The sequence below is a fragment of the Shewanella sp. SM20 genome (genome assembly GCF_025654545.1).
In the GTDB taxonomy this organism is placed as follows: Bacteria; Pseudomonadota; Gammaproteobacteria; order Enterobacterales; family Shewanellaceae; genus Shewanella; species Shewanella oncorhynchi.
The window spans coordinates 1-57,671 of sequence record NZ_JAKKRK010000002.1; the positions used below are offsets into that span (position 1 = coordinate 1).

At 47.0% G+C, this 57,671-nt stretch carries 46 protein-coding genes, 1 tRNA gene and 4 pseudogenes (1 of these 51 running past the window's edge); 31 read left to right on the forward strand and 20 right to left on the reverse strand.

The window, feature by feature from the left end; genetic code table 11:
• Nucleotides 1–241 (forward strand): integrase core domain-containing protein (locus L5M18_RS01000; protein WP_263148716.1); only part of this gene is annotated, 241 nt, incomplete at its 5' end.
• Between the two features lie 649 nt (nt 242–890).
• On the opposite strand, the gene L5M18_RS01005 is transcribed toward L5M18_RS01000, so the two are convergent.
• Both L5M18_RS01005 and L5M18_RS01010 read right to left on the reverse strand, forming a co-directional pair.
• The gene (locus tag L5M18_RS01005) at nt 891–1,391 is read right to left on the reverse strand and encodes a peptidylprolyl isomerase (protein ID WP_263138382.1); all 501 of its coding nucleotides are present in this window, start codon (nt 1,389–1,391) and stop codon (nt 891–893) included.
• 61 nt (nt 1,392–1,452) lie between these two features.
• Nucleotides 1,453–2,856, reverse strand: coding sequence for a DEAD/DEAH box helicase (locus tag L5M18_RS01010; RefSeq protein ID WP_263166337.1), 1,404 nt, complete (start codon nt 2,854–2,856; stop codon nt 1,453–1,455).
• 310 nt (nt 2,857–3,166) lie between these two features.
• Between L5M18_RS01010 and L5M18_RS01015 the strand changes: the two genes are divergently transcribed.
• On the forward strand, nt 3,167–4,939 hold the full coding sequence (locus L5M18_RS01015; protein ID WP_263195733.1) for a DUF885 domain-containing protein: 1,773 nt from the start codon (nt 3,167–3,169) through the stop codon (nt 4,937–4,939).
• Nucleotides 4,940–5,189: 250 nt separating this feature from the next.
• Here L5M18_RS01015 and L5M18_RS01020 read toward each other — a convergent pair whose 3' ends face one another.
• A complete protein-coding gene (locus L5M18_RS01020; protein WP_028760093.1) occupies nt 5,190–5,510 on the reverse strand; it encodes a hypothetical protein in 321 nt (106 codons plus the stop codon).
• Nucleotides 5,511–5,730: 220 nt separating this feature from the next.
• Between L5M18_RS01020 and L5M18_RS01025 the strand changes: the two genes are divergently transcribed.
• From L5M18_RS01025 to L5M18_RS01035, 3 genes are read left to right on the forward strand one after another with little or no spacing between them, the layout of a single operon-like run.
• Nucleotides 5,731–6,225: a putative 4-hydroxy-4-methyl-2-oxoglutarate aldolase gene (locus tag L5M18_RS01025; protein ID WP_028760092.1), complete on the forward strand. Its 495-nt coding sequence runs from the start codon at nt 5,731–5,733 to the stop codon at nt 6,223–6,225.
• Nucleotides 6,226–6,282: 57 nt separating this feature from the next.
• Nucleotides 6,283–8,109: an AsmA family protein gene (locus L5M18_RS01030; protein ID WP_263195734.1), complete on the forward strand. Its 1,827-nt coding sequence runs from the start codon at nt 6,283–6,285 to the stop codon at nt 8,107–8,109.
• Nucleotides 8,109–8,729 carry a BsuPI-related putative proteinase inhibitor gene (locus tag L5M18_RS01035; protein WP_263195735.1) on the forward strand — a complete coding sequence of 207 codons (621 nt, stop codon included), beginning with the start codon at nt 8,109–8,111 and terminating at the stop codon, nt 8,727–8,729. Before L5M18_RS01030 ends, L5M18_RS01035 begins: the two co-directional genes overlap by 1 nt.
• A 140-nt stretch (nt 8,730–8,869) precedes the next feature.
• Here L5M18_RS01035 and L5M18_RS01040 read toward each other — a convergent pair whose 3' ends face one another.
• Together L5M18_RS01040 and gloB are read right to left on the reverse strand one after the other, a co-directional pair.
• Nucleotides 8,870–10,426 carry a LysM peptidoglycan-binding domain-containing protein gene (locus L5M18_RS01040; RefSeq protein ID WP_263195736.1) on the reverse strand — a complete coding sequence of 519 codons (1,557 nt, stop codon included), beginning with the start codon at nt 10,424–10,426 and terminating at the stop codon, nt 8,870–8,872.
• Nucleotides 10,427–10,658: 232 nt separating this feature from the next.
• Entirely contained in the window at nt 10,659–11,450 is a 792-nt protein-coding gene (gene gloB, locus L5M18_RS01045) for a hydroxyacylglutathione hydrolase (protein WP_263195737.1), read from the reverse strand.
• 154 nt (nt 11,451–11,604) lie between these two features.
• Here gloB and L5M18_RS01050 point away from each other — a divergent pair, with 154 nt between their 5' ends.
• Together L5M18_RS01050 and L5M18_RS01055 are read left to right on the forward strand one after the other, a co-directional pair.
• Nucleotides 11,605–12,342, forward strand: a complete 738-nt coding sequence (locus tag L5M18_RS01050) for a class I SAM-dependent methyltransferase (RefSeq protein WP_263195738.1) — start codon at nt 11,605–11,607, stop codon at nt 12,340–12,342.
• A 33-nt stretch (nt 12,343–12,375) separates the two neighbouring features.
• Nucleotides 12,376–13,284: a LysR substrate-binding domain-containing protein gene (locus tag L5M18_RS01055; protein ID WP_198573303.1), complete on the forward strand. Its 909-nt coding sequence runs from the start codon at nt 12,376–12,378 to the stop codon at nt 13,282–13,284.
• Between the two features lie 190 nt (nt 13,285–13,474).
• Here the strand turns inward: L5M18_RS01055 and rnhA are convergent, their stop codons facing one another.
• Nucleotides 13,475–13,945, reverse strand: a complete 471-nt coding sequence (rnhA, locus tag L5M18_RS01060; RefSeq protein ID WP_006081489.1) for a ribonuclease HI — start codon at nt 13,943–13,945, stop codon at nt 13,475–13,477.
• A 70-nt stretch (nt 13,946–14,015) separates the two neighbouring features.
• Between rnhA and dnaQ the strand changes: the two genes are divergently transcribed.
• The 3 genes from dnaQ (at nt 14,016) to L5M18_RS01075 (ending at nt 16,597) form a co-directional block, all read left to right on the forward strand.
• A complete protein-coding gene (dnaQ, locus tag L5M18_RS01065; RefSeq protein WP_173496648.1) occupies nt 14,016–14,744 on the forward strand; it encodes a DNA polymerase III subunit epsilon in 729 nt (242 codons plus the stop codon).
• Between the two features lie 10 nt (nt 14,745–14,754).
• Nucleotides 14,755–16,128 (forward strand): TIGR03503 family protein, encoded by a 1,374-nt coding sequence (locus L5M18_RS01070; RefSeq protein ID WP_263195739.1) that lies wholly within the window; start codon nt 14,755–14,757, stop codon nt 16,126–16,128.
• 392 nt (nt 16,129–16,520) lie between these two features.
• A tRNA-Asp gene (locus L5M18_RS01075) sits at nt 16,521–16,597 on the forward strand.
• A 239-nt stretch (nt 16,598–16,836) separates the two neighbouring features.
• On the opposite strand, the pseudogene L5M18_RS01080 reads toward L5M18_RS01075, so the two are convergent.
• A pseudogene (locus L5M18_RS01080) lies at nt 16,837–17,860 on the reverse strand (IS630 family transposase).
• A gap of 56 nt (nt 17,861–17,916) precedes the next feature.
• A pseudogene (locus L5M18_RS01085) lies at nt 17,917–18,752 on the reverse strand (IS630 family transposase); the annotation flags it as partial.
• 344 nt (nt 18,753–19,096) lie between these two features.
• Here L5M18_RS01085 and L5M18_RS01090 point away from each other — a divergent pair.
• From L5M18_RS01090 to L5M18_RS01170, 17 genes are all read left to right on the forward strand, one after another.
• Nucleotides 19,097–19,651, forward strand: coding sequence for a hypothetical protein (locus L5M18_RS01090; protein ID WP_263195740.1), 555 nt, complete (start codon nt 19,097–19,099; stop codon nt 19,649–19,651).
• 210 nt (nt 19,652–19,861) lie between these two features.
• A complete protein-coding gene (locus L5M18_RS01095) occupies nt 19,862–20,578 on the forward strand; it encodes a hypothetical protein (protein WP_263195741.1) in 717 nt (238 codons plus the stop codon).
• Nucleotides 20,579–20,602: 24 nt separating this feature from the next.
• Nucleotides 20,603–21,724 (forward strand): CRISPR-associated ring nuclease Csm6, encoded by a 1,122-nt coding sequence (gene csm6 / locus L5M18_RS01100; RefSeq protein ID WP_263195742.1) that lies wholly within the window; start codon nt 20,603–20,605, stop codon nt 21,722–21,724.
• 241 nt (nt 21,725–21,965) lie between these two features.
• The gene (locus L5M18_RS01105) at nt 21,966–25,334 is read left to right on the forward strand and encodes a DEAD/DEAH box helicase family protein (RefSeq protein ID WP_263195743.1); all 3,369 of its coding nucleotides are present in this window, start codon (nt 21,966–21,968) and stop codon (nt 25,332–25,334) included.
• Nucleotides 25,335–25,493: 159 nt separating this feature from the next.
• The gene (locus L5M18_RS01110) at nt 25,494–27,185 is read left to right on the forward strand and encodes a class I SAM-dependent DNA methyltransferase (protein WP_317629889.1); all 1,692 of its coding nucleotides are present in this window, start codon (nt 25,494–25,496) and stop codon (nt 27,183–27,185) included.
• The gene (locus L5M18_RS01115; protein ID WP_263195744.1) at nt 27,185–28,363 is read left to right on the forward strand and encodes a restriction endonuclease subunit S; all 1,179 of its coding nucleotides are present in this window, start codon (nt 27,185–27,187) and stop codon (nt 28,361–28,363) included. Before L5M18_RS01110 ends, L5M18_RS01115 begins: the two co-directional genes overlap by 1 nt.
• Before the next feature lie 58 nt (nt 28,364–28,421).
• On the forward strand, nt 28,422–29,864 hold the full coding sequence (locus L5M18_RS01120; protein WP_263195745.1) for a KAP family NTPase: 1,443 nt from the start codon (nt 28,422–28,424) through the stop codon (nt 29,862–29,864).
• 101 nt (nt 29,865–29,965) lie between these two features.
• A complete protein-coding gene (locus tag L5M18_RS01125; protein ID WP_263195746.1) occupies nt 29,966–30,184 on the forward strand; it encodes an ATP-binding protein in 219 nt (72 codons plus the stop codon).
• Nucleotides 30,185–30,331: 147 nt separating this feature from the next.
• The gene (locus L5M18_RS01130; protein WP_263195747.1) at nt 30,332–31,621 is read left to right on the forward strand and encodes a hypothetical protein; all 1,290 of its coding nucleotides are present in this window, start codon (nt 30,332–30,334) and stop codon (nt 31,619–31,621) included.
• 181 nt (nt 31,622–31,802) lie between these two features.
• Nucleotides 31,803–33,266, forward strand: coding sequence for an AAA family ATPase (locus L5M18_RS01135; protein WP_263195748.1), 1,464 nt, complete (start codon nt 31,803–31,805; stop codon nt 33,264–33,266).
• Nucleotides 33,266–34,150: a hypothetical protein gene (locus L5M18_RS01140; RefSeq protein WP_263195749.1), complete on the forward strand. Its 885-nt coding sequence runs from the start codon at nt 33,266–33,268 to the stop codon at nt 34,148–34,150. The genes L5M18_RS01135 and L5M18_RS01140 overlap by 1 nt, the downstream gene beginning before the upstream one ends.
• Before the next feature lie 297 nt (nt 34,151–34,447).
• Nucleotides 34,448–34,630, forward strand: coding sequence for a hypothetical protein (locus L5M18_RS01145; protein WP_263195750.1), 183 nt, complete (start codon nt 34,448–34,450; stop codon nt 34,628–34,630).
• Between the two features lie 97 nt (nt 34,631–34,727).
• Entirely contained in the window at nt 34,728–38,693 is a 3,966-nt protein-coding gene (locus tag L5M18_RS01150; RefSeq protein WP_263195751.1) for a DEAD/DEAH box helicase, read from the forward strand.
• Nucleotides 38,690–41,089 carry a PIN domain-containing protein gene (locus L5M18_RS01155; RefSeq protein ID WP_263195752.1) on the forward strand — a complete coding sequence of 800 codons (2,400 nt, stop codon included), beginning with the start codon at nt 38,690–38,692 and terminating at the stop codon, nt 41,087–41,089. Before L5M18_RS01150 ends, L5M18_RS01155 begins: the two co-directional genes overlap by 4 nt.
• A gap of 3 nt (nt 41,090–41,092) precedes the next feature.
• Nucleotides 41,093–42,238 carry a hypothetical protein gene (locus tag L5M18_RS01160; RefSeq protein WP_263195753.1) on the forward strand — a complete coding sequence of 382 codons (1,146 nt, stop codon included), beginning with the start codon at nt 41,093–41,095 and terminating at the stop codon, nt 42,236–42,238.
• Nucleotides 42,235–44,097, forward strand: coding sequence for an AAA family ATPase (locus L5M18_RS01165; RefSeq protein WP_263195754.1), 1,863 nt, complete (start codon nt 42,235–42,237; stop codon nt 44,095–44,097). The genes L5M18_RS01160 and L5M18_RS01165 overlap by 4 nt, the downstream gene beginning before the upstream one ends.
• A 4-nt stretch (nt 44,098–44,101) precedes the next feature.
• Nucleotides 44,102–44,767: a 4Fe-4S single cluster domain-containing protein gene (locus L5M18_RS01170; RefSeq protein ID WP_263195755.1), complete on the forward strand. Its 666-nt coding sequence runs from the start codon at nt 44,102–44,104 to the stop codon at nt 44,765–44,767.
• Here the strand turns inward: L5M18_RS01170 and L5M18_RS01175 are convergent.
• Genes L5M18_RS01175 through L5M18_RS01185 form a run of 3 tightly spaced genes read right to left on the reverse strand, consistent with a single transcriptional unit; the run spans nt 44,736 to nt 47,459 of the window.
• On the reverse strand, nt 44,736–46,025 hold the full coding sequence (locus tag L5M18_RS01175) for an ISL3-like element ISPpu12 family transposase (RefSeq protein WP_263195756.1): 1,290 nt from the start codon (nt 46,023–46,025) through the stop codon (nt 44,736–44,738). The genes L5M18_RS01170 and L5M18_RS01175 overlap by 32 nt on opposite strands.
• 21 nt (nt 46,026–46,046) lie before the next feature.
• Nucleotides 46,047–46,559 (reverse strand): signal peptidase II, encoded by a 513-nt coding sequence (gene lspA, locus L5M18_RS01180; RefSeq protein ID WP_003821921.1) that lies wholly within the window; start codon nt 46,557–46,559, stop codon nt 46,047–46,049.
• Between the two features lie 3 nt (nt 46,560–46,562).
• Nucleotides 46,563–47,459: a cation transporter gene (locus tag L5M18_RS01185; RefSeq protein ID WP_004364974.1), complete on the reverse strand. Its 897-nt coding sequence runs from the start codon at nt 47,457–47,459 to the stop codon at nt 46,563–46,565.
• 95 nt (nt 47,460–47,554) lie between these two features.
• Here L5M18_RS01185 and cadR point away from each other — a divergent pair, with 95 nt between their 5' ends.
• Nucleotides 47,555–47,962 carry a Cd(II)/Pb(II)-responsive transcriptional regulator gene (gene cadR, locus L5M18_RS01190; protein ID WP_004364961.1) on the forward strand — a complete coding sequence of 136 codons (408 nt, stop codon included), beginning with the start codon at nt 47,555–47,557 and terminating at the stop codon, nt 47,960–47,962.
• A gap of 235 nt (nt 47,963–48,197) precedes the next feature.
• On the opposite strand, the gene L5M18_RS01195 is transcribed toward cadR, so the two are convergent.
• The 8 genes and pseudogenes from L5M18_RS01195 to L5M18_RS01230 form a co-directional block, all read right to left on the reverse strand.
• Nucleotides 48,198–49,277, reverse strand: a complete 1,080-nt coding sequence (locus L5M18_RS01195) for a leucine-rich repeat domain-containing protein (RefSeq protein WP_263195757.1) — start codon at nt 49,275–49,277, stop codon at nt 48,198–48,200.
• Nucleotides 49,270–49,980, reverse strand: a complete 711-nt coding sequence (locus L5M18_RS01200) for a hypothetical protein (RefSeq protein ID WP_263195758.1) — start codon at nt 49,978–49,980, stop codon at nt 49,270–49,272. Before L5M18_RS01200 ends, L5M18_RS01195 begins: the two co-directional genes overlap by 8 nt.
• A complete protein-coding gene (locus tag L5M18_RS01205; protein WP_263195759.1) occupies nt 49,970–50,809 on the reverse strand; it encodes a cupin domain-containing protein in 840 nt (279 codons plus the stop codon). The genes L5M18_RS01200 and L5M18_RS01205 overlap by 11 nt, the downstream gene beginning before the upstream one ends.
• Nucleotides 50,799–51,830 (reverse strand): radical SAM/SPASM domain-containing protein, encoded by a 1,032-nt coding sequence (locus L5M18_RS01210; RefSeq protein WP_263195760.1) that lies wholly within the window; start codon nt 51,828–51,830, stop codon nt 50,799–50,801. The genes L5M18_RS01205 and L5M18_RS01210 overlap by 11 nt, the downstream gene beginning before the upstream one ends.
• A gap of 100 nt (nt 51,831–51,930) precedes the next feature.
• The gene (locus tag L5M18_RS01215; RefSeq protein WP_263195761.1) at nt 51,931–52,101 is read right to left on the reverse strand and encodes a hypothetical protein; all 171 of its coding nucleotides are present in this window, start codon (nt 52,099–52,101) and stop codon (nt 51,931–51,933) included.
• A gap of 90 nt (nt 52,102–52,191) precedes the next feature.
• Nucleotides 52,192–52,509 (reverse strand): annotated as a pseudogene (locus L5M18_RS01220) (IS5/IS1182 family transposase); the annotation flags it as partial.
• Between the two features lie 168 nt (nt 52,510–52,677).
• Nucleotides 52,678–53,479 (reverse strand): annotated as a pseudogene (locus L5M18_RS01225) (IS66 family transposase); the annotation flags it as partial.
• 250 nt (nt 53,480–53,729) lie between these two features.
• Entirely contained in the window at nt 53,730–53,966 is a 237-nt protein-coding gene (locus L5M18_RS01230) for a helix-turn-helix domain-containing protein (protein ID WP_172591336.1), read from the reverse strand.
• Between the two features lie 155 nt (nt 53,967–54,121).
• Between L5M18_RS01230 and L5M18_RS01235 the strand changes: the two genes are divergently transcribed.
• From L5M18_RS01235 to L5M18_RS01245, 3 genes are read left to right on the forward strand one after another with little or no spacing between them, the layout of a single operon-like run.
• Complete coding sequence (locus tag L5M18_RS01235; RefSeq protein WP_011717288.1) at nt 54,122–54,334, forward strand: hypothetical protein; 213 nt, start codon at nt 54,122–54,124, stop codon at nt 54,332–54,334.
• Nucleotides 54,335–54,343: 9 nt separating this feature from the next.
• Complete coding sequence (locus tag L5M18_RS01240; protein WP_263195762.1) at nt 54,344–55,522, forward strand: site-specific integrase; 1,179 nt, start codon at nt 54,344–54,346, stop codon at nt 55,520–55,522.
• On the forward strand, nt 55,519–56,394 hold the full coding sequence (locus L5M18_RS01245) for an HD domain-containing protein (protein ID WP_263195763.1): 876 nt from the start codon (nt 55,519–55,521) through the stop codon (nt 56,392–56,394). Before L5M18_RS01240 ends, L5M18_RS01245 begins: the two co-directional genes overlap by 4 nt.
• 12 nt (nt 56,395–56,406) lie before the next feature.
• Here the strand turns inward: L5M18_RS01245 and L5M18_RS01250 are convergent, their stop codons facing one another.
• Nucleotides 56,407–57,671, reverse strand: the 3' portion of a protein-coding gene (locus L5M18_RS01250) for a site-specific integrase (protein ID WP_263195764.1). It continues 1,810 nt past the right edge of the window; the window shows 1,265 of its 3,075 coding nt (coding positions 1,811–3,075); its start codon lies off the right edge, out of view — the gene reads right to left on this strand; its stop codon occupies nt 56,407–56,409.

Sequence of the window (57,671 nt, forward strand, 5' to 3'; positions counted from 1 at the left end):
GAGTCGCCGCGGGAATTGTTGGGATAACGCACCAATGGAGCGTTTCTTTAGAAGTTTGAAATCTGAGTGGATACCCGCCAATGGTTATGGGAATTTTACAGAAGCAGATAAAGAGATCACAAATTACATCACTGGATATTACAGTGAGACCAGACCCCATCAATATAATGGTGGGTTAACGCCAAATGAGTCAGAACGTTTATATTGGAATGACTCTAAAATCGTGGCCAATTTTACTTGACCACTACACTAGTCAAAAAGTTTTGTCATGAGAGTTCTGGTTTCATCAATAAAGGCACAGAAGTTACGATATAGTTTATTAGAATCCAATAGAAACATCATTTTCTGATTGCTATAGCAAGCTTTCTCTGCTTATCTGAATAGGGTTCGTTGCTTAAGTTAGTAATGATTCTGGCTTAAAAATAAATTGAGATAATAAGCATTAGCAAGAAACGATAATAGATACAGAAATGGTTTTTTTATCTATATCAGATGGCAAGTTAAGCCTCTTTTTACCATGAGGATTATGGTTGGTGTATCATTTTAATATTATCAACTTGTGCGGCTAGTCTAAGATATTGATGTCAGGAATGTGCTGCTGTTTTTCAGCTTTTATGATGAATAACATTGTTTGAAAGAGGTCTATATTGTGAGGTTAATTTTATATGTAGTAGTCTTAAGTCAATAATCGGAACGATTAAATAATCCATCAGTTTATTTTACACTAAGTGATTTTGTATTGGGGATTTAGTGTTTTTAGGTTTATATAAAATGAATTTGCGTTGAATAGTACGGGAAAGTTAACTAAATAACTTTGGGGAAATGATTAATCGCTCAACTAAAACTGAGCGATTAATCATATTAACGAAAAAATATTATTGTTTTAAAAATTAACTTTGGATATTAATCGTTACTTTCTCGATGACGATAGGTTCACGGGGCACGTCTTCGTGGCCAGCGACCGTGGAGGTTTTGACTTTCTCAATTTGCTGGATAATGTCCATTCCCGCCGTAACCTTACCAAATACCGCGTAGCCCCAACCGTTATTGGTGGTGGCAGTATGGTCTAAAAAGTCATTATTGGCTGTGTTGATGAAGAATTGCGCGGTGGCCGAGTGAGGCGCATCGGTGCGAGCCATAGCGATTGTGCCTATGGTGTTACTTAGGCCTTTGTTGGCTTCGTTAACGATAGGCTCGTGGGTTGGTTTTTCCTTCATTTTTGCGGTAAACCCGCCGCCTTGGATCATAAAGCCTTTGATCACTCGGTGAAAAATCGTGTGTTCAAAGAAGCCTTCTTCACAATAGCGGACAAAGTTTTTTGAACTGACAGGCGCATGTTCAAAATCGAGTTCTATAGTGATGTCGCCTAGATTGGTGCTAAATGTAATCATGCTAATATCTTCTATCTTAATGAGTTTTTATATCTAATAAGTCACGACTTGTACTGAGTTATTACTTAGTTTTAGGGCCGCTATTCCACGGATTAAAGGGCGCGCTGCGACCTGTTGTCTCGTTACCATTGTCAGTCTGAATAGATTGCGGCCGTGTTACATTGGCTTTAACCTCTGGCTTTGATTTCGCGCTGCGATGCTTTTTCGCATGGGCGGTTTCAAAGGAGCCTTCTTTCGCGGGGCGCGAGGATCTGGCCTCAGGTGCCCGGGCTTTAAAGGTTTTTGGCGTAGTATTTTTGGGCACAAAATCGAGAATAGACACAGGCACTTCTTTGTTCGGCACAAAGCCTTCAATTTCTTTACGCACTATGAGGTGACCTAGACGCCGCTCGATAGCACATAGATTCCTAAAATCATCTTTAGAAACAAAGGAGATGGCTTCGCCGCAGGCGCCTGCACGACCGGTTCGGCCAATACGGTGAATATAATCATCGGCTTCATCAGGCAAATCATAATTGACCACACGGGTGAGGGCGTCGATATCGATACCGCGGGAAGCAACGCCAGTCGCGACTAAAAAGCGTAGTTTGCCAGATTTGAAATCCACTAATAATTGCTCGCGTACCGCTTGGCTGCGACCGCTGTGAATGGCTTCGGCGGCAATGCCACGTTTTTCGAGTTGGCTAACCAGTTTGGCGGCGCCTTGTTTCGTCTGGATAAAGATCAGTGCCTGTTCCCACGCTTGTTCAGTGATGAGTTTGCTTAACAGGGCCGACTTTTTATCTTTATCGACAGTGATCAACCATTGGTCGATTTGCGGTGCATTTGCGCTGTCGCGGGCAATTTCAATTTCGACAGGGTTTTCAACCGCTGTTTTCGCTAAAAAGCGCACTTGCTTAGATAAGGTTGCCGAAAACAACAGATTTTGGCGTTCTGTTGGCAGACGTTCGATGATCTTATTGATGTCTTCGATAAATCCCATATCGAGCATTCTATCGGCTTCATCTAGGACTAATACCGAGATTTCATCGAAATGAATCGCTCTTTGGGTGTACATATCGAGCAATCTACCGGGTGTTGCCACCAGAATATCGACGCCTTCAATAAGACGCTGTTTCTGCGGTGTGGCATCCACGCCACCATACATGGCCATAGACGTCAGCGGCAGGTATTTTGCGTACTTGGCAATATTGTCTTCTACCTGAACGGCCAATTCGCGGGTTGGCGTTAAGATTAATGCACGAACGCGTTTAGCACGGATTTTCGGCATGTCGGCGAACATTTGCAGTATTGGCAACACAAAACTGGCGGTTTTACCTGTACCTGTTTGCGCGCCAGCAAGCAGGTTTTTGCCTTTCAAGATCACCGGAATGGCTTTTTCTTGGATCGGAGTAGGTTGTGAATAGCCGAGCTCAGTGATGGCTCTTAAAATCGGATCGCTTAATCCAAGTTTGGAAAATGGCATTGAATGTCTCAGGTAAAGGGTCAGGTCAATAATGTATAAGCAAACTGTTACGCTAAAGCATGAACAGTGAAGCAGGGCGATATTATAGCAGGAGGTGAAACAGAATAGGCGATTATCATTATTTGTGTGTGTTTGGTAAAGAGGGGCTTATACGTCGAATAGGCGAATGATAGGCGGTAAAATATTGAGAACTTACAATTTTGTAACCGGGCATGTATTCATGGCTAACATAGCTGCAATTATTGGGGCAATATGATTAACTGAGGTAATTTTTGTATGCCTGATAAATCTTAACAAAGGACCCATAATAATGAAAAAAAACGCTATTTCCCTTGCGATAGTGCTATCGCTGGCCAGCCTTGCTGGTTGTCAATCCCATACGAGTCAAACTGCGCCCGTAGTCGCACCTGAAGTTAAAGCCCACTCATTTGAGCAATTTTCAGCATCCTTTATTGATTCATTGTGGGAATTATCACCGACTTGGGCCTTATACAGTGGCAAGCATGTTAACGATGGTTACCTTGAAATCCCCGATGCAGCAGGTCGAGCAAAGACCTTAGCGTTTGTGAAAGCGCAGCAAGCGCAATTGACTCAGTTCGAGCAAAAGTCGCTAACGCCGAATGAGCTGATTGATTACCATCTGATCGACAATTTACTCGGTAGCATGGCATGGGAAATTGACAGTTTTAAATCCTGGCAGTGGGATCCTTCAAGCTACAACGTATCGGGCGGTTTTGCCCAAATCATCAATGAAAATTTCGCTCCATTAGATGACAGATTACGTTCGGTATTAGCGCGTTTAGAAAATGTGCCAGCTTATTATGCTGCCGCGCAGGCGAACATTAGCAAACCAACATTGGAGCACACTGAGTTAGCAGTGCTGCAGAATCAAGGTGCATTTTCGGTTTTTTCCGATGACTTATTAAAACAGGTCGCGGACTCTGGTTTGACTGATGCGGAAAAAGCGTTATTTAAAACGCGTTTCGATACGGCAACTGCCGCGATTAACGGCCATATCGCTTGGTTAGACAAATTAGTGGTTCAACTTAAAAAAGATGGGGCACGTAGTTTTAGAATTGGCGAGGCGTTATATGAGCAAAAATTTGCCTTTGATATCCAAGCGGGGATGACGGCGAAACAGCTATATCAAAAAGCCGTAGCCGATAAAGATCGTGTTCAAGGAGAAATGGCTAAAATTACCGATAAGTTATGGCCTAAATATTTTACTACGCCAAAGCCTTCTGACAGTAAGCTCGCCATTCGCCAATTAATCGATAAATTATCGACTCAGCATGTTCAGCGCGATGAATTCGTGAATGAAGTGCGTAAGCAAATTCCAGAGCTGATTGAATTTGTAAATAAGAAAAAACTAGTCACATTGGATCCTAAAAAGCCACTCGTTGTCCGTGAAACGCCCGAATATATGCGTGGTTATGCCGGTGCATCAATTAGTGCGCCTGGACCCTATGAGAAGTCAGGCAATACTTATTATAACGTGACGCCACTCGATGGCATGAGTGATGAGTCTGCCGAGAGTTACTTACGTGAATATAATCACTGGATCCTGCAAATCCTCAATATTCATGAAGCCATCCCAGGGCACTACACTCAACTCGTTTACTCTAATCAATCTCCGAGTTTAGTGAAAAGTTTATTTGGTAATGGTGCTATGGTCGAAGGTTGGGCGGTTTATACCGAGCGTATGATGTTAGAAGAAGGCTATGGCAATTTTGAGCCTGAAATGTGGTTGATGTACTACAAGTGGAATTTACGTGTTATCTCTAACACTATTTTAGATTACAGTATTCATGTGAAAGGCATGACCGAAGACCAAGCTATTGCCCTGATGATGAATGAAGCCTTCCAACAGCAAGCTGAAGCTGAAGGCAAGTGGCGCCGTGCGACACTTAGTCAAGTGCAACTGACGAGTTACTATTCAGGTTATAGAGAAATCTATGATTTCCGTGAAGAATACAAAAAATCGCAAGGTAAAGATTTTGACCTTAAAACTTTCCACGAAACATTCTTGAGTTATGGTAGTGCACCAGTGAAATATATTCGCCAATTAATGCAGAGCAAATAAGTTCGCATATTGATATAAATCAGCAGAGCTTAGGCTCTGCTTTTTTATGCCAAATCGCTAGACAGGTATAGTGTGAGCTTAACATAAGTTGGCATTGTTACTTATGAAATGAAATCGTTAACACTGTGCGAATAATGAAAGCCGAAAATTCTGCCATATAACCGAAAAAGTATATATTTCGTTATATGGCATATGCAGATGTTAATTAAACAATTTAACTGCGTGGTGATAGAGCACAATGGCGATAAACTTACTTCTTAGATTTAGATGATGCCATCAGCGCTAATACTTCATCGTAAGAAATGTTAAATTCTCTCGACAAGTTAATGATTTTTGTTTTGTAGGTTTGAATATTCTCTTGCTGAGCTAATTGATGTTTCTTTTCTTCAACTAACTCATTAACGGTTTCTTGTAATATCAATAGTCGACGTAAACTATAGTCGAGAGATTTAATATATTTACCCATTTGTTGCTTGTTACGTGCTTGCTCAAGATCCGTTGAGACTTTCTTATCATATCCATACTCATCAAGAGCTGCGATTGCGCTCTGTAAATCAAGATCAGTTGTCATTTGGTTTTCGCTTTATAACAAAGAGGTGTGGGAACAAATTTATGAAACTTTAAAGAGTGTCATAGGACGTTAACTATCGCAGATTATAATGCTTATGCCAATATACACCAAGCCTTTGCACGTTAAAATGAAATAAAAAATTCCGCTGATTTTTGCTTTGACCTTGTCGGGGTCTACAATTATGAGTAGTCTAAAGTTATAGACTATCATGGAGATTCAAATGCTTGATCTACTACCAGATTTATTCGACCACTATCCGTCTAAATTACAGTTACTTCCCCTTGCATTTAAACCCTTTGGTGGTAAACGGCTCTTCTGGGGCGAGATAGTCACAGTAAAGTGCTTTGAGGATAATTCAAAGGTAAAAGAGATACTTGCACAGGATGGGCATGGAAAAGTGCTCGTTGTCGATGGCGGCGGTTCTCTGCGCCGCGCACTATTAGGTGACCTCATAGCGCAGAGCGCCTTAGATAATGGTTGGCAAGGGATAGTGATTAATGGTTGTGTTCGCGATGTGGCGAGATTAAATACTTTCAGCTTAGGTGTCTTTGCCTTAGGGGCTATGCCGATAAAAACCGAAAAGTTAGGTCAAGGCCAAATTAATGTGGCTGTCGATATGGGGGGCGTGACGGTTAAGCCTGGTATGATGCTCTATGCTGATGAAAATGGTATTGCAGTAAGTGATGAAATGTTGAACTTTGCATTTTTAAATTAACATTTCTAAATGCATTAGTTGCTATAAATTCAAGTTGTTTTTGATAAGGATATTTATATGAAATTCATTAAGTGGCTCTTAGCCTTAATGGTGACGCTCATTCTTTTAGTTACCGTTTATCTCACCGTCTTTTTCGACCCTAATGATTTTAAACCTGAAATAGTCGATGCCGTAAAAAAACAAACGGGTCGTGAATTAGTCATTTCTGACGATTTATTTTGGACATTTTTCCCTGTTATAGGTATTAATTTAGGAGGGGTGTCTTTATCTAACCCTGAAGGCTTTACGCCTAAGGCTATGTTAGAAGTCAAAAAAGCCGTTGCTGAAGTGGCGCTAATGCCGTTGTTTAGTCAGAAAATTGAAATTGCAGAATTGAGTCTCGATGGCGCAACGATCAATTTAGTCACCCGTAAAAATGGCACTAGCAGTTTCGATGGGTTGAGTGGCGATAATAGCCCAAAAACTGCGTCTCCAGCTGCCGCCGAATCCTCATCGAATGCCAAACTTAACGACATTAATATTGGTGGCATTTCTATCACCAATACCCAAATTAATATGATTGACGAAGCTAATAAGCAGACTCAAGTCTTTACCTTAAGTAGCTTCACCCTAGGTGAGTTCTCCTTAGATAAATTTGCGCCTATCGCCTTTGAATTCAGTGCAACTATGCCGGATATGACGATAAGTAGCGAAGCTAAAGGTGAACTAAAACTCAGTCGAGACTTTAAACAACTCGTTATCAATGGGCTGAAAATTGATACTGTGGTGGAAGGTGAGAGTATTCCGAACAAGAAACTCGAAACATCTGTCAGCTTAGCAACTCAAATCGCCCTTGATAAACAGCAATTGTCCGTCGATATTGCGCAGCTTACCGCGGCGAGCATTACCGCTGCGGGTAAAGTAGGTGTTAATTATGGTACGAAAATTCCACAAATTAATGCTGATTTTCAAGTTGGCGATATTGATTTAGATACACTGTTACCTAAAACAGAGGCCACCGCCACCGCTGAACAAGCGCTAGCAGCAAACACTCAGGCAGTTGAGCCTGATCTCTCAGCCCTTAAGCAGCTTGATGTAAAACTCAAGTTGACTGTTAAGTCTATTAAGGTCGCGAATCTGTCGACTCAAAATTGGTTAATGGATGTGGGCATTAAAAATGGCGTGTTAGATCTGACGAAATTGAATGCGGATTTATATCAAGGTCAGTTGCTGGTGAGCGCTCAGGTTGATGCTCGTCAAGCAGTGGCGAGTTATCAATTTGATAAAAAAGTGACGGGCGTACAAATTCGTCCTTTGCTGAAAGATGCGGCGGATGTGGATTTATTGGCCGGTACAGCCAACTTTGATGTGAAGGGGAAAGGTAAGAGTTTGATCCCTGAGCAGTTAAAGAAAAACCTGTTAGCGAATGGTCATTTTGATATTAATGACGGTGCTCTGTACGGGGTAAATATTCCACAGATGATCCGCAGCGCCCAAGCTAAGTTAAAGGGCGACTTATCGCCAGAAACGAAGGCGGAGCGCAAAACTGACTTCTCGAGTCTGACGGGCAGTTTCTCGTTGGATAATGGCGTTGCCACGAATCCAGATCTTGCCTTGTCTTCGCCTTTACTGCGTTTGGATGGTAAAGGCACTGCGAATTTATTGACTGAAGCCTTGGACTACAGACTAACCGCTAGCCTAGTGAATTCATTGAAGGGTCAGGGCGGTAGCGACAAAGATGCGCTGGCTGGAGTTGATATTCCGTTGGCCATTACAGGCACTTTCCAAAAACCTGAATATGCTTTGGATACTAAAGCCTTACTGAATAATCAGCTAAAGGAAGAAACCGACAAAGCTAAGGAAAAATTAAAAGACTCCTTATTGAAAAAACTAGGCGGTTTCTAATGGTTGCTTCAACGCGTTACGCATTACTTGTTTGCGCGAGTGCTTTTGTCGGCTGGCAACTTGTTGGGTGCTCGGCGCCCGAAGCCGCTGATACGAGTCAGTCAACCAAGGGTGAGACTACAACAGCTGCGGCCGTTCAGCCTGAGATTATTCGCGCTGCCGATCTGGCGCTCGATGTTTCTGGGCTTAAAAGCACTCCGACATTAAAGGCTGAACCTGTGATGGCAGAAAAGGCACAAGGCCTGCTTCGCGGTGAATTAACTTTAGAACCTTTTATCGATTTTAAGCAGCCGGTTAAGGCGACATTGACTGTGACAAATCCACAAACCTATGCAGTCGGCCTACGTTATAACTCTGGGATGACGGCGGATTTGTGGTTGGTAACGCAAGAGGGCAAACGTCTGTGGGCTTGGTCGGATGATATGATGTTTACCCAAGCATTACGTGATAGCCAATTGGCGGCAGGGAAAGTGATCACGACTTCATTTAGTATTCCGCCCAAAGCATTTGCAGGAATACCTGCAAATGGTGCTCGCTTAGAAGCGCATTTTGCTGCTAAAGCGTTAGAGTATGATGCCGTTGTTATGGCGCCCGTTGTCTTATTACTGACGATGGAATAACGTCGCCTCTCATAATAGAGAAAGCCCGTAATAGAAAAAGGCAGCAATCCGATAGGGTTGCTGCCTTTTTGTTATCTATGGCTCAATTTTGCTTAGGATTTATAGCACTAATCCGTTCGAACTATGTGCTAGTTTAGTCCTTACGCACTCAACTTAGTTTCATCAACCACTAATTTGATCACTTGGCCTGGTTGTAAATACTGTGATTGCGCTAGGCTATTCCACTCGAGTAGCTCGGCAACAGTTACGTTAAATTTATTGGCGATACGGGCAAGTGAATCACCGGATTTTACCTTGTAACTAACAGTACGAACAGTACGAATTTGCGCGGTTTGCTCAAGCTCCTTTGGTGCTAAGATCACTAACTTCTGACCGTTTTGTAGCTTGATATTCTTAGCCAATTTGTTCCAAGTGCTGAGTTGTTTCACCGTCACTTTATGGGCTTGGGCTATTTCTGAGAGTGTGTCTCCTGAATTAACCTGATAAGCAATTTTTGTTGATTCAACTGCAGCATGTGATTTTTTCGGCAATTGCTGCTTAGTTGACAGGGCATAAAGCTGCTTGTCTTGCGCATCGACAGGAATAATCAAATGCTTGCCTGCGACGATCGTGTTGCTTTTCATGCCGTTTGCGGCGCGAATAGCGGCAACGGTCGTATGGTGCTGCGTAGCAATTTTGCCAATGCTATCGCCAGATTTGATCGTGTAACGTAACCAGCTGATCCTATCTTCGGTTTCTGTTTCAGCAAGCGCTTTTTTAAATTCTTCCGATTTATCAATTGGTAGCACTAAGGTGTGCGGACCAAGTGGTGATGTAGCCCAGCGGTTATAACCTGGGTTGAGTTTTTGTAACTCAAGCGTGGTCATATTGGCAAAACCTGCCGCCATGGCTAAATCAATTTGGCTATCAATATCAACCACTTCAATAGTCGGATTGTTGTCAATTGGCGCTAAAGAAATACCATATTCATCAGCGTGTTTAATGACTTCTGCCAGTGCGAGCAGTTGCGGCACATAGCGCTCCGTCTCTCTGGGCAAATCCAATGACCAAAAATCCGTTTTTAAGCCTTTTTTCTCGTTACGTTTGATTGCATTGAGCACCCGTGATTCACCCGAGTTATAGGCAGCAATAGCATAAAGCCAATTGTTATTGGTTTTATCGTAGAGGTATTCCAGCATATCGAGCGCCGCAGTCGTTGATGCGGGGACATCACGGCGACCGTCATACCACCAGTTCATTTCTAAACCGAAATGACTGGCCATAGGTGTGGTAAATTGCCACAGACCCGATGCCGCGCCAGTCGATGATGCGGATGGATCAAAGGCGCTTTCAATTATGGGTAACAAAGCTATCTCAATAGGAAGATGACGCTTTTCAAGTTCTTCTACAATCATGTACATATAAGGTGCAGCACGTTCCGAGATGATCGCCAGATGCTGTGGATTTTTGATGTACCAATCACGGTATTGATTCACCAATTTTTGATCTGGAACTGGTAACTGCATGCCCTGACGAATTCGCTCCCACACATCGGTAATTTGCGCCGATGGAGCCTCGGTTGCGAGGTAATATTCTGGGACTGTATTTTCGGTTGTGACGGCTTCAACTTCTGTTTGGTTAACGCCATGGTTGTCTAATGTTTGACAGCCTGTGAGTAGGGCAAATCCCCCTACAACAACATAAAGTGATACTCTCATTGAAAACGGTAGTCCTCTGTTAGTGCATCGCTTTTCTTTATAGTAACAGTATGTTTTATATGAAGATAAAGACGACGCAGCGCGCAAAGTTTTCACGCAAAACGAGCCATTCTATGGGATCTTTTCGATCTTGTCCCTTAATTATCGTACATAATGTAAGGCCATTTTTGACTTACATCATCAAAAATGAGAAAAACTGTTTGAATTTCAATCTATAATATTGCTTTTGTGATCAAAAATTATCTTTCCACTGTCTGAGTAAGGTAAAACCGCTGAGTTCGTCTAAATTTGCGTGATTTAGACCGCTAAAATGCTGTTTTATGTTATCGACAATTTCAGTGTCGCTTGGGCGTAAAAAGGGATTGATGGCGCGTTCTAAGGCGATGGTGGAGGGAATAGTCGCTTTGTCTTGGCGACGTAACTGCATCGCGCGTTCGTTATAGTCTTGGAGCTCGCGATTGTTGGGATTGACCGCGAGGGCAAATTTGAGGTTTGAAAGTGTGTACTCATGGGCACAATAAACCCGAGTGTCGGCGGGAAGCTGGGCAAGTTGCTGTAGTGAGTTGAGCATTTGCGCTGGCGTGCCTTCAAATAAGCGTCCGCAGCCGCCGCTAAACAGGGTGTCACCGCAAAATAAGGCATCTTCAACAACGTAGGCTATATGTCCTGCTGTGTGGCCTGGTACATCTAAGACTTGCAGCTCAGCGCTGAGATACTCCAGTGTGAATTTGGGCTTGGCTTTTGCGTGCAGTGGATGTGTGATGCCTTCGATCTTCTCATTATCTGGGCCATAAACCGTGAGTCTATTATGACTATAGGCTTGAAGCGCTGCTACGCCACCCGTATGGTCATTGTGGTGGTGGGTCAGTAAAATACCCGCTAGCGTGAGTTGATTGGCTTGCAGGTAGTCAATGACCACAATTGCATCGCCGGGATCGACAACATAAACCTGAGTATGGGGCTCTTGTTGTAACACCCAGATATAATTGTCATTAAAGGCTTTGATCGCTGTTATAGTGAGCATAGAACTGCCTATGTCTGTATTTCAATTTGAAGATAAAGGTATTATCCATGAGTGAACGGCCCTTGGCGATCTTTGCCGCTTTTGCCCTGTGGCAGAATGTTGGTCATCTTTGACCCCATTGGATACTTGTCTACCCAACTAACGGAGGAACTCTGTGTCGCATTTTAGTACTGAGCTCAAGCCCGAACAATGGAGTGACCTACCCAATGGTGAGGCACTACAGCAAGCCGTAGCTAAACAGCTTGAAGATTGGTGGCCAAGAGTCTTTGGTTATCATTTATTAAAGTTAGGGCCTTTGAGTGCCGAATTGTCGAGCATGGCATCGTCAGTCGCCCATCATTTTTCACTCTCGCCATCTAAAGGGGCCTCTATTGAAGGCGATTTTTGCCATCTACCCCTGCAGAATGCGGCGATAGATGCGGTGGTAATGAGTCTATTGCTCGAATTTGAACCCGATCCTTACCGTATTCTTCGCGAAACCGATAGGGTACTCATCGCCGGAGGCTATCTTTTTATCGTCGGTTTTAATCCCTTGAGTCCAGTATTTTTGGGTAAGTTATGGCCTAAATATCAGGATTGTCTTCCTTGGAATGGCCGTTTTTTTATGCCTTCGAGGGTGCGAGATTGGTTAGGTTTATTAGGTTATCAAGTGGTGGGGGATGAGCGTTTGGTCTACCACCCATTAATGGGCGAGTTTACCCAAGGTAGATTTTTTCAACAGAGTTTAGCGTCATGGCTTCCTAGCGCGGGCAGTTTGTATTTGATTGTGGCACGTAAACTCGAGTCGCCACTCACACCTATTCGCGATAAACGTAAGGTGCGGCAGACAAATTGGACCACGGCGCCGACAGCGGGTCGTTCGGAGCATTTATCAGAGCATTCGGAAAACTGACAAGCCATTTCCATTTTAAGTACAGGTTTTTATATGCGGATCACCTTAAGACAACTGGCAGTATTTGAGGCTGTGGCACGTAGCGGCCAAGTCGCAAAGGCGGCTGAACAAGTGAATTTATCACCACCGGCGACATCTATGGCCTTGGCTGAATTAGAAAAGCAGCTAAATGCCCGCCTATTTGAACGTATTGGCAATCGATTACAGCTTAACTCCCAGGGTAATTTACTGCTGCCATTGGCAACGGATCTATTACACCGTGTTGAACAAATTGAGCAGGCATTTACTTATCATGGTGGTGATCTGGTTGGGCGTTTAAGCATCAGTGCCAGTTCGACAATCGGTAATTATCTGATGGCGAAAGCCGCAGTGGCATTTTGTCAGCAACATACTCAAACCCATGTGGATGTGGCGATTACTAATACTCAAGATGTGATCCTAGCGGTTGCTCAGTTCCGCTCTGAAATGGGCTTTATTGAAGGCCATTGCACTGACAATCGTTTGAGTGTCGAGGCATGGCATAAGGATAGGCTGCTGGTGTTTTGTCATCCGGCGCATCCTCTGGCGGGGAAAGTGGTTAAACCTGCAGCTGTTAAAGGTCTGTCTTGGGTGCTACGTGAGGAAGGATCGGGCACTCGCGAATATTTTGTAAATGCCGCCAATGAGTTGGATATGCAGCCGGAGGCTAAATTCTGCTTTACTACGCCGGATGCGATTAAATTGGCTGTGAAACAAGGTGCTGGGCTTGGGGTGTTATCTGAGCTGGCGCTGGAGAAAGAAATCAGTCGTAAAGAGTTGGCGTTAGTCACGATTGAGGGACTCGTACTCGAGCGGCAGTTTTATCGCATCACCCATAAGAGCCGTCAGGCGACATCCCTAGGTCAAGCTTTTGTGCTGTTTTGTGAGAATTTTTTCAATATTGCAGGTGTGGAACTGAAATAAACCGTTTGATAGCAATGGCCCTCGTAAACAGTGAGCTTAAGCGATTTATTTAAAAGGTTAATTTTGACGGTAAGCTTAAACTGTGAGATGAATCGCGAATTAAATCATCACGCCCAAGTACTTAACTTAGGCGTGATTGCATCGAACTTACTTTTTCGCACTTAGCGAGTTTACACTGAGTGGCACTGGGTTAAGGCTGATAACCTAAATCGGGTTGGGTTGGTTTAGATTCTGCCGCGGTGCGAGCTAACACATCGCAACGTTCGTTTTCGGCGTGGCCTGCATGACCTTTAACCCATTGCCAGTCGATAGTGTGCATCTGTGAGGCTTTATCTAATCGTTTCCATAGGTCAACGTTTTTGACTGGGGTACGGTTTGATGTCATCCAACCTTTTTTCTTCCAGCCATGTATCCATGTCATTATGCCTTGGCGCATATATTGGCTGTCGCTGGTGAGCACGACTTGGCAAGGCTCTTTCAAGCTTTCTAACGCTATGATTGGGGCTAACAATTCCATGCGATTATTGGTCGTGAGCGCAAAACCGTCGGACATCTCCTTTGTATGGCCTTTATAATTCATTACAATGCCATAGCCGCCAGGACCGGGATTGCCTAAGCAAGAGCCGTCGGTGAAGATGTGGATCAGTTTTAGTTCAGTCATCAAATTGTTACCATAGCCGGGAATTTCGGCCGAGTATAACTAAAAATTGTCATAAGAAGCGCATAAAAACATGAATATTATCTCTAATGCTAGCCGTCAGGTTATTTTAGATACCGAAACCACAGGTATGAACCAGGGCAGCGGCGCCATCTATTTAGGTCATCGGATCATCGAGATTGGTTGTGTGGAAGTGGTAAACCGTCGTTTGACGGGGCGTTATTACCACCAATATATCAATCCAGGTCAAGCAATTGATCCCGAAGCTATCGCTGTTCACGGTATTACCGATGAGCGCGTGGCTAAAGAGCCGCGTTTCCATCAAATTGCTCAAGAGTTTATCAACTTTATCGACGGCGCTGAAATCGTCGCACATAACGCGAACTTCGACGTGAATTTCATGGATCATGAGTTTTCACTGCTGCAGCCGCGTGGTCCGAAAACCGCTGATATTTGTCAGATCCTCGATACCTTAGAGATTGCTAAGTTTTTACATCCCGGTCAGAAAAACAATCTCGACGCGCTCTGTAAGCGTTACGGCGTCGATACTTCTCGCCGCGAGTACCACGGCGCATTACTCGATGCCGAGATCCTCGCCGATGTTTATCTGATCATGACTGGCGGACAGACAAAGTTTAATTTGTCTAATGAAGAAGCGGGGCAGGAAGCGGGGGGGATTCAACGTTTTGATCCACAATCACTTAATCTTAAAGTGATTGGCGCATCGGCCGATGAACTGACAATGCATGAACAACGCCTTGATTTAGTCGCAAAATCAGGTAAATGCCTCTGGAGAGGATAGAAGAATTACTATGCCGATGTCGCGCCATAAACCCATTTTAGCTTTTTGCCTGCTTACCACTACGCTGTTATTAAGTGTGGCGAGTGTATTGGCCGCTGACCTAGATCCCGCTAAAAAAGTCGTCAAGCCACCTAAGGCTACGCCGATTGTAGGATTGGAGACGGCTTCCGAGCTTAAAAACCGTTTTCGTATTGATCATATGGTCGATAACATGACCTTATTAGTGGAGCGTGAATATGGCTCTGCGCCCGTGGTCATAGTGTTACCCGATGGCAGTAAATGGTATGCCAATCGTCATCCAGCAACCGTTAAGTGGGTTGATGGTATAACGGGCGATATTATTTACATTGAGTCACCACAGCCCGGACCTTGGCAGTTGGTGGGCAAGGTTGTCTCAGGTTCAACCCTTAAGAAGCTCTCTAAACTCGAAATCGAAGTCCAGCCTTTACCGCAGCCAATCTTCCAAGGTGAACAAGTTAAAATTGTCGCGCAGCTAATGGGTGACGAGCAGCGTGTGCGTATGCCTGGGTTAGATTATTTAGTCGAATGGACGGCACATTTTGTGAGTAAACATAAGGCGGGCGATGAAAACTTTGCCGCGGGTGACATTATTGTTGGTTCCTATAAAGACAATGGTGAAGATTACGATGAAAAACCCGACGATGGTGTATTTACCAGCAATATCAATATAAAGCAGCCTTGGGGTGATTATGAGTTTGTCGTGCAGGCACGTAATAATGTGTTTGAACGGCAGGTTTCATTCCCGTTTAAATTGTCACCTCGGCCAATTAATCTAGAAGTTATTACCCCTGACGATCCGCTAACAGGGCAATGGAAAGTCATGTTACACGTGGATAAGACAGTGTTGCAGCTGGCTGAGACGCATTTTTCCTTTGAGTTAGTCGGCCCTGCTGGCTTGCAACTGCCTTTGGTTGTTAATGGTCTCACTGAGCCTGACTCTGAATTAGATTTACCTACAGTGACAGAGTTTGGTAGTTATCGAATTAAAGGTTTTGTGGCGACGACGACTGTCACTGGTCGTGAAATCGTGCTGGATTTACCTGAGCTTTTCTTTAACTTAATTCAACCACCAGAACCACCACCAAGTGCCGAAGAGTTGGCTGCTGTTGCTGCACAAAAAGCGGCAGAGGAAGAAGAGCTTGCGAAGAAAGATGCGATGTTCTGGATCATTACAGTCAACGCTATCTTATTAGTCTTAGGCGTGGTGGGATTAATTGTGTGGCGTAAGCGTCAAAGTTTGGCGCAGGCCTTAGCTGCCGCGGAGTTACGTTTATTGAATGAAGCATCTGCAAATCCACCCGCAGCGCCTTCATTAGATGAAATCGATCTCACTATGCCAGATGAGGCAGATAAAGACCGTTAGCCAAGCGTTGCTCAATATGTTTGATTTATGACTTTGAACTGGAACGTTGCAGCGATATTTGGGATATAAATCAAGGTCTGCAATTGATTTGGCTTTTTTTTTAATCAAATGATAAATCGAAGTAAAAAAACGGTTGACGCCTGCAGGGCTCAACCGTATTATTCTTCGCATCTTAAGCAGAGCCTTGATAAGTGTGTTGAATTATCGTTCTGTTTTAATATCAGCGGCCTGTCACGTTGTGTTTAGTGGGTTAGATACTCGTTAGATATTTGAATATGGAAGAATTTGGAGCGGTAGTTCAGTTGGTTAGACTATCGTTTTGACATCAGCGGCCTGTCACGCTGGGGTTAGTGGGTTAGATACCTGTCAAATATTGGGATATGGAAGAATTTGGAGCGGTAGTTCAGTTGGTTAGAATACCGGCCTGTCACGCCGGGGGTCGCGGGTTCGAGTCCCGTCCGCTCCGCCAACATTCATGAAGCCCATGCTATTAATTAGCATGGGCTTTTTGATTTTAATCCGTTTACAATCCCATTCCTCCCTTTGTGACCGTGACCAAAATGTGACCATATGGTGACTTTGTACTGTGTTTGACCGGAGGTCATGTCATACCAATCCGCATCAGATCTTGACCACTTTAGCCCAGCCTCTTGTGCACAAACTTTTTACGCTGTCCTTGCTATGAATAATACCATTCCGCATTAAAGTTCAGTCACCTTCGCCCACTCCCGAGTTTACCACGCGTTTTGTACAACTGATAAAGCTGTTCCATGCCTGGCTGCAGGCATCCACTATGTCCTCATATCCTTTAAAACAACGATTGGCGAGATAATGTTGGCGCAGCCAACTCCATACCTGTTCGATGGAGTTTAGTTCTGGGGAATATGGCGGCAGTTTGAGTATCGACAGGTTGGGGATATCAGCAGCAATGTCATTGGTATGCCAACCCGCACCGTCCATTACCACGACAGCATGGCGGCCAGGTTTGGTGCGTTTTGCAATCGGCTCCAAGTGCTGGTGCATGATGTCCTTATTAACGAATGGCGTGATGATGGCTTCAGTTTCTCCTGTTGCAGGACAGACAGCGCCGAAGAGGTGTACATATTCAAACTGCTGCTGTCTTAGCGCTCTTGGTCTACTGCCTTTGGGGGCCCAAAGTCGTGTCGTTGTATTTTGCTGGCCGAATCTGGCTTCGTCCTGAAACCAAATATCAATCTGGTGTGGTTGTATATGAATGGGAGCGTGAAGGATCGTTTCCAGAGGAAACTTTTTTAAAAGCGTCCTGTAAGTTCTGAGTTTGTTTTGGATGCCTGGAGCGGCTGGTTATCCAACAGAATCCCATGCTCTTGAGTAGCTTCTAGATGTGATTGGGATGGTACTCGACATTAAACTCACTCGAGATGTATTGCTGGATATCGGCCCCAGTGAGTCTGCCGCCCTCATCTGATTGTGCTTTAAACTCAATGTATCTGGCGAGTCTCCTTTTTTGCTCATTTGACAATGACGGCTTCTTCCCTAAGCGTGGTTTATCTTCAAGTCCTGCCAGTCCTTGCCCAAGATAGCTGGAGACCCATAAGTTGACGCTAGATCTGGCCACCTTCAACTGGCCTGCCACCTGAGTGCGGTTATGGCATTGCAAAAATAGCGATACAGCGAGCAATCGCATGCGCTTATGCGGATTTTTTTCTCTTTTGGAGAGGCTAAGCAGACTTTCAGCGGTTTCAGGTTTCATAATCCAATTTTAAGCTGTTGGGTTGCTTGCTATTAGATCAGACTTCTATGCGGAATGGTATAAGGCGGCAACTTGAGAAGCGTCAGATTATCAAAGTCATCGGCCAAATCTTGTTGATGCCAGCCCGCACCGTCCATGATGACCAGTGCATGCCGTCCAAATTCTGTTGCGGCCGAGATCGATTTTAAGTGTTCACGCATATATTCGCTATTGGCATGCGGGGCAATAATCGCTTGTGTCGCCCCCGTTGCCGGACACACGGCGCCATATAGATACACATATTCAAATTGTTGCTGCTTGACGGCCCGTGGACGGGTCCCTTTCTCAGCCCAAATACGGGTGGTGGTATTCTGTTGGCCAAAGCGGGCTTCATCTTGAAACCATGCGATCGAGTGCAACGTGCCCAGGTGTGTTAAGGATCGTTGCCATGCGGAAGTTTTTTAAAAGCCTCTTGTATAGCCTGAGATTGTTTCGGGTGGCGAGAGCGAGTGCTAATCCATGAGAAGCCAAGTTGATGCAGCAAGCGGTAGATATTTGCTTGCTTGAACGTCACGCCAAATTCAGACTGAATAAACAGGCCGACATCCTTGGCCATCAACCTGCCACCTTGTTCAGATAGACTGCTGTGCTGTACGAAGGCTTTAAGCTTAGCTTGCTGTGGTCTGGAGAGTGTCGCAGGACGGCCCGGATTGGGTGCATCGTCAAGGCCAGTCAGCCCATGGGTTAAATAGGCGGAGACCCAGCGATTGACGCTGGTTCTACTGACCTTAAGCATGCTTGCGATGGCGGTACGAGAATGACCTTCAGTGAAATGGAGTAAGGCAAGATAGCGCATACGTTTGCGTGCACTTTTCTCCGATTTAACTAAGGCTGCGATGTGGGGATGATTCATATTTTGTATGATTAAAAACTGATGACCAATTAGATCACATAATTAATATAATTGGTATTATATTCGCGCTCAGTCGATTTGCCTTCCTGTACTTGTGCGACTCAAGTTGACGCATTGCTCTGTATCCTTAATCCGTAAAATGAATAAGGAGCAGGGTATGTGCGGTTTATGTTTGGAGCAGGGATTTGTTTTTAGCTTAGTTACCGAGGGTTTCGATGCTATTGAGGGAAGACTAGGTACTGGTACGAGTTTTGTGATGATTGGGATGTCATTGTTGAACTATTCAAGAAGCAAGCTGACTCTGCTCTGGACAATCGGGTGTTGTGGGCTAGGCTGTTTGTTACTTGGATAACGAGCCAGTATTTTTAGTCGCTGATAATCTCGCCCTCACTATGTATACGCCTCGGGTTCTGGTAATTGGCGTGGGCGATCTTGGTTCTTACATTGGCGCAAGTCTGGTTAAGAAAAATCACACCGAAGTGGATGGGCTTTTGGCCAGTCGTAAGTCAAGCCTGCTGAGTACCATCGACTATGCCAACACCCTTTTGGTTAACTCTGACGGGCTGCAGAATAATGGTGAAGCGACATTTGATGAACATGGACTTAATGATGCAAAAGAACTCATCAAAGAATCGGACTCGGTGTTGTTGGTTGGCGCCCTTGGCGGCAGTTCAGGTGCGCCGCTGATTGCCGGGATAAATACCCAAATGGTTATGGATGTCTTGATTCACTTTTCTGTACCTGAAGGTTTTTCACTGGGATTAATGCACGAATTTTTGGATGCGCTGTACCACGCTTGCCCCAAACTTCAGCTGGTGCTGAGCTGCGTCACTGTCACGAAGAAAGATGTCATAAGCGTTCTACTGATAGCTTCGTCCGCTCCGCCAGCGTCTTACTGAGCACCACAGTATCTAGATACCCATTTCATTGAGGAATGAAATGTCAACGTTACTGACACGGCATTAACCCAAATGCTCCTTAAAGGCTTCGAAGCCCTTCCTAGTTAAAGTCGTGTTACGGTGCTCAATCACTGTCTCTATGGACTAGTTTCACGTAATGATTCATAGTAAGTCATTATAATTTAGTAGGTTACATAAGGGTTTTTTAATATGGCAAGACATCAAAATGCAACCCGGGCAATTTTGGTTTTGGAAGCACCTTGGGAAATCGACTCCGAAGACTCTAATCGCACCAGTGTGCTGCCGTTTGTGGATGGTGTTGCGAAATTAGCAGGTGACACAGAAGTGTATCTGGCAAATTTTTATGATAAAAGCAGCTTCGGTAAAGCGCTCGACTGTCTTTGTAAAACAAAATTCCTGAATACCATTGTTTACATCGCTGCTCATGGCTATAAGGATAAAGTTCAAGGAATAAAACTATTAGATGCGCTCAGCGCTGTAGCCAGTAAATCGAGAGCATACAATATAACTGGGGTTTTGTTGGGTTCTTGTTACGTTGGAGAAAACGTGACCGCTATGCAAGCATGCATCGAGGATTCCAACCTCAGGTGGTGCGTTGGTTACTCATCTGCCTCCTATTGGTTGTCCGGCACAATGATTGATACAGCTATTCTCGCGAAAATGTCCCAGCTTGATAATGATGATTTTAAAAGTCGGGATTTAATAGTTGAGCATTTTGCTGAGGCACTGAGCCCGTTTTCACTTACATTTCCAATAGGCGAGGATTACGAAAGATCTCAAGTCCAACTACAGGACTCAATCAGGTTTGTAGTACAGCCATCAGGGCAGGGAAAGCAATCCAAGGATGTTTCAGCAGATGTCTTCCGGGAGTACAAGAATTTTCAGGTGATTGAAGATGATGCCTAGAAGACCAGTAAAACACGGAACGTTATGAAAAACATCCTATTAGCAACCATAGGGGCAAGCCCTCAGGTATTGACAGAAACCCTGTATGCCATCCACCAGAGCGGCAAGCCGTTCCCGGAGGAGGTGTTTGTCATCACTACGCTTTCAGCTAAGCCGTTGCTGATGAATGGTCTGTTTCGCGATGGTCATTTACAGGCACTAAAAGACGAATATCAGCTTCCCGATTTTCGTTTCGATGAGTCCCATATCTGGTTGATTGAAGATGATGACGGTAATCAGGTTGATGATGCTAAAACCGTTGACGACCAAAGCCTTATGGCAGACTTCATTACCAAGACACTCTTCAGGTTAACCAGCGATCCCAACATTGCGCTTCATACATCACTCGCGGGTGGGCGCAAGACCATGGCATTTTACACTGGCTATGCCATGTCGCTCCTTGGTCGGCATCAAGACACGTTAAGCCATGTGTTTGTCGATGATGACTTTGAGTTTGTGCGTGATTTTTGGTTTCCTACAAAGTCAACCAAATGGGTCACGGGTAAGAATGGACAAGGCGAGATAGATGTCAGTAAAGCCCAAGTTACTTTGGCGGAAATTCCGTTTGTTAGAATGCGACACTCCATTGACCCTAGCCTGCTGGCTTCGATGGAAAACCTATCACTCAGCCAAACTGTAGCCTTGTTGAATGCCGGACAAAGCCAAACCTTGTCAATAAAAGTCAATCTTAAAGCCAAAACCATAGAAACCTTGGGCGTCGAGATTAAGCTCACCGCAAAGGAATTGGCTTTCTACCTGTGGCTTTACCAAAAGGGTGAGTCAGGGCTGCGGGTAGACCGCTACTTTGATGATGACCCCTCCCACAGCCAAACTTTTTTAACCCAGTTCTCGACTTTGTCTCAAGACCCTCGAGTGTTCGAGAGCTTCGGTATTACTCCTGAGGATTTTAAAGCCCATGAACTGCAAAAGCTCAAAGGGATGGAGAGGGCATTTTTGCAACCTATATGTAGCACGATCAATAGCAAGTTAAAGAGAGCGTTACCTATAGCTACAGCAGATAGGTTATCAATTCTGTCGACTTCAGAGGCTCAGGGGCAGAGATACCGAGTCGCCTTAAGTGGGCAGCCGGATTTGATTGAGTTCTAGCGTGCGACATCTGTGTAACTGCTTCCATCAACGTCTTTAAAGCTTTTAGCTGGCAATAAAGAAAGGTCATTTCACAAGCTTATTTACCCTCAATGTTTAATCCTGATCGGTTACGCTTATCATTCAGGAGTTTGTCAAACAACGGATAGAGAAAATTTGCACAAATCCGGCGCCAAATCGTCGAGATAATAAATAATTTCTGGTATAAGACTCAAAGTCTTATAGGGAGGTAGCTATTTCAATGACGGGATCTTTAAACTTCGAACTCATTCGTGGTCACAACGAAAAGCTCGCGAATCTTGGTGCACTTGCAGAGCAAATCCTACATCTGGATCCAGGCAGCGCTATTACCCGGCTAAGAAGTTTTGCCGAAGAAGTTACAAGAGAGATTTACGTCATTGATGGTCTTCAAAAGCTGCCTCAGGCCAGCTTTATCGAGCTACTAAAAAATGATGGCTTCCTTCACGTTACCGAGCAGCGCCTACGTGATCAGCTGCATTTTTTGCGGGTAGAAGGCAATCTTACTGCCCATGGGGCTGAAGGTTCACTGCAAATAGCCTACGCAGCACTGGGTACCGCCCATGCTTTGTCCAACTACATGGCGGTAAACTACTACGGGTTTCATGCCGGCGATCTGGCTGAACTTCAGTACCCCGAAAAACCAGGCAGTGCAGTCGCACTGACGCAAAAACAGCTCGACAAAGTACTACAGCAAAACCGCCAGCAGCACGATACCCTGTTGAAAGAGCTTGAGCTTGAGCGCCAAAAACGTATCGAGGCAGAAAACCGTGCCGAGCTTACCGACGAAGAACTTCGTCTTGCCAAGGCTCGCAGTACCCAAACTGCCAACAGCCTGCAGTGGGATGAAAACAAAACCCGTCAGCTTCTCATTGATACTCAATTGGCCAAAGCAGGCTGGGATATCAGTAATCCTGATCACGTAGGTATTGAGGTGCCAGTCGCGCATCAGCCAACCAGCAGTGGTACTGGTTTTGCCGACTATGTACTCTGGGATGACGATGGCACACCGCTGGCGGTGGTTGAAGCCAAACGCTCCCGCGAAAACTTGCAAAAGGGGCGTGAACAGGCTCGTTACTATGCTGAAGGTCTCGCAAAGCAGCACAATTGCCCCACGCCCATTGTGTTTTACACTAATGGCTATGAAATCTGTATCTGGGATACCAAGCAGTACAACACCTATCGTCAAGTGTTTGGTTTCTATTCCAAAGACAGCCTTAAATTCCTGCAATACCAGCATAAATATAAAGAGCCTAATCTCGAACTGCTGAACCCTGATTTCAATATTGCCGGTCACAATCGCCCATATCAGGTTGAGGCCATTAAAGCCGTTACAGCCAAATTTCAGCTGCAAAGGCGCAAGGCGCTGATTGTCCAGGCAACAGGTACTGGCAAAACCCGGGTATCCATTGCGCTGGTGGAGCTGCTGCTGCGGGCCAAGTGGGTAAAAAGGGTGCTGTTTTTGTGCGACAGAAAAGAGCTGCGTCGTCAGGCCGACGAAGCCTTTAAAGACTTTCTGCCGTCCGAGCCGCGATGTGTCATTGGCGAGAAAAACCAAATCGATGCTTCGGCAAAAGTGTTCGTTTCCACCTATCCCGGCATGATGAACCGCTTCAGCCAGCTTGATGTAGGCTTTTTCGACCTTATCATTGCCGACGAATCGCACCGCAGTATCTATAACCGCTACCGGGACATCTTCGATTATTTCGATGCCATGCAAGTGGGGCTCACGGCCACACCGGTCAAGTTTATTGCCCGCAATACCTACGATCTCTTTGGCTGTGAAAATGGCGACCCCAGCTTTAACTTTGATTTGGCCGAAGCCATCAGCCACGAGCCGCGATTCCTCAATCCGTTCCGAGTCAAAGAATGCTCTAGTGAATTCTTAAGGCAAGGTATTCATTACAAGGATCTCACGTTAGAGCAGCAAGCGCAGCTAGAGCAGGATCTGGGTCAAGAAGAAGCGCAAAAGACCACCATTAAGGGCAAGGACATAGGTCGCAAGATTTTCAGTGTGACAACTGATACCGCCATTCTCGAAAACCTGATGGACAATGGCATCAGGGATGCGACAAACTCGCTGGTGGGTAAAACCATCATCTTTGCCCAGAATCAGCGCCACGCAGAACATCTCGAAAAACTGTTTTGTGAAAAGCTTTATCCCCAGCACGGCAGCAAGGTGTGCAAGGTCATTCACAACAAGGTTGACCGTCCTGAAGCACGTATCGATGAGTTCAAAAAGGCCGGCAGTGAATTTCGTATCGCTATTTCGGTCGACATGATGGATACAGGCATCGATGTGCCCGAAGTGGTTAATCTGGTATTTGCTCGCCCGGTCAAGTCTTGGGTTAAGTTTTGGCAGATGATTGGCCGCGGCACACGCCTTTGCCCAGATCTGTTTGGCCCAGGCAAACATAAAGAAGAGTTCCTGATTTTTGATTACTACGGCAACTTTGCTTACTTTGACGAAGAGTATGTCGAGGCCGATACAGGCCAAAGCCGCTCATTGTTGCAAACCCTGTTTGAGGCGCGTCTGGCTCTTGCCAATGAGGCCCAAAGCAAAGCACATGTACAGGCTTATGAACTTGCCTGCAGCCAGCTCAAAGCGGATATTTGCGATCTGCCCGATGAGGCCATCGCCGTGCGTCGTAATCTGCGCCTAGTGAAAGAGCTGCAGGAAACCGATAAGTTGCTCGAGATGAGCGGCACCACCAAACACCAGTTGGAATCGGTAATCGCGCCGCTTATGGGGCAGCGCAAACTCAAAGATAAAGATGCCTCGGCATTCGACCGACTGCTCGCCAGTTTGCAAACAGCGCTGCTAAGTGGCAGCAGCGAGCTTGAAAACCTCAAGGCTGAGCTGATTGCTGCGTTGCAAAATCTGGCTGTTACCATCCACCACGTGCGTAACATGGGCGCGGAAATTGCCAAAGTACAAAGCGCTGATTACTGGAATAACCTAAGCCTTGACGCCCTCGAGAACACCCGCAAAAGCCTGCGCGGAATCATGAAGTACAAAAAGCCCGGGCCTGGGCCCCTTGTTGGCACGCCAACTACTCATACCCAAGATACTGACTATCAGGTGAATGACCGCCCAGTGGTAATTGGTGGCAACAATGAGGCTTTAGCCTACCGCGAGCGCCTTAAAACCATTGTTAATACTATGCTGGCCACCGAGCCTGTGTTGCAAAAGATTCATCAAGGCCAGCCAGTTACCGAGGCCGAGCTTAAATCACTCGCTTCTATCATCCTCACCCAGCACCCCGGAGTGGATCTTAACGCCCTAAATGCCTTTTATGGCCGTACCCCTGAGGAGCTTGGCCATACGTTGGCGCAGCTGGTGGGGCTTGAGCCTGAGGAGGTCAACAGTCGCTTTGCCGGATTCATTCAAACCCATCCGCTGAGTTATAAGCAGGTGCAGTTTATCAACCAGCTGAAAAGCGTTATCTGCCGTCAGGGGCGCATTAAGGTTCAGGATCTGTACGAAGGCCCCTTTGAGCGCCTGACCGATGGCGAGGGCCTTGATATCTTCCCCGAGGCCAATATTGAGGAACTGCAGTCGCTGCTAAAGCCTTACCTGTTGCCCAATTAAACTGGTATTACAGGAATGCGAGAATGTAAGCCAAGTGCTTTCAGGGTCAACTCGGCGAGAGCGGCTAAAACGACTAAAAGTGAAAATCGACTAAAAGCTGAACATTCGGCGGTGTCATAAGCTTGCGAACACCCCAAGCCGAGCTTGAAACGGGTAGAATTGGCCACATGCCAACTGCACCTTTCGGATACTGTGCAGCGCCATCATGGCGAAAATGAGAACGGCAACCACTGTGGTTTTAGCTACCGCGCTGGCAACCAGAATGACCAAAACGGGCAGGGCAACGCCACCCGTCAACAACAAGAGAGAGCTATGCTGACAGGACAACTGCGCAACGATATCGACAAACTCTGGGAAAAATTCTGGACCGGCGGCGTCACCAACCCGCTGGTGGTGATTGAGCAAATCAGCTACCTGATGTTTGCCCGTATGCTCGACATGCAGGAAACCGCCGCCGAGCGCAAAGCCAAGCGTACCGGCTTGCCCTTTAAGCGTCAGTTCCCCGAAACTCCGGCAGGTCAGTTGCTGCGTTGGCAAAACTTCAACCACATGTCCGGCGCCGAGCTGTTGCCGCACCTGCGTAAAAAGGTGTTCCCCCATTTTGCCGAGGTTGAACTGGCAGGCTCAGATATCGCCCACTTTATGGCCGAGGCCGATGTCGAAATCCGCAGCGAGTCAGTGCTGCGCGCCGCGGTCGACATGGTCGACAAGTTGCCGCTGGATAAAAGCGATGTTAAAGGCGATATCTACGAATACCTGCTCAGTAAACTCTCCTCCGCCGGTATCAACGGCCAGTTCCGCACCCCGCGCCATATTATCGACCTTATGGTCGAAATGCTCGACGTGCAGCCAACCGATGTGATTTGTGACCCAGCCTGCGGCACCGCAGGCTTTTTGTCCCGCACCATGGAATACCTTATCCGCAATCACAGCAGCCCCGAGAGTATTCACAGCGACGAAGACGGCAACCCGGTCTACAGCGGTGATTTACTGCACCCCTATCAGGACCATATCAACAGCCAGATGTTCTGGGGCTTCGACTTCGACAGCACCATGCTGCGGGTCTCCGCCATGAACATGCTGCTGCACGGGGTCAGCGCCGCCAATATCCGCTATCAGGACAGCCTCAATAAAAACTTTGCAGGTGTGCCTCAGGAGCACAACTTTTTCGATAAAATCCTCGCCAACCCACCCTTTAAAGGCAGCCTGGACGAGCAGTCGGTCAATCCCAAGGTGCTCGCCACCGTTAAAACCAAAAAAACCGAGCTCCTGTTTGTCGCCCTTATCCTGCGCATGCTCAAGCTTGGTGGCCGCAGCGCCACCATCGTCCCCGACGGCGTGCTCTTTGGCAGCTCCAAGGCCCACAAGGACCTGCGCAAGGAGCTGCTCGACAATAACCAGCTCGAGGCCATGATTTCCCTGCCAAGCGGCGTGTTCAAGCCCTACGCTGGCGTCTCCACCGGGATTTTGATTTTCACCAAGGGCGGCAATACTGACCAGGTGCTGTTTTACGACATGCAGGCCGATGGCTATTCGCTCGATGACAAGCGCACGGCCATTACCGATAACGACATCCCCGATGTACTTGAAAAGTGGCGCCGCTACAGCGCACTTTATCGTGCCAACGATACCGCCGCCCTCAAGGCCGAATTTGGCGATAAAACCAAGAAGGCCTTTATGGTCTCGGCCGATGCCATCCGCGCCGAGAATTACGACCTGTCCCTCAATCGCTATAAAGAGCAAAAGTATCAGGCCGAAGAGTACGACTCGCCCAAGGACATTCTGGCGCGGCTGAAGGCGCTGGAAGCCGAGATCCAGCAGGATCTGCAAGCGTTGGAGGAGATGCTTTAATGGACTACGTCCTGACTCAAATTTCTAAATGCGTCAAAAAAGTATCTACTTGGAATCCCAAACAAGAGCCAGATGCCGAAGACTTTCCATATGTGGATCTTAGTTCGGTAGATAAGGAGTCCAAGAATATCGCGCTTGAAAGTGTTGAGCTGGTTTCGCCCGCCGATGCTCCCAGTCGTGCACGGCAGCTCATTGTTACTGGTGATGTATTGGTTTCTACAGTGCGCCCTAATCTGAATGGTGTCGCTTTGGTTACTAAAGAATTAGACGGTGCAACAGCGTCCACAGGATATTGTGTATTACGTCCTGAGCCTACTAAGCTCGACAGTAGATATTTGTTCTATTGGGTTCAATCGCCTAATTTTGTTGAATCAATGATGATGCAAGCTACAGGCGCTAATTACCCTGCAGTTTCTGACCGGATAGTGAAACAGTCCGAAATCCCCCTCCCGCCACTGTCCGAACAAAAGCGCATCGCCGCCATCCTCGACAAGGCCGACGCCCTGCGCCGTAAACGCCAGCAAGCCATCGACCTCGCTGACCAGTTCCTGCGCAGCGTCTTTCTCGACATGTTCGGCGACCCAGCCACCAACCCGAAAGGATGGCAAACTAAGCCAATTAAGGATCTAGCTAGGGTTGTGACAGGAAATACTCCATCGAGACAGGAGCCCGAGAATTACGGTTCTAGCATTGAGTGGATAAAGTCTGACAATATCAATACTCCAGATCACTACTTGACGGAAGCTGAAGAATTCTTATCCGATGCCGGTTTAAAAAAAGGACGAAGTGTTCCGAGAGGCTCAGTTCTGATTACATGTATCGCAGGCAGCCCCCAGTGTATAGGTAACGCAGCGATTGCAGACAGAGAGGTATCGTTTAATCAGCAGATTAATGCATTGGTCCCTGAAGGTGAGGCAACAACAGAATATCTCTATTCTGTAGCTTTATTTGGCAAGAAGCTAATCCAAAGCATTTCCACAAATGCCATGAAAGGCATGGTAAGCAAGGGAAATCTTGAAAAACTTCTTGTACCCGCACCGCCGTTAGCGCTTCAGGAGAAGTATTCAGAAACATTCAAAGATTTTTTGACTAAACGGAAGCGGCAGGTATGCTCGCTTTCGCAATCTGAGAGTTTGTTTTTATCACTAAGTCAGCAAGCCTTTAGCGGCCAGCTTTGAAGCACCATCTTATCGCCAACAAAACATAACGGAATTAACCAGCCACAGGGATGTGAACATGCCAGACAGCAGCGCCAACTCAGATAACAAATCCAAGACTCCAGTGCCACTGCGGTTCAAACCGCTCAGTTTTGCGGAAGGTGAGTGGCCGTGCGTAGCGGATAAGCTCGGCCGCAGCCGGGAGATTGAAAACCTCACCCCGGTGCTGCTGAACGCCGAGGCGCCGCTGGTGTTTGCCATCGATGCGCCCTGGGGCGGCGGCAAGACCACTTTTATCAAGCTTTGGCAGCAGTTCCTGAAAAAGGAGGGCAAGGTCAGTCTCTACCTCAATGCCTGGGAAAGTGACTTTGCCGACGATCCGCTGCTGCCCATGTTATCTGTGCTGGATGACTGGCTAACGTCACAATCGAGTAAACCCGCGATAAAAGAGGCGTGGGATAAAGCCAAAGCCTGCGCTCCTGGCCTTATCAAGGCGACAGCTGTAGCTGCCGCTAAAGCCGCTACTTTTGGTACGTTAGATCTTGAGAAGGAATACGAAAAGCTTGCTGCCGATTTGACTGGCGATGCTGTTGGTAGCTTGGTAGACAGCTTTAACGTGAAACAAAAATCGTTGGCCAAGTTCAAACAGCAGCTGTCGGTGGCGCTGGATGCCTTGCCTGATGATCAGGCTAACCTGATAGTCTTTATCGATGAACTCGACCGCTGCAAACCCACCTATGCCATCGAGGTGCTGGAACGTATCAAGCACTTGTTTGATATCGACCGCCTAGTGTTTGTGCTTGCCGTAAACCGCGACCAGCTCAGCAAGAGCATTCAGGGTGTCTATGGCCCAAGTTTCGACGGGCTTAATTACCTCAAGCGTTTTATTGATCTCGACTATCACCTGCGAATTCCAGATCGAAATGCGTACATAAAAGTACGGCTACAGCAGCAGGATTTACAAAGTCGCTTTGCCAAACGTACTGAAGGGCGGGATGAGTATAGTGTTATTGAGGAAATGCTACATTGGCTATGTGAACGCTTTAATTACACCCTTAGGGACATCGACCAATTGATCACCAGATTGCGTTTGGTAGTCCGCTCCATACCCAGCAATCAATACGTTGATGCAGTGGTACTGATGTGCATGTTAGTGCTTCGACAGGAGCACAATGCCCTTTATCATCAATTTAAGCAGGATGTTGGCTGCACTAATGAGGTGATAGCATTTTTGCTGGGGGGAGATATTGATAAATCGCCGTTTCCTGACTCCTTTGGCTGGATATGCGGCTGGCTAATCCGCTCTGGATACAGCGATGATAATGAAATCGAATTTGAATCAGTAGTTGTTCCATGGGAAGAACGTATAAGCCAGTTCTCGACGGACAATGCGCGAAAGCATGAAATTAACAGGTTGGTAGAAATGGCCAGAGATAGGAGAATGACATTTAGAAGGTCTAATCTCCGCCAAACTGCATTTAGTCGGATTGAGCTGGTCAGTCAGATAGACATCGCTGACTAGGGCGCGTGTATTCTGAACATCGCACAGGATTAGGCTGGCATAGTAATAACTAAACAGCGTCGTCAACATGTGGAAACGAAGCTAAAAATCAAGGACAGAACATGAAAATCACGTCACTGACCATAGGTAACTTTAAAGGGATTGCCAACAAGGCTACTATCCCGCTGGCACCCATTACCTTGCTATTTGGTGCTAACAGTACCGGCAAGAGCACTGTGCTTCACGCGATGCTTTATCTTTATGAAGTACTGGTAAATCGTAATTTCGACCCAGTTTATAGTAGGGGATACCATGCCAGGCAGCTGCGCAAACTCAGATGACAAACTCAACACGATAGTACCACTGCGGTTCTGTCTGCTTAATGTTACCCAATACGCTCGGTTCTTGTTGCATTAGTGTGATGTAACCAATTAAAATTAATGAGATTTAGTCAGAGATAATAATAGTTTTAACTAATGGGGATGTTAATGGATACGGTAGTTGTGGCTGTGATTTCAGCACTGTCGTTGTTGTTGCTTGTTTTTGTCTACCAAACCTTTAAAAGCAGACGCGAGTTGGCACAGCTAAAAGTCGACACTCAAGTGATTCAGCAGGTATTAACGCCTTCTCAAACGACGGGACAGGTCGAGCGTATTGATTTTACGATTGAAAGTGATGGTGCAGGTCCATTGGTGGAATGTACTGAAATCAGGCGTTTCCCGAGAAAGAGCACTGAATTGGATCAGAGCTCAGAACTGGCTCAGAGATCAACACATTTGATTTCGGATGTTATAAAGGCGGCTGTCAATGTACCGGGTAAAACCGTTGAAGTGGTTTTCAATCCAAAGATAGCAGAAGGTCTAAAAGACGGAACGTATCAAATATTAACCACTAAGTCTGGTGAAACTCTGGCGGATGCAATTGACCCTGTGACCAAAAAAATCGTGGGCAAAGGAAGAATTATTGAGGGAGGCAAGCTTAGACAGTTATCCGTTGGTGCATTCAACTTGCTCAGTATTGCAGTGGCACAGTCACATTTGGCAACAATTGAGAAGAATCTGGACGACATCAAAGGTCAGTTGAAAGATATTAAGGATAAGCTGAACAGCAATGATGTTGCAGAGTTACAAGGTGCCATAGACTATTACGGCGAAGTTAAGCGTTGTATCACTGCGTTAAATTCTCCCGCTGAATTATCCGTTAGTATTGCTAATAGGCTGGAATCAATTAATGAGAAATCGCACACTTGGCGCAATAAAGTGTTTGAGGATTTGAAAACACTAAATAAGAATATTAGCAGTATGCAAAGCCTGGATACTGCTGGCACCGAGAATACGTTCAACAAGCTCAAAGAATACATTGCGGAAGCTGAAAAAATTGCTGACCGTTATGCATTACTGCTCAGGTTGAGCGCAATTTCCAAAGCGATGCTGTTGTATATTGACCCAGCCGGGGAAAAGTTTACCGCTCTCCAGGTAGAAATGGGTACATGGAACGACCTGGTAGGTGAGTTGAAAGCAACACTCATAGACAAAGCAGATAAGCAGCTCTCCAAAGCACTGTTTAATGAGCGGGCGACCTTGGACACACGAACCGAATATATTGGTTATCAGACCGAAGTGTGTCTGCATGCGATAACTGAAAATCAGCGTTGGTTCACTGAAAGCTGTGCCCGGCTTGAGGACACCAGAAACGCCATGTTGCATTCCGGCGAGATTAAAGTCGGGTTGACATTCGATGAGCAAGGCAAGGTCATTCGCACAGCACTTTTGAGCTGATTCGAGAGTCATGAACGAGGACTTTGCAGCGCACCGAAGTCCTCCATTGCTAACCAGAAAAGTCAGGACATAACACCTAGGGCGCTTTTATTCTGAACCGCACACAGCATTAAGCCGGCATATTAATAATTTAACAGTTTCGTCAACATTCGAAAACGAAGCCAAAAACCAAGGACGGACCATGAAAATTACGTCACTGACCATAGGTAACTTTAAAGGGATTGCCAACAAGGCCACCATTCCGCTGGCGCCCATTACCTTACTTTTTGGTGCTAACAGTACCGGCAAGAGCACTGTGCTACACGCGATGCTTTATCTTTATGAAGTACTAGTGAATCGTAATTTCGACCCTGTTTACAGTGCCGTCACCGGTGAGCAGCTTTGGTTAGGTGGCTTCAAAAACCTGGTACATGGTAAGCGTTTGGATACAGTGGTTACGTTGGGTGCGACTCTCGAGTTTGATGATGAAGAAATTTGGGATAATTACCTGACAACCCCAGAGGATTGGTTGCTGGAAAAACATCTCGGCTTTTGGCCTGAATCTACAGCTGACGAAATATCATTTGAGCTTGATTTAGCCTGGGACTCATATAAAAACAGTGTTTTTGTGAGTCGTTATGAATGTCAGAGCAAAGGGCAAACTTACGTAAAGTTCGAAGCTCAGGCAGGGCGCCCTAAAGCCCTGGTGACTCAATATCAGCCCTTGCCTGACTGGCATGTCGCAGACGAATTCTCAATAGAGAATGCATTCAAGTCAGGGATATTTGAACCATTCTATATTTCATCTCGAGACGCGCTGCCGCCTTTAGGTCAAAGAATAGATTTATCTGAGGTTCCCTTTAGCTGGGATGATGTATGGGAGCAGCACCCGCTGGCAGCTAAGTTGTTTGCAGAGGGCGCGATATCACAAGCCTCTCTTGCTCCTTTGAAACATCTGGTTAAGCGCTTCGAAATGATGTTTCACATAGGACCACTGAGGGGCATCCCGTCGGCAGATGCCACTGTTGTTACTCGTATTCATAAGCCAGATTGGTACAGCGGCAAAGCTGCTTGGGACTTGTTTTCATTGGCTGAAGCAGGGTTTCATCAAAAGGTTAACCATTTCTTTAACCATGAGATGATGCTCAATGCTGGCTATGAGTTTGATGTTGAAAAATTTGGTGAAGGTGTTTCAGAGGCCAAGCGGGTTAGGCTAAGAAATACTCGTTCTGGATTACATCTCTTACCTTCTAATGTTGGGGTTGGTGTGTCTCAGGTATTCCCGTTTGTCGTGGGGGCGAGTCTTGAAACATCGTTAATCATGTCCTGCGAGCAGCCAGAGCTGCATATCCATCCCCGTTGGCAACTCGCGCTGGCGGATATTATGCTGGCTGCCTGTAAGAGCCAGTCTGAGCGCATGTTCTTAATTGAAACCCACAGTGAGCATTTGATGCTGAGGTTGCTTAAACGCAGGCGCCAAACGGTGGATGAAGAACTGAATGCTGAAAGCCCGTTTCTTTGTCATAAGAGTGATATTCAAATCATCTTTTGTGAGCAGTTCGACGGTAAGACCCGGCTGATACCCATCAAAACAACAGACGAAGGTGATTTTGATGCACCATGGCCAAACGGCTTTTTCAACGAACGTAGAGAGGAGCTGTTTTAATGTTGCATCTCGAAATTGCAGTCGCACCTGAACAGGTGCGAACTCTTGCCGACTTAAACCTGCTCGAAGCGCGCATTGGGTTTGACAAAGGGGCTGTGCTATCGCGATTTCCAGCCAAATGGTATGCCCATGTTTCAAGGAATTTGGCAGACCAAGGCGGTCATGTCGATCGGGTAACTGAAAAGCTGAGGCGTATTAAAGATTCGCGTCTGGTTGGCTTTGGCAGAGCGTTTGATGGTGACAATTGGGGTGCAGCAGCCCAGCGTAGCCATCAGGAACGCCCATTTCATCGTGTTATTGATGGTGTGAGTGACGAGAGACCATATTTCATAAATGATTTACAGCTGATGGGTGATGTGGATTTTCAATTCCAAACCCAGTACCCAAAAGATGCCCATAGTCTCGCCAAGGCGGCCAGGGCGCTACTCACAGACGCTGAAAAAGTCACCCTGTTTGATAATTTCATCTGCCCTACAAGAGCCGGTTGTGTCAAAACCATGACCGAAATGATGCACCTTTGCACCAAGGCTGAGGTCGAATTTCACGTTTTTGCTGAAGAAGATAAAAAACCATTAAGACGGCAGCGTGACAAGGCTTTGGATGATTTAAAGGCGCGGCTTCCTGCGCACATCAAATTGTATTGGTACTGGCTTGATGACAACGGCAGTGGTTATTTGCATCAAAGGGGATTGTTCACCGCTAAAGGTGGTCTGATCTACGACAGAGGGTTTGAAGAACCAAATGATCGTCTGCAAAGACAGGCGTTAACCGATATAACGCCAATGCCCCAAAGGGGGTTAGAAGCCAAGGCCAGAGATTTTAACCCCGCGCAACTGGGCCCTGAGTTGGCACTTGTCGGCATCCCCTGGAAGTCGCACCCATAGTGAATAGAACATTCTTGAAATTTGATACATATCTGTTTTTATGCACGTGCATGTGGTTTGTATATTGCTGAAAAATAGGAAATAACTTAGATTATTCGCAGGCGTGTAAAGATGAAGTACAAGGTGAAAACCTGGTTGGAAACTAAGTTTGGATCGCCATCTAGGCAAACCAATAAGCTGCTGGCCTGGCATATCCGCCCAGGCTATAGCGTGGCGCTACAGCTTGACCAGCCAGCTGATGATATTCAGAGCGGCAGTGACAGGTATGCACTGCTTTAGCTGCCAGTTGAAAGCGCCATGGAAGTGCCGGGTAGTATCGAACAGCGCCTCTACGGCGAAGGTGAGGGCCGCCACAGCAACACCTATGCCTCACCCGGCCTTGAGATAGGCCAAAGCGTCATCCGGCTTCACATAGAAAACTCGCTCCAGCTGGAGCAACTCGACAAGACACTGGTCGAAGGCAACAAGTCTGGAATGTAAAGACATAACTGCTGAACAGAGCGATGAATACTTTTTGGGATGAAACAACATCCGGTCGATTCTGGATGTTTGCATCAGGTAATGGAATACGAGAATAATGAACCTATACATAACCATTGATCAGAGTAATCAAGAACGAATTAGTAAGACTCTGATCGATATTAAGCGCCGTCATCAAGATTTTGATAAAAAGTGTAATGAGCGCGATGGGGTGGAAGATTTATATAGTCTTCTTTTCCCGAACAACATGCCATTTACTGGGTTTATCTCCAATAGACAGCGCGAAAAGCAGAATCCACGCTATGCCCAAATGGCAATTCGCCCCAGGATTCAAGGACGGAATGGGTGGCCTTTTCCAGAACTGTGTTCGTTCATTGTAACCGGCAGTTGGGATACTGCGCATCCAGCGCCACTGTTCAACATCACCAATTTCATCGAAACAGCAGATTTGCCCTCACGGCCGTTTGAGAGGGAGATTACGGCTTATGCGATACATGACAGTTTGCAACAGCCTCCACCGGGCGTGCGCCGAATTCAACGAACCAATAATCTGCTGACCCCTCAACTGTTAGCTGAATTGCCGCCTATCACCCAGCAAACTCAAACGCAGTTGGCCGAGTGGTCCGAATTTCTTCAATGGAAAGAAAGCCTCATCCGCTATAAGGCGCGAGGTTTGCGCTACATTGCGCGCGAGTGGCGTGACGATCAGTTAGTTTTTTCCCTCGTCGCACAGAGTACGCAAGAGTTGCAAAAATGCCGCAAGGCCTTGGGGCGGGATGACTTGATTGCATTTCAGATTGGGCAATCCAAAGATCCCTGGGTGTTCGGATTGCCAGAAAGGGAGGAGCGCCGCCTCCCCAGACTTGGGCAAGCTGGCAAACCCTCGGTGCCAACGCCTTTGCCAAAAGGCATGAAATTACCCAATAAAGATAACGTGCCTGAATGTCCGTGGCATGCACCTGTGCTGGCCGAATTGAGCGTCTCATTGACTGAAGATGATGCGAATGACCTTGCTAATGCCGAGGAGCCGGATACGTTACGTGAGCGCATTTTGAGTCGGATTCCTGAGTCTGGATTTCTGTCCATTTCTACGGCTGGCGACATGAGCTTGATCAAACGCCATCAGCAGGCGCTGCGACAGTTGCAGGAACAAGGCGGTTATGCGCCATATCTGACTGATTATCTGTTCGAAGCAGCTCAGGTATCTGTGCCGCAGTGCTTGGTTCCAGTGACAGAGTGGGCTAACCGTTCGCTCAACCCAGCCCAGAAAGAGGCCGTGGTTAAGATTCTTTCTGCGCCAGACTTGTGCTTGGTTCAAGGTCCACCAGGTACAGGCAAGACTACCGTGATTGCTGAGGCCATTGTCCAACTCGCGCGGCGTGGGCAACGGGTGTTGCTCGCATCTCAGGCGCATACCGCCGTAGACAACGCGCTGGACAGGCTAGGCCATGATGCCTCATTGCGCGTGGTGCGGTTGGCACGGAATGAAAGTAAGGTGACTGAAGATGGTGCTGCTTTCGCGGGGCATGCATCCTTACAGCGTTACTACAAGGCCTTGGCTGCACAAACAGAAGATCGCCTCGCAGTGTGGAGGCGGGCTGACGAAGACTTGCGTCTCCTGTTGGCGTGGCGTGACCGTGCAGCTTTTGTGCTGCACGACGAGAGGGAGTTGAACGCCAAGCACGGGCAACTTGAAATGGATTTTGCATCGGCTCGCAGCCAGAAAAGGCAGGCGCAGCAGGCGTATGACGCTGCTTGCACAGTGGTGGATGACGACAAGGCAAAACGCCATCGCCTACAAAGCGTTCAGGTTTTGCTGGATGGTGAAACCGAAACGCTACATGGTGACTTACGGGATGTTGAGCTACTTGCCAGAAGTGTGGTGCAAGGCCTTGCTTCCTGCGATGAGGCTGGATTGCTCGTGAAATTTTCAATAGACGACTGGCTCGCTCATACAGGCAGCCAGGGTTCAATGTTGGCGTACATGCTTTCGACATGGCGGCGTTTCACGAGTGTGCGAGAAGCCATTGCTGCGGATATTCGCCGCTTACGTGAAGCGGCAGACAGCCCGATTCAGGATGCCAGCACCAGGCTACGCATTGAATCGCTCCGAAACAAGGTCAAAGCCTTGGAGGAGCAGATGGAAAAAGATGACGCTTTCGTAGACGCTTGGAGAGCCACACGCAAGGAACTCAAAGATTTGGAGCAGGCTGGTGTGGGCTTGGAGCGCAGTCGCTATGAAGGCCTGTTTCGCCAAGCCGCTAAATGGTGTGCCCCCATAGAAAATGCGTCGCTACTGGCTGACGAAATAGCTGCCAGCCTGACGGAGTTGGAAAGGAAGCTGCCTGCCATCGAACAGGCAGTCGAAATCATCAAGCAATCCTTGCAGGCGCAGTTGTCGCAGCCCGCACCTGAAGTTCCGAGCGATGGTCTTATGCGCGGTGCACAGAACAAGGAGCGCATCGCTCAAAGTAACCTAGATGACTGGAATGAGCTGCGCAGGCAGCATGAGCAGAAGGTTAAGGAGCTGTTGCAGGATGAGGCAATCACCCAAGGTAGCCGGCTGCCGCTAGAACCCGCTGCTACTTTGTCGCAGCGCATCGACACCGTGACCCAAGTCATCAAGGCCTTGGAGCAACGCCAAGCCAGCCAGCAACATGAGCGTATGACATGGGGGCCGTTACTGGAAGATTGGATGCGCGATTTGAGTCGCAACAACGCCGCAGTAGAAGACTGGCAACATCTGAGCCCAGATTTTCTGGCAAGCTGCAACGTAGTGGCCATTACCTGCAACGAAAACGAGCGCACGCTCGACGAAGCCGGGCAGACGAGTTTTGATGTCGCAATCATTGATGAAGTGAGCAAGGCTACGCCGCTGGAATTGCTGATGCCCCTGATGCGTGCGCGTCGCGCTGTGCTGGTCGGTGACCACCGTCAGTTGCCTCCGCTGTTTCAGGAAGGCGACGAAGCCCGCAGCTTCATGGATGAGGTTGAAGAAAACGAAGCGGCCAACGCTGAGGAAAACAGCACTGGTCACCCTGCCGAAACTCAGACTTTACTGACCCGCGACAACTTGCGCCGCTTCGAGAAGATGGTCACAGCCTCGTTGTTCAAGTCACATTTCGAGATGGCGGACGATTCCAACCGTGCACGACTCAATGTGCAGTTCCGCATGCATCCGCAAATCATGGCGATGGTGAACCATTTTTACGAAGGTCAGTTGGAATGTGGCCTCTTTCGGCCTGATGATGACCCAAACCCTAAGCTTCGCCGTGTTCACGGACTGACATTGAAGAATGTTGACGGTGGCTCAGTTTTACTCACTCCGGGTGACCACGCGTTGTGGGTGGACACAACCTACAACCTGTACAACCAGATTCATCGTGAGGACATGGACGGCAACCAGCCACGGCGTACCAATAAGCTGGAAGCGGAGTTGATCGCCGAAACGCTAGAACAAATCGAACGGCAATCCGCTGCGCAAGGCTACTCACGAACAAACAAACGCAAAGTCGGCGTGGTGTCTTTCTATGCCAACCAATGCCGAGAAATTCGTGCCGCGATCCGCCGCCGCAGGCCAAAAGAGTCAAACGGGCGATTTGATTGCCTGGATGTCGAAGTCAATACCGTGATTCGCTATCAGGGCAAAGAAAAGTCCATCGTGCTGGTTAGCATGGTGCGCCATGATGGATACGACCCCTTTCGATCAGGCAATCAACCCCGACGTCGTTCCAGCAAGGCCAATGTTGCTCGGTTTGAATTTATTAATGTGGCATTTTCGCGTGCGCAGGAACTGCTGATCGTTTTTGGTGCGAAAAGTATGTATGCCTCTTATGAGGTGGACTTGCCGCGCATGGACAGTGCAGGCAGCGTGAAGCGAACTGTTTACAAAGACATCCTGGATCAACTGGAGCGCGATGCACGGCTGGTTCCTGCAAGGCAATTGATGTCGCCTGACATGCTACCCCAACAGCAACAACAGCGCGGCAGGTCTAGTGCCCCGACTCATCGGACGGCTGCGACCAAAAACGACAAGTATGGTAGCCGGGGAGGCCGAGCATGAAGCTAGCAGAAATTTCCGTTCCCTTGCCCTTGTATCGCATTGAATCCGATGTGACCTATCACACAGAGCGCAAGCCCACAGTATTTGAACGAATGGTGTTGCGACTGTGTGATCCTGGACTCCATTTGCCCGACAAACAGAACTTGTCTTTGCTGGGAGTTTTCCGCGATCAACTGGGTGCAGGTGACGTGCGTGAACTGCTGGAAGGCTGCGTATCTGAACTTTCCGCTTTGGGAGCACTGCCCAAACGTTACGCTCAGGATAGGCTTGAGATGCCTTTAACTGAGCTTGAATTGACTGCCGACGGCTTGCAATTTTTGCGTAGCGACAGCCTGCCGGTTCGCTCGCGCACGGTTAAGGTCTGGCACCGCTATGACCCCATCAGCGACGAGATTAAACCCACACAAAATGATGGAGCGCGTCTCAGCCAAAGTGATTTCAGTCGCGTCAGAGTCGCGGATCAGGCTTTAAGGCCGCAAAATCCGCTTCCGCAGGTTGAGCGCGCTATAGCTCAGGAAAAGTATGATTGGAAAAACCCTGCGACAGTTATAGACCGCATCGCGCCCATGGTGCAGCCAGCGGGATGGGGAGAGCGCCGACTCGAGATCTCGTGCAGTGAGGATGGTGCACTGTCCGCGAGCGCTCCGCATGATTTAGCGTTGCAGCGTTGGCTGGAGCAAGCGCAACCCGAACTGGCATGGTCAATTCTGCTTTCTGATGCACTGACAAGCGAGCCGGAATCCTTGCTACCCATTGTTGACTCTTCTGTTTTACGAGACGCCCGCACTGCCAGCTCCATTGTCACAACTAAAGGGGGGGCAGCCAGATCGCGGTTGTGCATCGTTGCTCAAGGGGTTGCGGCTGCGGATGCAACAACACCCTCTATCATTTTGTCGTCTGAAGTGAACTCACCAGCACTGGTTGCCAATGGCAAACAACCGACCGCATTCACACTGCTCGTGCCCGCCCCAGCAGGAATTATGACGGGATTTCGTAGCTTGTCTCTGCCCCAGATCGACGGAGCGAGCATTCAAGTAGAAGTGGCTGGTAACCTCCGCCTCTATTGGGCCGGACAACCGCGTTTGTGTGGCCTGGCGGTGACGTTGAATGACCAGGCTGCAAATGCGCTATGGGCCAAGCTGCGCAGAGAATTAGAGGGCACTTGTGAGCACTCCGATGATCCACGCATTGCCTTCATGTCTGCAGCATGGCGGGATGTTGATGCACTCGGTGAAACTGTGTGGCAATGGCTTGTCACGCGTGCTGAACAGCCTCTGGATGACCTGATGGCGTTGGTCGAACCCACTACGAAAGCAATTGGATTATGGCGGCCTGATAGGAAAGACTGGAGATCTGCTTGGGAAGAATCTCTGTCGAAAGCTATTGAAGTGTCGTTGAGACATACGCACTATCAGCTAGATCCTGAAGATGTCGTTTCTCTATTAATCCAGATAGCTCAGGTCCTATCTGCCGACAAAGCTGCGTCGTTGCAAGCTGCGCTGCTGCGTCATGCGGCCCCCATTCGTGCCTTGGATTCATTGGCAAAGTTGCGTTCTGCTTTGCTTTCATCCATTGAAATTCCAGAAGAATTGCTTTCCAGCGAATTGCGGCAAGTGTGGCTTGAGCACGCATTGCAGCGCAAAGAGTTGAAGCTGTATGGCCCACACGCCATACAGCAACCAATGCAAGTTATTGAGAAAGCCGTCCAGGATATTTACCGGACTATTGGCGAACAGGCGTTGAAGGCGGCGAGTAATGATCAAATAGATGTGCGTACCCTGACTCCAGGTGCATTAAATGCCGTGCGCGCTTGGCGTAAAGCAGCTGAGCATTTCCACGCTTTAAATACATCATCCCCCCACTGGGATACGTTGAATAAAGCAGTGGAAAGCTGGAATCGTCTGGCGCAGGACATGCTGGCCCCGGTTGAGAATGGGCACCGCATTGTAGTGTTCGACACCAGCGCTCTGATGGAAAGCCCTGAATTTTTGCAGGATCTTCGTTCAGATGATATTCCGGTTGTTCCCCATCTGGTTCTGAGCGAGTTGGATGGCTTAAAGTGCAGCGAAGATGGAGATCGGGCAGCTAAAGCTCGAGCAGCTATTCGCCAGCTGGATGCAAATTCATCCCGTATCCGCCATGAAACAGAATACACGGGCTTGCTGCCCGCAGAGTGGGATGCTAAGCAACCCGATCATTCCATTCTATCAACTGCGTTGTTCTTCCGTTTGAATGAAGTTTTGTTTCTAAGTAATGACATCAATCTACGCAACAAAGCCAAGTCGCTTGGATTAAAAACGCAGGAATCCAATACATATGCACCTTCGAAACTTGTGTCCGCGGACTCTCCAAAAATGCATCCACGCAAGCAAAACAATAGAAAAAGAAGGAAATAAACTATGAGTCGGGCAGACGAATATCGCTACCAAATTCAAAGGCAACGTAAGCAAGAGCTTGATCGACAGCGAGTGCGTGAAACAACGCGCCCTTTCCTTGAGCGCTACCGTAGCGTATTGAATGATGTCATCGGTCAAGGACTTGATGCCGTAGTTTCGGAAGAGTTTCGTGAGTTAAGCATCGCTCTTGACCGAATGGAGACTTTGTTGGGCTCCGACCCGTTTGCTGCCAGAGATATGAGCCGTTCGCTAGGTGGACGATTTCACGGATTACCAAGATTTGCTCGTGAGCAGCGTCGATCCCGTCAAGATGCGGAGCTAGCCACCGCCGAAGCATTCCGCAAAGCGCAGCAAGCAGAGGCCGAACGACAGTTTCAGATAAGGGCAGAACTTGAGGCTGCATGGCAGGAGAGCTTGAGCAACTGGAGCACTCCTGTCGCACTCAACGCCGCGTTTGCTGAATTGCAGCAATTACGGGCGCGACTACTTGGTGATGCCGCCGGTAATATGACCCCAGCGCAAATTTCAGCCTCCTTGCGCGAAGTTCGGTTGCGGTATGAAGGGGATGCTGAACGTCAGTTGCAGGAAATGAAAAATCGTGCACAGAGTGAAGCCGTTACCGATGTTCTTACGCTGCAAAGAGAGCAGTTGGAGCTGGAGGCGAAAAAGAACAGCGGCGAGCGCTCCGCCAAGTTGCGTGAGGCGTTGGCTCATGCGACAGGGCTTGCTCCTGAAGAGCAAGCTGAAGCCTTGAACCAACTGGCGCAAGAGCAGGATGAAGCTGCCGTAGATGAAAGTCAGCGTCGTGAAGTTGTACGGGCTGTTTATCTGTCACTGCAACAAGCTGGCTTTGTCGTGGATGGTCCCGAGCATTTCACATCACAAGGGCATGACGAAGTGCTGATTCGCGCCCGTCGTCCTGCTGGCGCGCAAGCAGATTTCCGCGTCAACCTGAGCGGGCACCTCAGCTACAAATTTCATCAATACAAAGGCAAAACGTGCGAGAAGGATGTTGCCCCCGTCATGGCAACGCTGCAAGATGCTTACGGGATTAGTCTGAACGACAAGCGAGTGATTTGGGTCAATCCCGATGATCAAGATCAGGATGCTCGCCCTTACCCGGATGCAACACAGGAGAGATGCAAATGAGTTCAGCTTTGTTACCTTGGCAGGAAGATTTTCGCCGCGAATGCGGAATACGACGCGGATTGATATTGCACGGTAATACGGGTGATTTGACATCCGATCCCGAAGCTCCAGGACAATGGACGGTTTTGCCTACCGCGTTGATGAACCTGCTGCGTCAGCGTGGATATCAGCATGTGGTCTTTTGGAACCGCGTCAATGGTGTCAGTGGTGTCGATGCGAGGACTTGGGGGGAATTGCAAAGCTTAGTTGTCCCCCCTGCTGCAATAGAAAGTACATCTGAAGGGAATGCCTATGATATGGGTGATTTGCCGCCCACGCCTTTGGCGCGCCCCGCATCCAACGGCATCACGGCCAGCGCGGATGACTTTCTAGCTGTTGCTGCACAATGGCTGCGGCAGCCACGCGCAGATAGGCCAGTCGCTTTTGTGCTGGACTGGACACAATACTTGTTTGGCAGCGCCAACTCGCTGAGCGAGAACGAGCGCGGCTGGCTACTACGCCTGGGGCAGGCGACTCGTGATGCCGCCGTGGTTCGCAATGCTGAAAGCATAGGCCAACCTCAATCACTGCTGGTGCTGCTGTGCGGGGGCTTGAATGTGTTGCCACCTTCGCTTTACTTGAATAATCCACTATTTAAGGAAATAGCCATTCCCTTTCCATCAAGGCTAATTCGCGAGTCTGCAGTACTGGGCTTGAAGGAAGTGTTTCGGCTGCTGCCCCCTTTACAGCAAGGAGGGCGTGAGCTGGCTGACTTCGTTGACGGTTTAGAAGGCCAGAGTATCCGCGACATTCACAACTTGGCGCGACTCTCACGACAGGAGACTGAAGTTTCAAGTGCTTTGTCTTTGCTCAATCTTTATCGCCACGGACGCAGACACAGTCCTTGGGAACAACTAGATCACAAAAAACTTCAGACCATTGTCGAAACCCTAGGGCGGCGGGTTAAAGGGCAAGGGGAAGCTATTGAATCGGTACGGCGCATCCTTGTGCGTGCCTTCACTGGGCTATCGGGGCTTCAACACTCTTACAGGCAACGCACTCCCAAGGGCGTGTTGTTTTTTGTTGGCCCAACCGGTGTAGGTAAAACGGAATTGGCAAAGTCCATTGCCGAATTCCTCTTTGGCGACGAAGAAGCCTGTCTTCGCTTCGATATGTCAGAGTTTAATCACGAACATGCCGATCAGAGGCTGGTGGGCGCACCTCCAGGATATGTGGGTTACGAAGCTGGCGGACAGTTGACCAATGCTATCAAACAAAGGCCATTTTCCCTGTTGCTGTTTGACGAAATCGAGAAGGCGCACCCGCGCATTCTCGACAAGTTTTTACAGATTCTTGAAGATGGGCGCTTAACGGATGGCAAGGGGGAAACGGTGATGTTTTCAGATACCGTTATCGTATTCACTTCAAATATTGGCGCAGCCGAGGTCAGTTATGAAAGTCAGGATGTGCGCAATGAATTCATCCAAAAGGTGCGGCAGCACTTCGTGCACGAGCTAAAGCGCCCAGAATTGTTGGGCCGAATCGGCGAGGCCAACATCATTCCATTTAACTTTATGCGTGACGATAACTTCTTGATTGACATCGCTCGCGCAAAGCTGGAACCGTTGCGCAAAGGGCTGAAGGACAAATGGGGGGTGTCGGACTTGAAATTGATTAAGGAGGCCGAAATACTGACCTTGCTAGTCAGGGACGTGGATCGCGGAACGGGAGGGCGCGGCGTCCCCAACGCTCTGACCAATAAGCTTATTGATCCATTGGCCGATTTTCTGTTTGAACAAATGGTATCGCCTGCTGAGATCCGAGGTAAGGCAATTGAAGTTCATATTGCCGGAAGTAAATTGCTATTCGAGTTGGAGTGATGCTATGCATTGGTTGAATTTGGCGTACCGCTTACCTTTTACTGAGGCTGAAGGTCCGGGGCGGAGAGCTGCAATATGGGTACAAGGTTGTAACAAACGCTGCATAGGTTGTTGCAACCCAGGATATTTGCAACTAACTGAACGTGATTTTGTGTCATCAGAATCGGTATTAGATTGGCTTGAAAACGCTCATAAAACTTATGACCTAGAAGGGGTAACCTTTTTAGGAGGCGAACCTATGCTTCAAGCTAAAGGTCTCGCTTACCTCGCAAAGGGAGCACAAACTCTTGGACTATCGGTCATGGTGTTCAGTGGTTATACAATAGAGGAACTTTCATCACTCCAGCTTCCAAGTTATAGAGAGCTTCTTCTCTACACAGATATTTTAGTTGATGGTCCCTATGAAGCCAAATTGCAAGATGATAAACGTCGTTGGGTAGGATCAGAAAACCAAAAAATTCATTATTTAACAGATCGGTATACTAGCGAGATTGAAACAGAAGGATATGTAGAGCGAACTGTGGAAGTACATCTTAACTCAAATGGAGTTATTTTTATTAATGGATGGCCTGAAAAAAAAGGGTATACGGATTTAATGGTTGATGGGGCACCTTCACCCCATCAATCTGATACCACCCTCAGATGGTTGATAGATCGACTCCGTAGTTGAGTTCCTCTGCGAAGTCCGGCAGTCCGTAACCGATGGTTTTCTTGTAGAAAGGAGAGACCTTCGCAGTCGGTGCCTTCTTCTTGTGCTTCGTGGTGTAGAGCATTCGTGCCCGCATCACCTCGAAGGAGTAACCGCGCCCTTCACGGTTCTTGTCCTTGGCCAGTCGGTTGATGGACTCCGTGTAAGCGTTGGTGACGGGCATGTCCGTCTCGAAGTAGGTCATGGTCTCTTCGCGCCAGTTTCCCACTGCCCTGACCAGATCGCTCCAGACTTCCTTTTGGTCCTTCGGGATGGTGGCTATCCACTCGTCCAGGGCGGCTTCTGCCTGGAGCCGTGTGGTGGCGTCCCAGATGCCGTAGAAGCGCTCCTTGTGCTCGTAGGCGGCCAGCAGTTGCGGGAACGCGCCTGTCCAGGTCTCCATGATGAGGCGCTCCCGGTCTGAGACTTCGTGAGCGCGTTTCAGCAGGATTTTCCGGTCTCCCTTGAGAGTCCGGCTCTGGGACGGTTTCAGCTCCTTTCTGAGGCCCTTGCGCACTCTCTCTAGGGCATCGTTGGCCATGCGCACCACATGGAACTTATCGACCACGATACGGGCCTGGGGCAGCACAGCCTTGACCGCTGCCCGGTAGGGGTTCCACATGTCCATGCTGACGATCTCGACCTTCTGCCGGTCTTTCAGCTTCATCAGGTAGTTGGTCACCACGTCCTGGCGGCGGGTGGCCAGCAGGTCGAGCAGGGTTCGCTCCTCAATGTTGGTCAGAATGCAGCGGTAGCGCTTGTTCAGGTATAGCTCGTCAATGCCCAGGATGCGGGGCGTCTCGAAGCGGTGCCAGCGCCCCAGGAACTCGGCGCGGGCGTTGAAGATGTCGCGCACCGTCTTCTCGTCCAGGCCGGTCTGTGCCGCCACAAAGGTGTAGGGGTGGTTGAAGGATTCCTTCTCCACGTACTCATGCAGCCGCAGTGTCATACGGAATCCGTCCACCATCTCCGGTAGCTGGGGCCTGAATGTTGTCTTGCAGGCCCGGCAGGTGTATCGGCGGCGGACCACCCAGAGAGTGACCCGCTTGCCGTGGATGGGCAGATCACGATAGGGAACGTCACGCTTGCCGAACCTTACGAACTCACCCTGCACGCCGCATTCCTCGCAGGCGATGGGATCGGGCACGTCCACCTGGAAGTGCATTTCGTCGTCGGTTGATTTGCAGCCCAGTACTTGGTATTGCGGCAGGTGAAGGATGTTGTCGGGAAGTTCGGTCATGGTGTTGTATAGGCGTAGGTGTCAGTCAGATCCATCCGACTCGGCATTGGTGTTTGCTTTTTTACCCAACAAGCTGCTGGAAACGAAAAGTAAGGCACCGAGGACAATTGCAATATCAGCCAGGTTGAAGGCCGGCCAATGCCAGTCTCGCCAATAGAAATCAAAGGAATCCACAACATAGCCGCGAAAGACCCGGTCAATCAGGTTGCCCATGGCGCCACCGAGGATAAGACTGTAAGCGATGGCTTCTCCTTTATGACGATTTTCAAGGATCAGCTTGATCAGAAAAATCGAGACCACTACCGCGATTCCGATAAAAAAGTAGCGCTGCCAGCCTCCACCATTCGCAAAAAGACTGAATGCGGCACCGGTGTTCCATAGGTGCACCCAGTTAAAGAACGGGGTCACCGAAACATACTCGCCATAGGCCATTGATTGCTGCACCAGCCACTTTACAGCCTGATCAGACGCTGCCAGCAGGCCCGATATGGACAATAGGGCATACGGCGAGAGCTTTTTGCCAATAATGAGCATTATTTAACCCTTCAACGCCAAAATGCGTCTGGCACCGTTAAGTACAATGCCCCCCGCGATGGTGCCGATAATCAGATCCGGATAATTGGAACCGGTCCACGCGACCAGGGCGCCGGCGGTGATGACCCCCAGGTTGATCACCACGTCGTTGGCCGAGAATATCCAGCTTGCCTTCATGTGCGCCCCGCCTTCCCGATGTTTGGATATGAGCAGCAGACAACTGGTATTGGCAATCAATGCGACGAATGCGATAGCCATCATCACCAGCGATTCAGGCTCACTACCGAATACAAAGCGTCTCACCACCTCTACGAGCACGCCCACAGCCAAGATCAGTTGCAGTACACCAGCAAGATGCGCGGCACGTACCTGCATTTTCACGCTATGTCCAACCGCATAAAGGGCAAGCCCGTACACCGCCGCATCGGCAAAATTGTCCAGGGATTCTCCAATCAGGCCGGTGGACCGGGCGATCAGACCGGCAGTCATTTCCACCACGAACAGAAGTGCATTGATGCCGAGCAACCAGCGCAGGGTCCCGGATTCTTGCTTAGCAGAAGCTGCCGAAAACTCGGCGGCCTTGATGGTCTCCGGATTTGCAGCGACGGTTTCCTGAAGCGAGGCGCCTAGCCCCAAGGTCTTCAGTTTCGAGGTGACGGGCTCGACCTCGCCGTCATGCACGACCTTCAGCCGGCGGTTCGACAAGTCGAAGGACAGCGCCCGAATCTCCTCAAAGCCGTTCAGGGCTAGGCGAATCATTCGTTCTTCTGATGGACAGTCCATCTTCGGCACGGCATAAACACTGACCCATCTCCCTGGCGCCTCGGAGGAGGCCTGTATATCGGTATCCGCTGCGGACGTTGCATCACCGCCACAGGCGCCACCACAGGATTTGCTCATGATACGACTCCACTTGAACAATGTTGTGGTACCATTTTAAACTATAAAGCTACTATAAGGTCAATAGAGTAAAGAATCCGTTGGGGAGGAGGCTGATGCGCATTGGTCAGTTGGCGCAGTTGGTAGGGGTCGAAACACAGACGATCCGCTTCTATGAACAGCAGGGCTTGTTGCCGCCGCCTGATCGGCAGGACAACGGTTACCGTGTCTATACCGAGAAGCATGGTGAGGGGCTGGCCTTCATCCGTCGCTGCAGAATCCTGGGCCTGTCACTGGCTGAGATTCACGAACTACAGAGCTATCAGGACGACCCTCATCAGCCTTGTACCGCCGTCAACGCCTTGCTCGATGATCACATCTCTCATGTGCGGTCGCAGATAACCGCTCTGCAAGCGCTTGAGAAACAACTCGTTTCACTGAGAGCGAGTTGCAACGATGACCGGGAAGTTGAGGCGTGTGGGGTTCTTGCTGGAATTAGCGAAGGAAACATGCACCAGCAGTAGGTGAAGCATCAACCAGATAATCCGATGAGATGCCGGTCTGTCTCACTCTCATGCAAAGGTAAGATCAACCATTTAATCCGCTTACCCAAAAAAAATAAACAATTAAATTTAATCGATTGGTTATGAATTAATTATCACTAATTAAAAGAGTATGCCACTACAGCGTAATGCCAACCGCTAAAAAACGTAGCGACTGAGAAGAGTGCTTACTATCTGAAATCAAAATATTCAGTGGCTAGTCCTCAAAAATTAAAAAAGTAGTACTTTCACTAGATGAGACCTTGATATTATCTTTTGTATAACGTGCTCTAAGTTGCAAAGTGCGTAAAGAAGGTGAAGTTATTAGTGCCATGTTCAGAATTGGGTTGGCGCCTAAGTTAATTTCTCGAAGATTGTCACAATAACCTAAGTCTAAAATTTCATTGCGAATATTATTTCTGTAAAGAGATATTCGTTCAATTGATTTTGGAAACCTAATAGTGGATATATCCGTAATATAGTTTTTGTACGCTAATAGTGTTTTTAAGTTGTGTAACGAATTGATTGAGCTTGGCAACTTAGTCAAAGAACATGCTGATATATTAAGGTATGACAATGTACTGGCCGTATGTAGCTCATTAAAATCAAGAGGTGGGTTTCCCCTTAAATCAAGTTTTTCTAGCTGAGTGAAAGATGAGAAATCTGGTAAGAATGATAACCCGTTAAAACGCGCATTTATTTTTTTTAAATTCCGTAATGAAGACACAAGTTTCCATAGTTTTAACATCTGCTTATTAGATAAATTATTCGTAAGCCCTCTCGGATATGGCTGATTATCAGTCAAGTCAATTGACACAATTTTACCACTTTCGACTCCCACATAGACCGGAAAATTAAGCAGTTTACATATATGACGATAGAGTTGTCTCTCACTGCTAGATACAACGCTAACATCGTTTTGCAGGGACGTATCTTTTTTCTCATCAGGTGTATTGTTTGCTGAATAAAAAGTATGCCATTCTATATTTTTGTGTAGATTGGCTTGTATATCTACGCCGCGAATCCAGCCTACATTGACTTGCCTTAAGTTTGAATGGGCTAGAATTAGTTTTATGGCTTCGTAAGAAGCTGAGCTCTCATTCTTAGATGGATAACTTGTCATGAAGTCGCCAACTATCAGTAAATTCTCAGGCCCTTTTTTATTTATTATGTGAGCCTCTAGTCCATCAGGAAAACGTTCATCAGAGCATATTGAAAAAACAAGTAAATCATGTACGTGATTTTCAAAATGAAGCGCCACTTTTCTGCATGATTCTCCACCAAATATACTATTCACGTTCTACATCCTGTTGAATTTCATAAAGTACTTTAATATAAGAAGTTAATAGTTTATCAGAAAGGATAGGGGTTATAAAACTGTGAAGAATAATGGCTATATTCTCCTTTATTGTTGGATACCTTCCAATTAGAAGATCTGCACAATCCTGCGGGGAGCGTGTATAAACCCCTTCGTTTAGTCTTAACAATCCCGCAATTCGTAAAATTGCTTTTGATAAGTGAGGGATACGTTTGCTCTGAATATTTCTATTCGAGGTCTTGATGACTGAGTTCAACTTTGATTCGGCTTCTCGTAGGGCAAAAATTATAACTTCATGTTGCTGTTTCTCAAACAGTGTAAATGAGACTGATAAATCTTTTCCATAGAGCAATTTACCTGTTTTGTTAACTAATAAAGTATTAAATAATACCTCAGGGGTTTCATTGCTAACATTGATGATTTTAATATCAAGGCGAGGTGTTGAAGGCAAGGCGTTGTGCGCGTCGTTTGAGATTTCGACGGCTTTTGCCCTTACTATATTTGCATCGTCATGCGTGAACAATAAGAAATCAATATCTATGGGTTTATCGTAGCTTGACACTGAGGGTAGTAGCGCTGAGCCTCTTATATAAAGCGCAGTGTTCTTTGAGCTAGAACCCCATAGATTTTTAATAAAAGGGGCTAACTCTATTCTTGATAAATCGAAAAAACTAATCATCATTCAGTGAAGAAATTAGAATATCGCAAATTGTCTTTATTTCACTTTTGCTTAGTTGTCTGAAAGTTAGCCTTTCGTCCGTAACTGAAAAAGGCTGGTCGGCTCTTAGCTCTTTGTGGCGAACTGTGGCTCTATCAACTAACTCTGAAACCGACTGAAAACATCGTGGTGTATGAATGCCAATGGCTATGTGAATAGATTGCATTTCAGTTTTCACTGAATGTGCTCGACCAGGTGGTAAATATAGTATTTCGTTTTCTTTGATAGTTAAATTGCTCGGCGATATGCTTTGCGCTTCATTGAGGATCGTGACAGCTTTGTGAGGGTAAAACTCAGATTGCTCAGCACCAAGAGACCATTCCTTTTGCCCGTATAATTGAACAGCAAATATATGATGGGGATCGAAATGAATCGGGATCCCGTTACTTGGTCCAAACGAGAAATATCCATTAAGGGTGATTCGGGATGAAAAAAGTGTCGATATTAAATCATCCCAAATCGCGAACTCTGGTAAAAGTGAAGCGAGATTTTCAACCTTAATCGTGTTTGGCTTGCAAGCAAGGTGAGCTACTTTTTTTGGTTCTATCATTTCATCTAGACCATGCTCGGTCGACTTTGTATATAAGAGTGGGCTTAATGCTCCTCCTTCGTTCAACACTCTAACTTGTGGATATTTTAATCGGGGCTGCGCTAGTATTTTAGCCAACAAATTAGATGGTTCGGTTATTTTCAAAGCTGATGGGAGATTTGCTATATGCAAATATTCTTTTCCCCAGTAAATTTGAAAAAATTCGCGTATATCTTTTTGGAAAAGGAACTCTTTAAATTTCATTATGTATAATACTTTTCAATGCGTTTGAGCATCTAGGATCGCCGAAAGCTGGGAATTTTGCTCTTTGGGACGCGCCAGGACATCCACCATGACATAACTCCCAAGCAGGACATGTATGACAAGTTGCTTCTAGTTTAGGTAGTATTGGTAAGGTATTCAACCTGTCTAAGATTTCATCTGTTGTGTCTACTTTAAAGTCGCCAGTAATCTTTTCTTCCATGCAAGCACAAGGATATACAGTGCCATTGGGGTTTATGTATAGTTTAGATCTTCCTGTACCACAATTTTGTGCCGATAAGTTGGAGTGTTTAGCTGTTGTAGCGATGTCATCAGCGTTGAAAATAGTTGTCTCGGAAAACATAGGCGCTACTCTTAAGCGGCGTAAATTTGCTGCTTCATGCCTAATTTTTGCAACAAACCTGTTCCATGCAGTTGTTGTAACGTCATCTTTATCATCAGCTCTACCAGAACCGACTACGCGTTTCACGTTCCAATAAAGGAAGTTCACGTCGGATAAAGCAAGGTCAAGCTTATTGAAAGAGTTAATGTTATGCTTTGTAACTGTAGAAGCAATCGTAACATTAATACCTAGCTCAAATAGTTTGTTAATATTGGTAAGCGTTTTTTTAAAAGTTCCCTCGCCTCTAATGCCATTGTGTGTTTCTTCATCACCATCTAAAGATATTTGTATAGAAACATTTTTAAAGTCTATGACTCTTTTTAGTTGACTAAATCGTAATCCATTCGTATTAATAACCACTTTTTTAAAGTTTTTAGCACTTTTTTCTACAATTTCATAGAATGAGGGATGTAGAGTGGGCTCCCCCCCGCTGATTAACATCACAGATTCTTTTCTTATAAAAGAAAGTTTATCAATAATCTGAAATGCTAAATTTATATCTATCATTTCAGTAAAATAAGGTGTTGAAGAGCGAATGCAATGACTGCAAGAAAGGTTGCATTTTCGGGTGAGCAGAAGGTATATTTGCTCAAGTTGAAACCTTCCATGTTTAGTATTCAAAATAAATCCTTATATTTGTATATCTTTTAGTTAAAATGGCAGCGATAACTTCAGGTATTAAGTTATCGCTTTTAGACCACTTTATAAACGTCGTGTTAGGCTAATCCCATTCATACCAGCTACCAAAGCTGTCAGATAAATCTGTTTTTACTGATTCGCTTGAAGCTGGGAACTCATTGTTTACTTCTCTTTCTAAAGCTGAGCTAAAATCTGGCTTAAATTCATAGGTTGAATGCTGAGTAGTCGTTTTTTGCATAGAGTTATTTTCCATATTAACATCTTTAATTTAGAAGTTGAGGTTACGATGAAGGAGTATAAATTTCAAGCCTTGTTCGCATCTGCGTTTTTGCCTAAATCAATCTTAGGTAAGCCTTTTCCGAACTGGGCTCCTAGTATTAATTACCCCTAGTCCTATTGCCTTGTTCATAACTTTCGCACTAACCAATTGTAGTGGTCAAGTAAAATTGGCCGTTGTAATCGCGTAGGCTCAATTTCGGGCTGTTCAGCTGCCTGTAACGATACATAGCCGTTTCTGATAGGGAGCGTTGGTGATTGTCATTCTCTTGTTTCCATCGTTTGAGTTCATCACTTTTCGGTGCGCTGACGGCCTCGTTTCTGGGGGGACTTCTTCCCAATAACCCACATTTATTCGCTGCGGTATCTTAGGTTTACTCCCTTCCCCCGTGCCAGGATTATTGTCACCCCTAAATAATCACTATTTTTAAAGACATGGTATGGCAAAAGAGAACGATATGGCTCGGTATTCAACAGAACGTAAAGTGGCGATCCTTAAAAAATTATACATCTTCACAAGTTAACAGTCTCAGAGGTTGTTCGGAAAGATGGCATAGCGGTGGCTAGCACGAAACACACCGTTGGCCAGCAGCACCAACCTGGTGCCGATGGGCTGATTAACCGGCTCACCACTTTGTGCTATGGCTGCCACATCGCACAGCATATAAGCCCTGCAGGCATTTGGCGGCACCGATACCCCGGCTATCGGCAGTCATGAAGCAGCAGACTGCGATCTTGTTCAGCTCTATCCACAGCCGCGCAGATCGCCACCCCATTGATGGTGAGTGGATAAGCGAGGCTGACTGCACCTGCTGTTTGAAGGCTTGATGAGTGGGCGTCAGCATGCTGCTGACCCGCCCTTGTGCTTCGCTGATGGCCCCGCGACTGAAGCTCAGGCCAAAGTGTTGTTTCAACGGTTGCTGTATCTGGCTGACGCTCTGATGAAACTTCCAGCTTGGCAGGGCGATATAACTGAGCAGGTTCGCCCCATCTAGGTGCCACTCACCTCTGGCAGGTCAAACACCTGATGCACCCGATAAGGCTTGTTATGGGTCAACACCTTGCCACCACAGCAGGGGCAATCCGTAGGCGGATAGTAAGACATCACGGACGGGTATCGTGTGTATGGCGTTCCCCCCGATGGCCTTTATGGCTAGGCTGAGAACCACGTCCGGACGTTGCCGAGCAGTCGGAGCTCTTCCGGGCTTGTCACTGGAAGGGGCTTGGAAGAGTTGCCGCTGTTGGCTCCTGCGGTCCTCCAACTCGGTAATACGGTCTAGCATCTTATATATCAGTTTGTGGGTCTGCTCGAAGGGTAGAGAGTTAACCGCCGGTGTCGGGTGCTTTTGAGTCATGGCAGTGATGATGCAACAGGCAGATGAGGCTTAAGAGATGATTATCCCATTTTTCATGTCAATCCTCTCTCGGTGAACGGTTACACTAGTTGTTCCTAATTGGAGGCTATTCAAAATTCTGTGTCATGCTAAAAAAATCAATGACCTATGTACTCACACTGCCTCTCTCAAAATAGATCGACAGCTGGGATATTTTCAAATGGTGCTTTTGATCGATTCTTGGCTAAAAAAGAGTCATGAATTTAACACTCTAATTTGTATTGGATTCATCTTCGACATACATCAATAGTTCCCCTGGCTCACATTCAAAATACTTGCATAGGGCATTGATGGTATCAGTGTTAGTCACATTGCCTGGCACGTTGGCTATACGCGTTAATGTGGCACGGCTAATACCTGTCTTTTCACTCACTTCAGACAAGGTGATACGGCGCTTTTCCTTGAACGCTTTTTCATCAAGCTGCTTGATGAGAAGGATCCTGATCATGTTCTATCCATAAGTCTTATTTGTCATCCATCATATCAAACGACTCATATATGACGCAAATAAAGCTTGACTTTAATCTTTTGTGGGTTATTTTAATCTAGAAAGATTCAAATGAATCATTTGTGAGTCAATTTTGAATGTGCAAGGTGACAGGTATGAATACTTATCTTACTACTGAAGAGTTATCCATAAGGATTAAGTACGACGTTCGTACTATCCGCCAATGTTTAAAGGATGCGGTACTGTTTGAGGGGATCCATTACATCCGCCCCTTTGGAGGACGAAAAATTCTCTACATATGGGAACGAGTTGAGGAGTCTATGTTGCTTGGAGCCTCTGCCCATGATCTGATAAATCAGCTGAACTAGGGGGTTGCCATGGGAACTGTAAATAGCCGAGATGGCAAACTTTATCTAGATTTTCGCTATAAGGGTGTACGTTGCCGAGAGCAGACCAGTCTTGCCGATACTCCGGCGAATCGACAAAAATTAAATAAACTATTGTTAATGCTGGAACAGCAAATGAAAGCTGGTTCATTTGATTATCGGCATCATTTTCCTAATAGCCCTAAAGTCGAACATTTCACTCAGTTAGCTAAACTCAGTCAATTCCATGCTGCTGGTGGGCGCATGTTGTTTAGTGCCTTTGCTAATCTTTGGCTGGACGAGAAGCGGGTAGAATGGCGCGCGAGTCAAATTGAGACGGTAGAGGGGATCTTAAGGTGTCACCTCATACCCGCGATGGGGACTAAGATGATAGCCACTATCTGTAAGCAGGATATTCTGGGTTTGCGTCTAAGTCTTTGTGAGGTCGATGCACTCACAAATCGCTCGCTGTCAGCTTCAAGAATCAATCACATCATGACTTATTTACGATTAATCCTAAATGAGGCTGCTGAGCGCTTTGGTTTTCAGACTCCTTGGCGAAATATCAAAGCGTTACCTATGCCGCGAACGGATATTCAACCATTTTCGTTGGTAGAGGTATATCAGATTATCGAGAGTGTAAGAGATGATTTTCGCCCTTACTACACCGTTCGATTTTTTACAGGCATGCGCACAGGGGAAATCGATGGTCTGACGTGGGAAAATATTGATTTTACGAACAGATTGATCCACATCCGCCAGTCATTAGTTCGTGGCAGCCTTGGCCTAACTAAAACGTCAAGTTCAGACCGTGCGATTGCAATGAATCAGCCTGTATATGAAGCACTTCAGGCCCAAAGTAAGCTAACCAAAATTCGGAGCAAATTCGTTTTTTGTAACCGCCGTGGAGACGCACTGAGCCATCAGAATGTGACCAAACGTGTTTGGTATCCACTGCTGGAAAGTCTGGCACTCGAAAAGCGAAATCCTTACCAGACCAGACACACTGCAGCAACCCTGTGGCTTGCAGCAGGAGAGAGTCCAGAATGGATTGCTCGGCAGTTAGGACATGCCAATACGGGGATGTTATTTAGAGTGTATTCTCGCTATGTACCTAATTTATTAGGGCAAGATGGCGCAGCGTTTGAACGGTTGATTGGCAATGGTCCAAAAGGGGAGTCGTCAAAATGAATATTAAATCCCGAACAAATAATGCTGATGACTTGGCCTGGGTACATCTGATAGAGCGGAGAAAACAGGTAGAGTTGTGGCAATTTAGCTGCTTAAGACAGTCTTATGCACTAGAGCTATCCCCAAATATTATGGAAGGTGTAAACCCTGAGGGGCAGCTAGTGATGGTTCAGTGGAGCCCTAGCAATGATTTGCAGCGGGTAAAAATAACCTTGAATATCCATGAGGTTACCGATAAAGCTGCTGTGCATCATCATTTTAAACTTGTCCCCGCAGGTTGTGAGTCAATCATTATCGATATTTGGGGGATTTTGGGACTTATCCATGATGAGGCATTAAGACGCTTTTACTTAGCGGTATTACTCAACAATGAGCTGATGGGACAGTTTTTTAACGCCAGAGCGAGCCGAAGTCATCATCATAATCATGCTTGTGGATTACTGGAACATAGCCATGAGGTGGCTGTTACGGCAGCAATGCTTTGCTGGCGATACAATGTTGGGCCTTTAAGTGTATGCGTCGCTTTTATTGGAGGCCTTTTACACGACATAGGTAAAATTCACCTTTTTTATAATGCAGATACTCGGGATGGCATTGCAGGTTCACACGAGTCATACAATTTTATGGTGTTGGCTGAGCCATTAGAGTTGTTGTATCGAAATTCCCCCAAGATTTTTGAGGCGCTGAGTAGTTGCTTATCGGTCAAGATCGGGCGCCGCTCTGAGGCATATATTCCGGCCTCTATGGTGAGACTATGCGACAATCTCTCCATGGAAGTATGCCATTGGCGCACCGCTTTTGCAGATGTGCCTCCACATCATTGGTACGCTCATTCTGCTATGAACGATCAATGGTATAAGCGGCTCGGATGACGCTTGGTGACATTAACTCTGTTCCCATTGCTTTATTTGCTCCGCTTTGAACAGGATAATCGCCAGCTGGTGGAATAAGGTTTTCAGTGCCGGGGAGGAATATTGGCTTATTGCTTCGTCGCCGCGTGTTTTTATGTGCCGTAAAAATAATGCTCCAGATCCTTCTGGATATTCATTTATTTTCTGTAACGTGTAGCAGGTTATCTGAAGGTTGCGGTGGCATTTCCACTGATTATAGGGTTTTCCATATTGATAATGCAGTATAAGGTGCCAGCGCTTCCAAGTAAAAAGCTTGCTTACCACTGCCATAAATCGCTGAAACTCTGTTGTTTTGTTAAAGAAAATCGACGGGTTACTGCTGGTTGTATGCGTTAAGTAATACTTAATAGCCCATTGTAATTCGACGTTTCCTTTTTGACTCGACTTGAGTTCGCGACATACTTGTAGGGCTGAATAAATATCCTTTCGAACAGAAATATCAATGGGGTCTGCGGGTAGCAGCGCATTACAACGTCTGTTTGCAAATAATCGGCCAATGCCTCGTGGTGTTTTTAACATCCGAAGTGCCGTTGCAGTATCTATCCAGCGTTTGACGCGTTCAGGAGTGAGGCGATACTGAAAGGCTACGTTTTGATAGTCATGACCAAGCTCAATCCTCCTGAGTACCGCCAAGGCTTGATTGTAGTGACTGCTTTTTACAACCTCATTTTTCTGGCGGATTGTACTTTGGCGAATGCCGCTCACCGGGCCCATAAAAGGGACTAGCCGCTTTCTAAAAAATGGCAGCAAACGCACAGGGGTGATGTTTCCTGATTTTTGCATCACTTTATAACGGTGTGGGCGTACTCCAAGTACAATATTTGCGGTGTATTCAGGTATTTCTTGAGCGTTTATTGCCAAATGGCAGCCCAGCAGTAAATCGGTAAAATGTAGATAGCTTCTGAATGTGGTGTCTGGACTGCTATGGCCAGCAAACACTGCCAGCGCAGAATATCTGTCTCGTAACCGGTCTTCACCAAATATCAGTTTAGATATTATCCTTTTTTGTGACGTTGGGTATGGCAACATCGTCTTGATAACTTCAGGTAATGTGATTAAGTCATCATGGGCAAGGAGTTGAAGTCTGGACAATGCTGTATGGCGAAGATGATATAGACGATAATAAATTCCGCCGGTTAACTGAGACAATATCTCTTTCACCATCAAGGAGATTTGACCAGTATTGACAACTTGAAAGGGATTAGCGTTTTCGTGAAAGAGCAATTCGTTATAACGTT

What these genes read in the sequence shown, in the direction of transcription:
- L5M18_RS01005 (WP_263138382.1), bottom strand. Translation starts at nt 1,391, where the DNA reads ATGATTACATTTAGCACCAATCTAGGCGACATCACTATAGAACTCGAT.
- L5M18_RS01010 (WP_263166337.1), bottom strand. Translation starts at nt 2,856, where the DNA reads ATGCCATTTTCCAAACTTGGATTAAGCGATCCGATTTTAAGAGCCATC.
- L5M18_RS01015 (WP_263195733.1), top strand. Translation starts at nt 3,167, where the DNA reads ATGAAAAAAAACGCTATTTCCCTTGCGATAGTGCTATCGCTGGCCAGC.
- L5M18_RS01020 (WP_028760093.1), bottom strand. Translation starts at nt 5,510, where the DNA reads ATGACAACTGATCTTGATTTACAGAGCGCAATCGCAGCTCTTGATGAG.
- L5M18_RS01025 (WP_028760092.1), top strand. Translation starts at nt 5,731, where the DNA reads ATGCTTGATCTACTACCAGATTTATTCGACCACTATCCGTCTAAATTA.
- L5M18_RS01030 (WP_263195734.1), top strand. Translation starts at nt 6,283, where the DNA reads ATGAAATTCATTAAGTGGCTCTTAGCCTTAATGGTGACGCTCATTCTT.
- L5M18_RS01035 (WP_263195735.1), top strand. Translation starts at nt 8,109, where the DNA reads ATGGTTGCTTCAACGCGTTACGCATTACTTGTTTGCGCGAGTGCTTTT.
- L5M18_RS01040 (WP_263195736.1), bottom strand. Translation starts at nt 10,426, where the DNA reads ATGAGAGTATCACTTTATGTTGTTGTAGGGGGATTTGCCCTACTCACA.
- gloB (WP_263195737.1), bottom strand. Translation starts at nt 11,450, where the DNA reads ATGCTCACTATAACAGCGATCAAAGCCTTTAATGACAATTATATCTGG.
- L5M18_RS01055 (WP_198573303.1), top strand. Translation starts at nt 12,376, where the DNA reads ATGCGGATCACCTTAAGACAACTGGCAGTATTTGAGGCTGTGGCACGT.
- rnhA (WP_006081489.1), bottom strand. Translation starts at nt 13,945, where the DNA reads ATGACTGAACTAAAACTGATCCACATCTTCACCGACGGCTCTTGCTTA.
- dnaQ (WP_173496648.1), top strand. Translation starts at nt 14,016, where the DNA reads ATGAATATTATCTCTAATGCTAGCCGTCAGGTTATTTTAGATACCGAA.
- L5M18_RS01070 (WP_263195739.1), top strand. Translation starts at nt 14,755, where the DNA reads ATGCCGATGTCGCGCCATAAACCCATTTTAGCTTTTTGCCTGCTTACC.
- L5M18_RS01095 (WP_263195741.1), top strand. Translation starts at nt 19,862, where the DNA reads ATGGCAAGACATCAAAATGCAACCCGGGCAATTTTGGTTTTGGAAGCA.
- csm6 (WP_263195742.1), top strand. Translation starts at nt 20,603, where the DNA reads ATGAAAAACATCCTATTAGCAACCATAGGGGCAAGCCCTCAGGTATTG.
- L5M18_RS01105 (WP_263195743.1), top strand. Translation starts at nt 21,966, where the DNA reads ATGACGGGATCTTTAAACTTCGAACTCATTCGTGGTCACAACGAAAAG.
- L5M18_RS01115 (WP_263195744.1), top strand. Translation starts at nt 27,185, where the DNA reads ATGGACTACGTCCTGACTCAAATTTCTAAATGCGTCAAAAAAGTATCT.
- L5M18_RS01120 (WP_263195745.1), top strand. Translation starts at nt 28,422, where the DNA reads ATGCCAGACAGCAGCGCCAACTCAGATAACAAATCCAAGACTCCAGTG.
- L5M18_RS01125 (WP_263195746.1), top strand. Translation starts at nt 29,966, where the DNA reads ATGAAAATCACGTCACTGACCATAGGTAACTTTAAAGGGATTGCCAAC.
- L5M18_RS01130 (WP_263195747.1), top strand. Translation starts at nt 30,332, where the DNA reads ATGGATACGGTAGTTGTGGCTGTGATTTCAGCACTGTCGTTGTTGTTG.
- L5M18_RS01135 (WP_263195748.1), top strand. Translation starts at nt 31,803, where the DNA reads ATGAAAATTACGTCACTGACCATAGGTAACTTTAAAGGGATTGCCAAC.
- L5M18_RS01140 (WP_263195749.1), top strand. Translation starts at nt 33,266, where the DNA reads ATGTTGCATCTCGAAATTGCAGTCGCACCTGAACAGGTGCGAACTCTT.
- L5M18_RS01145 (WP_263195750.1), top strand. Translation starts at nt 34,448, where the DNA reads ATGGAAGTGCCGGGTAGTATCGAACAGCGCCTCTACGGCGAAGGTGAG.
- L5M18_RS01150 (WP_263195751.1), top strand. Translation starts at nt 34,728, where the DNA reads ATGAACCTATACATAACCATTGATCAGAGTAATCAAGAACGAATTAGT.
- L5M18_RS01155 (WP_263195752.1), top strand. Translation starts at nt 38,690, where the DNA reads ATGAAGCTAGCAGAAATTTCCGTTCCCTTGCCCTTGTATCGCATTGAA.
- L5M18_RS01160 (WP_263195753.1), top strand. Translation starts at nt 41,093, where the DNA reads ATGAGTCGGGCAGACGAATATCGCTACCAAATTCAAAGGCAACGTAAG.
- L5M18_RS01165 (WP_263195754.1), top strand. Translation starts at nt 42,235, where the DNA reads ATGAGTTCAGCTTTGTTACCTTGGCAGGAAGATTTTCGCCGCGAATGC.
- L5M18_RS01170 (WP_263195755.1), top strand. Translation starts at nt 44,102, where the DNA reads ATGCATTGGTTGAATTTGGCGTACCGCTTACCTTTTACTGAGGCTGAA.
- L5M18_RS01175 (WP_263195756.1), bottom strand. Translation starts at nt 46,025, where the DNA reads ATGACCGAACTTCCCGACAACATCCTTCACCTGCCGCAATACCAAGTA.
- lspA (WP_003821921.1), bottom strand. Translation starts at nt 46,559, where the DNA reads ATGCTCATTATTGGCAAAAAGCTCTCGCCGTATGCCCTATTGTCCATA.
- L5M18_RS01185 (WP_004364974.1), bottom strand. Translation starts at nt 47,459, where the DNA reads ATGAGCAAATCCTGTGGTGGCGCCTGTGGCGGTGATGCAACGTCCGCA.
- cadR (WP_004364961.1), top strand. Translation starts at nt 47,555, where the DNA reads ATGCGCATTGGTCAGTTGGCGCAGTTGGTAGGGGTCGAAACACAGACG.
- L5M18_RS01200 (WP_263195758.1), bottom strand. Translation starts at nt 49,980, where the DNA reads ATGATGATTAGTTTTTTCGATTTATCAAGAATAGAGTTAGCCCCTTTT.
- L5M18_RS01205 (WP_263195759.1), bottom strand. Translation starts at nt 50,809, where the DNA reads ATGAAATTTAAAGAGTTCCTTTTCCAAAAAGATATACGCGAATTTTTT.
- L5M18_RS01215 (WP_263195761.1), bottom strand. Translation starts at nt 52,101, where the DNA reads ATGGAAAATAACTCTATGCAAAAAACGACTACTCAGCATTCAACCTAT.
- L5M18_RS01230 (WP_172591336.1), bottom strand. Translation starts at nt 53,966, where the DNA reads ATGATCAGGATCCTTCTCATCAAGCAGCTTGATGAAAAAGCGTTCAAG.
- L5M18_RS01235 (WP_011717288.1), top strand. Translation starts at nt 54,122, where the DNA reads ATGAATACTTATCTTACTACTGAAGAGTTATCCATAAGGATTAAGTAC.
- L5M18_RS01240 (WP_263195762.1), top strand. Translation starts at nt 54,344, where the DNA reads ATGGGAACTGTAAATAGCCGAGATGGCAAACTTTATCTAGATTTTCGC.
- L5M18_RS01245 (WP_263195763.1), top strand. Translation starts at nt 55,519, where the DNA reads ATGAATATTAAATCCCGAACAAATAATGCTGATGACTTGGCCTGGGTA.